We start from the raw sequence: 57,671 nt of genomic DNA on the forward strand, positions 1-57,671 counted from the left end.
AAGAATCGGAAAGAGGTGTGGTGAATCGGAAAGAGGTGTGGTGAATCGGAAAGAGGTGTGGTGAATCGGAAAGAGGTGTGGTGAATCGGAAAGAGGTGTGGTGAATCGGAAAGGAGGACCGTCAACGGGAGATGTGATTCAGTTCGGTTCCGGCGTGAGGACCTGATTTTCCAACGGTTCGCCCGTTTCGAGGCGTTCGAGGTTCCCTGCAACGATATCGGCGAGCCGGTCCCAGTGGAGCGGCGTGTGTCCGCCGGTGTGCGGCGTGATGAGGCAGTTCTCCAAGTCCCATAGCGGATGGTCGGCCGGGAGGGGTTCGGGGTCGGTCACGTCGAGCGCCGCCCCGCGAATCTTGTTCGACCGGAGCGCGGCGACCAGTGCGTCGGTATCGACGATTGGGCCGCGAGCGGTGTTGACGAGAACGGCGTCCGTCGGCATCGTCGCGAGCTCCGACTCCCCGATGAGGCCGCGCGTCGCCTCCGTGAGCGGACAGGCGACGACGACGTACCGACTGCGAGAGAGGGCGTCGTGGATGGCGTCCTCGTCGAAGCCGACCACTTCGTTTGTCGGGCCGCCTTTCTCCGGCGTGTACCGAACGCCGATGGTCTCTACCTCGAACCCCTGAAGACGTTGGGTGACCGCCTGTCCGATGGACCCGAGACCGATGACGGTGACGGTGCTCCCGGTGAGTTCCCCGGATTGGAAATGCCGCCACTCGGAGCGCCGCTTGCGTCGCCATCCCTCGTGCAGACGGCGGGAGAAGACGAGCATGTTGCCGACAGCCTGCTCGGCGATGCCGGGCGCGTGGATGCCCCCCGCGTTCGTCACCGCGACGCCGCGTTCCGCGAGTACGTCCATGGGAACGTGGTCGGTGCCCGCGAACGTACACGCGAACAGTTCGAGTCGGTCGGCGCGGGCGAGCAGCGCTTCGTCCACGGTGATGCCGGTGACGACTCGGGCATCCGCGACGAGTTCGCGCTCCATCTTCGGCGTCCGAGCGTGAACGACGGTTCGGTCGGGGAGACGTTCGCGCAACGCCTCTGCGTACGATTCCATCGAGAGTCCTTCGGTCCCCTCGCGGAGGACGACGATATCCGGGTTTTCACTCATGTGCACCACCGCGTCTGCTGACGCGAATCGACGGTCGAACGATTGTCAGGCCCCAACTTAGTCCTTTTGTGTAGTCGCTGTCAACGAATTGCGTTTACAATTAAGTGGTTGGGCGTGCCAGTACCACGCATGGCGGAACCAATACGCGACCGACTCGCCGACGTGCGGCGGGAGTTTCATCGGTACCCGGAACCGGCGTGGCGCGAGTTCTACACGACGCATCGACTCGTTGAGGAGATTCGGGAGGTCGGCGTCGACGAACTCGCCGTCGGCACGGAGGCGTACGACAGCGACGACAGGATGGCCGTCCCAGACGCCGAGGACATCGAGGAGTGGTCCGAGCGCGCCCGCGAACGCGGTGCCGACCCCGAACTTCTCGACAGCATGGAGGGTGGAAACACTGGGGTCGTTGCGGTCCTGAATCGAGGGTCAGGACCGACGGTCGGCCTACGGGTGGACATCGACGGCCTGTTCATCGAGGAATCGACGGACGACGACCACGTACCCGTCGCCGAGGAGTTCAGTTCCGAAGGGGACGGGACGATGCACGCCTGCGGTCACGACTCCCACATGACGTGGGGGTTGGCGACGCTCGAAGCCATCGCGGAGAGCGACTTCGAGGGGACGCTCGTCGTCTTCTTCCAACCCGCCGAGGAGGTGTCGGGTGGCGGCCACCCGATGGCGGAGAGTCGGTTCGCCGACGACCTCGATTACCTCTTTGCCGTCCACGTCGGATTGGACCATCCGACCGGCGAGGTCGTCGCCGGAATCGAGCGACCGCTCGCCATGTGCCACGTCGACGTGACGTTCGAGGGGACCTCCGCACACGCCGGAAAAGCGCCGCAGGACGGCGATAACGCGATGCAGGCGCTCGGAACCGCCATCCAGAACGCCTACGCGATTCCGCGGCACGAGGACGGGATGACCCGCGTCAACCTCGGATGGGCGGAAGCCGGGACGTCGAGCAACGTCATCGCCGATTTCGCACACATCGAAGCGGAGGCGCGCGGCGAGACGACCGAACTCATGGAGTACATGCAATCCCGCCTGAACCGGACGCTCGAAACCGCCGCCGAGATGCACGGCTGTGACGTTGACATTGACGTGCGGAGTAAATCCCCCCGCGCGGACAGCGACCCCGAACTCGCCGACGTCGTGGCGAACGTCGCCCGCGACGCCGATGGCGTCGAGTCGGTCCTCCCGGCCGCGGACTTCGGCGCGAGCGAGGACGCCACGTTCCTGATGCGACGGGTACAGGAGAACGGCGGTCTCGCCACGTATCTCATCGTCGGCACCGACCACCCGACGAGCCATCACACGCCGACGTTCGACGTCGACGAACGGAGCCTCGAAATCGGCGTGGACGTGTTGGTCGAATCCATCCGTTCCGTCCCGGGGACCGAAGCGTGAACTCCGAACGGACGAACGACCAGGACGTGTACCCGTCCGCCGACGATATCGTGGGCGTGAACGACGTGAACGCCGCTCGAACGCGTCTCGACGGCGTGATTCACCGGACGCCGCTCGACCGCTCGACGACGTTCGCGGAGCGAAGCGGGGCGGCCTCTGTGGGCCTCAAACTGGAGAACATGCAACGAACGGGGTCGTTCAAGAGTCGCGGCGCGTACAACACGATGGCGCAGTTGTCGTCGTCTGAGCGCGAGCGCGGCGTCGTCGCGTCGAGCGCGGGCAATCACGCGCAGGGCGTCGCCTTTGCCGGGGGATTGCTCGGCATCGACACGACCATCGTCGTCCCCGAGGTGACCCCCTCCGCGAAGATAGAAGCGACCAGAGGATACGGCGCGGAAGTCCTCGTCGAAGGCGATATCTACGAACGGTCCTACGAGCACGCCCTCGAACTCGCGGACGAGGAGGGGTTGCGATTCGTCCACCCGTTCAACGACGAGGAGATAATCGCGGGACAGGGAACCGTCGGCCTCGAACTGCTCGACCAGTATCCGGAACTGGATACCGTCCTCGTCTCCATCGGCGGCGGCGGCCTGATTTCGGGAATCGCAACCGTTCTCAAGGCGCACGACCCGGACATCCGTGTCGTCGGCGTGCAACCGGAGGGCGCGTTCCACGCCAAGCCGTCGCTCGAACGAGACGAAATCCACGAACTGTCGGGCGTGGACACCGTGGCCGAAGGCATCGCCGACACTCGACTGCTCGACAAGACCTTCGCCGTCATCCGCGAGCGAGTGGACGACGTGGTGAGCGTCAGCGACCGCGAGATGAGCGTCGCCGTCGCGCTCCTCGCCGAGCGGGCGAAAACGGTCGCGGAAACCGCTGGCGCAGCGCCGCTCGCGGCGCTGCTCTCCGGCGCGGTGGACGTCACGAACGAACACGTCGCGGTAATCGTCTCCGGGGGCAACGTGAACCTCTCCGACCACGCCGAGCGTACCCGCTCCGGTTTGATGCGACTCGGCCGGTACGCGGAGGCTCGCCTCTCGGTCGCGGACTGGCCGAGCGGACTCGACGCGCTCACTGAAACCCTCGAACGACACGGCGCGGAACTGGAGGAACTGGAGCGGGCGCGCCGAACCGACGCGGACGACCCGAATCGAACGCCGGTGACCATCGGCGTGGCGGGAGGCGGACGGGACCATCTTTCGACGGTGTTCGACGCGCTGGACGACCGGGACGGCATCGCGGTGGAGAACGGTCCGTTGGACGGGTGAAGTCGGTCGCAAATCGTCGTCGGGCGGCGATTCGACCGCCGGAATTCGGTTCGAACCTTTTAGGCCGGTTTCGCGGACGGCGTTCCCGCCGCCTCGATGGCTTCGTTCAGGATGCCGACGCCGAGTTCGATTTCGCGCTCTGTCGAGTCCAGCGGCGGGAGGAGCCGGATTGTCTTCGACCCACAGCCGAGGGTGAGGAGTCCGCGTTTCAGCGCTTCGCGGACGACATCATCGCGTCGGTCCGCGGTATCGAACTCCACGGCGAGCATCAGCCCTTTTCCGCGCACGTCATCGACGTGTGCCGGTGCGCCATCGCGGAGCAACTCCTTAGCTTGCCTGCCGCGTTCCGTCGCGTTGTCGAGCAGGTCGTACTCCTCGATGGCTTCGAGCGTGAACGCGCCCTGCATCGACGCGAGGAGGTCGCCGCCGCCGAACGTCGACCCCAGACGGTTCTTCTCGGACGGGAAGAGGTCCGACCGCGAGATTGTCGCGCCGGTTCGAAGCGCCTTCGCGCTGGCGATGACGTCGGGTTCGATGGGGTAGTGGTCGGACGCCCACATCTCGCCCGTGCGACCCACGCCGGACTGGATTTCGTCGACGACGAGCGGGATGTCGTACGTCTCGCACACGTCGTCGATTTCGGCCATGAATTCGGTGTTCGGGAACCGATAGCCCCCCACTCCCTGAATCGGTTCGATGGTGACGAACGCCACTTCGTCGGGGTTGACGTGGCCGCCTTCCGGTTGGAGCGCGTTCCGTAGCTGTGAGCCGTTCTCGGTGAAAAAGCCACAGTCACAAGCGTCGTCGGTGTCGCCGGACGCCTCGCAGAACGGGACCATCCGAACGCCGCCGATTTCCGGGTAGTGGCGCGTGTACACCTCGTTCGAACGAGTCAATGAGAGGGTCCCGAGCGTTCGTCCGTGAAAACTCCCGTCGAACGTGTAGGCGTACTTGGCGGCGGGCTTGTGGTCGTGGGTTATCTTCATCGCGTTCTCCATGGCCTCGGCCCCGGAGTTCGAGAGGAAGACGGTGTCCATGCCGTACTGACTGGAAACATCGACGAGTTTCTCGACAAGGTGGCTCGACGCGGGGAATTCCGCCGTTTCCGGGTCCGGTCCCGCGCCGAAGTACATGTCCTGTCCGGCGACCTTCATCGGTTCGACGAGCGAGAACTCGCGCAGTTTGTCCAGAATCTTCTCGTTGTTGTAGCCGAGCGGTGCCGCGCCGATGTGGCAGGTAAAATCGAGCAGGACGTTGCCGTCGACGTCGGTGACGAACGGGCCGTCCGCCTCGCCCGTCACGTCCCAGACGAACTCGTGTGAGAACTCGCTCGGCGCGGAGTGCTCGTGATGAAAGTCGATCCACTGCTGTGCGTTCGGACCGGGGAGCGTGGCCACCTCGGGATTCGCCGTGTCCCTATCCATACACAATGTTCGTATATTGCGTTATTAAAACTTGTTGTCGTTGCAGGATTGGACGATGGTTGTCGGTCGGGTGGCCGGTCAGTCGTCGTCTTGACCGGCCACATTCGCCCCGTCCGTCGATTCCTCCCGTACCGTCGGCGCGCCGATGAGTTTCGTGCGGTCCTGGAGGAGGATGCCACCGGATTCCTCCTGGAACGTTTTCACGAGTCCGAGCATGGCGAGCAGACAGACGACGGCGAAGGGTGCACCTGTGATGATGGACGCGGATTGGAGCGCATCGACACCACCGACCACCATGAGAATGGACGCGACTGTCCCCTGAAGCACCGCCCAGAAGATGCGGTTGATAGAGGAGGGGTGTTCCTTTCCGCCGGTCGTTATCATCGACACCGCCAGCGTCGAGGAGTCGGCGGAGGTGACGAAGAACGTCGTCACGAGGATGAGGAACGCGGCGAGGAGAAGCGGTCCGATGACCGGAACCGCGTTGAACAGGACGAATCCAGCGACCGACTCGTCGTACTGGCCGATGGGGCCGAGGATTTGTGCGACGCCCGTGTTCTGCATCGTGACGGCCGTCCCGCCGACGATGATGAACCACGGAACGGTGGCCATCGACGTTGCGCCGATTCCGGCGAACGCGACTTCGCGGACGCTCCGGCCGCGCGAGATGCGGGCGATAAACAACCCTGCGAACGGCGACCACGCGAGGGGCCACAACCAGTAGAAGACGGTCCACTTGTTCACCCACTTGTCATAGCTGTGAGGTTGGGCCGCTTCGGTAAAGAGGCTCATCCTGAAGAAATCGGTGACGAACCGACCGAACGCCTGTGACCCGAGTTCGAGGATGCGGAACGTCGGGCCGAAGATGAGCGTGGCGACCATCACGAGGAAGAACAAAACCATGTTGAAGTTCGACAGCCACCTGATGCCCTTGTTGACCCCGAGTACGAGCGAAGCAGTGAAGATGACCGTCATGCCGGTGATGACTAGAATGGTCCCCACGTCTCCGAGTTCGATACCCCACTGGAAATCGAGTCCTGTGATGAACTGGCTTCCGACGAACCCCAACGACGTGGCGACGCCGCCCAGCGTTGCGAAGACGGCGAGGATGTCGACGGCCTTCCCTATCGGTCCGTCGACGTTGTCGGCACCGAGTATCGGCGTCAACACCGCCGACACCCTGAGCGGGGCGTCGTAGTTGTAGACGAAGTAGCCGATGGCGAGTCCCATCACCGTGAAACACGACCACTGGGTGAGACTCCAGTGGAAAATGGCGTACTGCACCGCGATGGGCATTGCCGCTGCCGACTGGTCCGGAACGTTGTAAAGCGGCGGCACGCTCCCGTAATGAGTGAGCGCCTCGGCGGGTCCCCAGAAGACGATGCCCGCCGCGAGTCCGGCCGAATACATCATGGCGAAGTACGAGAGATAGCTGTACTCGGGTTCTTCGTCGCCCAACCGGAGTTTCCCCCACGGGCCGAAGATGAGGAACGCGAGGAAGAGGACGAAGGCCAACATCACGATGAGGAAGTACCAGTTGAAGTACTCCAGAATCCAGAACTGTATTCCCTCGACGAACTCGTACGAGTCGGCCGGGTTCAACACGAACGCGGCGACGAAGATGAGCGTGACCGCCGCACCGGCCCCGAAGATGGTCGGTTCGATTTCCTCGCGGAACTCGGCGATTGCACCCTGGTCGTCGGAGTTGCTCATTCGAACCCACCCCCCAGCCGTCGGGCCGACGGCTGTGTTTTCGACCCGGTATTCGTCGTCTTCGGTCGCCGAACGGTCATTCCCCCGTCCACGATGGTCAATCCGTCCTTCCCGTAACGGCCGTGTGATTTGTGTCTCATGGATGATAATTGATGGCAATAGCCATGGTGTATGGTGGCATACATAGCATGCATCGTGAATGACGGTGATAAATATTACGGATATTGATGCTAGCGCATACAGTATATGTTTATAAGATTGACGTGAGAACGTTATCTGTGTACGACTACAACAGTTATAAGATATGTGATGGTATAACATGCTTTATGGAAAATGGATGGTGGCCGTTCTCCCAGAAGGAATTCGACAACGGGGCCATTCCCGTTCGAAACTCGCGGTGGTGAAGAGCTAATCGGGGTTACTCCCGTACTTACCGAGGATAAAGCCGGTTTTCTCGCCGTTCCGAATCGGGGCCCGAAAACCGCACCTTCGTAACCCTTAATCGCTGTCGTACACAATTTCCGTTTATGAGTGATGAACCATCCGAGCGCGAGGCGAGATACGACCTCGCCTACTCCGCAGATCGGGACCGAGGCATCCTCACGCCGAGCGACAGGGAGTTCCTTATCGGGCGAAAGTCCGACTACACGGAGCACTCCAAAAAGCAGAAGCGAAATCGGATTCGCCGTCGCCTCCGGAACGCCATTCTCGACTTTACTCTTCTCTTCGAACACCTCGAAGACCGTGACCGGGAGACGGTCTTCAACCCCGACGACGACGCGAGGGACGCCTACACGCAGGGAATCACCGACATGCTCGCGTTCCTCCATCTCGGGACGATGGGCTACTACACCCCGTTCAAGGACATGCTCGCCCAAGGCGTCAACGAGGCCGAACAGGAACTGGCGGGGTCGGACTACCGCATGGTCACGGTGGATTTCAACGTCGAACCGGTCGGTCAAATAGACGTGGACGAGGTCATCGACAAACTCGAATTCGGCGACTTCGAGGAGATAACCGACGAGGAACTCCGCGCGTTCATCCGCCTCCTCACCGAATCCGACGAGTTCTCCGCCACGTCCATGCGCTCGGAGATGAAAGAACAGATGCACTCGTTCATCGAGAAGGTCAACGCCGCGGCGGAACAGCGCGACCAGCGCGTCGAAGAGTTGAACGACTGATGGTATCGAGTCAGCCGAGGTACGCGATAGCGTCCATTTCGACCCGCACGTCACCCGGAAGCCGTGCGACTTCGACGCAGACCCGCGCCGGTGGGGTGCCGGGAACCCGTGCGCCGTACGCGTCGTTGACCGCATCGTAGTCGTCGAGGTCGGTCAGATAGACGGTCGTTTTTACAACGTCGTCGAGACCGTCGCCGCCCGCCTCATCGACGACGGCGGCGATGTTATCCAACACGCGCTCGGTCTGCGTTCGGATGTCGCCCTCGATATCGTCACCGGTTTCGGGGTCAACGGGACCGTACCCGGAAACGTACAGCGTGTCACCCGCGTGAACGCCTTGTGAATACGGATTCTTGTTACGCGGTGCCTCGTCCGTGATGATTCGGTCGGTATCACTCATGATGGTTCGAAATCGTTCGAAGGTTCGAAGAGTCGGTCGAAGGTTCGTTCTACGCGGTCGCCTGCCGTTCCGCGGTCACTTCCCGGACGGCCTCGACGATGACGTCCATCGCGATTTCGGCCAGTTCCTCCGTGAGGACCAGCGGCGGGAGGAGGCGGAGGACGTTGCCGTGGCGTCCGGCCTTCCACACGAGAACGCCCTGTTCGTAGCAGTACTGTTGAATCGCGTCGACGGTTTCACCGTCCGGGTTTCCGTCCGCGTCCACGAACTCCGCGCCGACGAACAGCCCTTTTCCGCGAACCTCGCCGATGCTGCCGGTCTCGGTCGCGGCCTCGTTCAGTCGGCCGCGGACGTACTCGCCGAGGTCGCGGCCGTGCGCCAGCAGGTCGTGGTCTTGAATGTACTCGATGGCGCGCGTTCCGGCCCGCATCGCCACGACGTGCCCGCGGTAGGTGCCCGCGTGGTCGCCCGACCCCCACGTGTCGAGGTCCTCGTGGTACATCGTTCCCGAGAGCGGGAACCCGACGCCGCCGAGCGCCTTTGCCGTCGTCATCACGTCCGGCGTGACGTCGTACCACTCGCTGGCCCACCACTGCCCGGTGCGGCCGAGGCCGCTCTGAATCTCGTCGAACACGAGCACCACGTCGTTGTCGTCGGCGATTTCCCGAAGCCCGGTAAGGAACCCTTCCGGCGGCGTGATGATGCCGCCCTCGCCCTGAATCGGTTCGACGAAGATACCCGCCGGGTTCGCCAGCCCGCCGTAGGGGTCTTCGAGGATGGCTCGAACCTCTTCGAGCGCGTGGTCGACCGCTTCCTCCGGCGTCTTGTCCTGTCCGAACGGATGGGGATAGGGCGCGTGAACGACGTCCGAGAGGAGGGGCGTGTAATCGCCCTTGAAACCCTTGTTTCCGGTGAGGCTCATCGCGCCGCTGGTCGCGCCGTGGTACGCCCCCCGAAATGCGATGAGGCCGTCGCCGCCCGTGTTGTACTTGGCGAGCTTTATCGCGGCCTCGATGGCGTCGCTCCCGGTCGGGCCGCCGAAGACGAACTTGTTGTTGCCCTGAAGCGCCCCGGGCGCGATTTCGTCGAGCTTCTCGATGAGATCGAGGCGCGCCTCGCTCGGAAAGTCCACGGTGTGGACGAGTTTGTCCGCCTGTTCGTGCACCGCATCGAGAACGTACGGGTTGGCGTGTCCCACGTTCAGCACGCCGATGCCGGCGAACATGTCGATGTACGTGTTCCCGTCCGCGTCACGAACCGTCGCACCCTTGCCCGATTCGAAGGCTATCGGAATGTCCTCCGGGTACGAAACCGCGCTGCTGTCGATGTCGCGTTGTTTGTCCAGCAATTCCCGCGTGTTCGGTCCCGGAACGGTTCCGACGTCCGGTGCGTCCTCGAAATGGAGTTCGTCTATCGGTGGACTCGCCGTCATATGGGATACCATGTGAAAGAATTATAAATAAGTTGTCCACGATTTCTATATGCGGCATAAACGAAATCTGAATTCGAGGCCCGTACACGGTTTTCGTACTGAGAGGCAATAAAGACAGTCAATTGATATTTACTCGCAGGAATTATCCACTGTAGAAGATGCGCGGGCCGGAGAAACGGCTCCGTTCGTCCACCTACCTCGAGAGTAGAAACGACCGTTCGAGTGACGATTCGACGGGAAAGATGGGATTCGCTATTCGACCCAGATGGTCTTTCGGTTGACGAACTCCTGAATGCCGATTTCGGAGAGTTCGCGCCCGTAGCCGGATTCCTTGACGCCGCCGAACGGAACCCGCGGATCCGATTTCACGAGTTGGTTGACGTACACGCAGCCCGCGTCGATTTCGTGGGTGAGTCGTTCGCCGCGCTCCCGGTCTTCCGTCCAGATGCTCGCGCCGAGGCCGAACTCCGTGTCGTTCGCCTTCGTAATCGCGTCCTCCTCGTCGGCGACGCGGTAGACGGATGCCACGGGGCCGAACAGTTCCTCCGCGTCCGCGGGACAGCCCTCCGGGACGTCGGTGAGAATCGTCGGCGGATAGAACGCACCCTCGCGGTCGAGCGGTTCGCCGCCGAGTTCGACGGTCGCGCCCGCGTCCACGCTCTCGGTCACCTGCTCGTGGAGTTCCTCCATCAGGTCCGCGCGGGCCTGCGGGCCGACGTCGGTGTCTTCGTCCATCGGGTCGCCGACAGTCAGCGCGTCGAACTCGTCGATGAGTCGGTCGATGAACTCGTCGTATATCGCGTCGTGGACGATGAAGCGTTTCCCCGCGATACACGACTGGCCGCCGTTCTGATTGCGCGCCCACGCGCCGGTCTCCGCCGCCGCGTCCAAGTCCGCGTCGTCGAGCACGACGAACGGGTCGCTGCCGCCGAGTTCGAGAACGGTCTTTTTGAGGTGTTCCCCGGCCGTCGATGCGATGGCTCGACCCGCGGGGCCGCTCCCGGTGAGGGTCGCCGCCTTCACCCGGTCGTCGGCGAGCAGGTCCTCGACGGACGACGAGGGAAGGAGCAGGGACTGGAAGACGCCCTCGGGATACCCCGCGTCGCGGAATATCTCCTCGATGGCCAGCGCACACCCCGGCACGTTGGAGGCGTGCTTCAGAATCCCGACGTTCCCCGCGGTGAGGTACGGGGCCGCGAAGCGGAACACCTGCCAGAACGGGAAGTTCCACGGCATCACCGCTAGAACGGTTCCCAACGGCTCGTACGACGTTTTCACGGCGGAACCGGCCGGACTCGGGTGATACTCGTCGGCGAGGTACGCGTCCGCGTGTTCCGCGTAGTGGTTACAGAGCCACTCGCACTTCTCGACTTCCGCTTTCGCCTGCGAGATGGGTTTTCCCATCTCCCGCGTCATCAGCTCAGCGTACTTCTGTTTTCGCTCGCCGAGGATATCCGCAACGTCCGAGAGGAGCTCCTCGCGCTCCCGAAGCGGACGGGTTCGCCACGAATCGAACGCGTCCGTCGCGGTGTCGAGTGCCGCCTTGGCCTCGGTGATGTCCTCGTCTTCGTACGTTTCGATCTGGTTGCCGGTTGCGGGATTGATGACGTTCATAGTCCTTTTTCGTTGATGACGTCTACAAATGCTGTGTTCGTAACTGGCATAAAGCTACCGCCGGGGCGGGTCGGCGCTCGGTGCCGCCCGTCGGTGCCATAGCGGTCGATACGTGACGGACGAAGATAGTAAACCGTTACACCGACGGAATACGTTCGAGATATCCCGGATGAAAAAGCGCGGAATTCCGCGTTCGATTACCCGTCGTCGGGTCGCGGGGCGTTTTCGTACTTGACCATCTTCTCGGGTTTGTCGGTAATCGTCTCGTAGATGCGTTGGAGCGTCTCCTCGGCTTCGAGGAGGTTGTGGTCTTCGAGAAATGCGCGGCCCTCGTCGGTCAGACCGTAGAACTTCCAGGGATAGCCTTGGCGGCGCTGTGCGTCCGGCAGCGCGACCTCCGTTACGATTCCCGCGTCGATCAACTTTTGAACGTGCTTGTAGACGGTTGCCTCGCTGATGCTCGGGTTGAGCTGTTCGAGCTCGTACATCGACGGGAGTTGCCGTGGGTGCTGTAGGATATTCGTGACCAGTGTGAACCGGGTCCGTTGGGTCACGAAGTGGACCAACTCACGGGCCTCCGTGCTCTCACCCGTTCCCAAATCGGTACTCATACTGCAAGCTACGCACCGGCACGACAAGTAGTTTACCCTGGAGTAAATTACTCCAGAGTAAATTCGAATACCTTACTCGGTAAATCACTTCGTAAATATTATGCTGAACACGCGACGTGCGTGTACTATGTCCGATGAAGAGTCGCCGGTTCCGGAGGGTATTCTCACGAGCGCAACTGCTCGACTCGACCGGGACGAGATTTCGCTGGCCGACAACGAGGAAATCGTCCGGACGCTGGCCGAGCTCACACCCGTTTACGAAAACGACCGCTCGTACTTCGTCCTCGGAAACTACGACAGAGACCCGATTCGACGGTTGAACCTCGTGACCGACCGTCTGAATCGTCGGGAGGACGCCTACGCGTTCCGGATGGTCGATATTCGCGGCGAATGGGACAACAGCATCCAGAAATTCTGCCTCATCGCCGACCTCGTTACGTACCTCGTCGGTGTTGCAGAGAAGGACCCGAGCGATTTCCTCGTCGAACAGGGCCTGCTCGTCGGTACCACGGAGTTCTTCTCGAAGAGCCACGTTCTCAAACGGGAGTACGACGACGAAACGCATCCGTTCGGATGGATGCAAGATGGCGTCTTCGACCTCTTCGAAAAAGAGGGACGGTTGTATCGGTGGCGGACGGACGCGGAACTCCTCGAAGCGGCCGAGTCGCTTCCGTAAACTTCCCCGCGAAGACGGGAATCACTCGGCATTTGGATAGAGGTTTCGAAGAAAGTGGTCTCCAAATACGAGGACGAGCACCGCACCCACGAGATCGAACAGGAGGTCGAGGAGGATATCCGATCTGCCGTAGGAAACGAGAATGGGTTCGAGATCGAAGCGGTCGGCGACGGCGTGAATCGTATACTCCATGAGTTCCCACAAAGCCCCGAGACCGACGACGACTGCCAGAACGCGCGGACGGGGGTCGCGTCCGTTGTGGCGAGCGGTAACGAAGACGAGGCCGCCGAGGAGTGTCGCGGAATGCGTGTGAGTGAGATGGTCCCACCACCACACGTCGTCGTACGGGCCGAGCATTCCGACGGTGTGGGTCAGCATCGCGGCGTCCGAATAGACGCGTTGCCACGGTCCGAAGGTGATGTCGTACTCGCGTTCGATGGCATCGGGGAGATACGTCGCTGCGAACGCGACCAGCGCGTTGACGATTGCGCCGGGGTTCCGTCGGCGAAGGCCGACGACGAACGCGGCGAGAATCGCGTACCTGACTCCTCGTTCCGTCTCCCGCGCCGCCCGGTGGTGGTTGCTCTCGGCCACGGCTCTCAATCACGAGTGATGAAGGTTGCTTTGCACAAATACTATGTGCTCTGCCGTGTTTTCGCGTCACAGATGGTCGGCGTGGGAAATGCGACCCCACCGATTCCAAGCGCTGGCTGCTCGCAATCTTCGCCGTGGACGATATCGGTGCAATCTCGTCCACGGTCTCGTACGTCGCTTTCGAGACCGACGGAAGTGCCCCGCTCGGAGTATCTACTCCGTGCGATTCGCATCCGAAGTTTCGAGAACGAGTCGCCGACGGGTCCCGTTCGAGAGGCGACCCATCGAAACGGAAGGGACGTTCACGTGAGCTTCGCGCGCAGCGTCTCGAACTCCTCGTCGTCGATTTCGCCGCGGGCATATCGCTCACGGACTGTCTCCATCGCTGGGTCGGTCGATTCCTCGGGAACGCGACGAGTCATCAGGTAGTACACGAGCGCGAGCGGAACCGCGACGAGGAGTACCATCCAGAGGAGTCCCCAAAGGCCCATCGAACCGGCACCCGCCATCCAGCCATCGCCCCACATATGGCCACCGTCCCACATATGTGCACTGCCAATCGCGCCAGTGGCGCGAGCGGCAACGGTTCCGGTCGCGGTGGTGACGAGCGTCGTCGCGATGGCAGTCAGCCTCACGGTTCCAATTTCGATTCGACGTGTACGAGTCATGTGTAGCTCACCTTCACATCTATTCCTACGATGTCTATCGAATTATATTCGAAGCCAGATTACCATCGTTTGAGAACGAGAACGCGACACTGCTGTCAGATGTGACGAATCAGAAACGATGACCGGAACATCGATTATGCGTTTTCCCGTCGCTATCGCTCGATACAGCGTCGCCAGAGGTTACAGACAGTTCGCTCGCACCAAGCGGATAGCAACCCTCGCAGACCGATACCGGCAGTAGTGCCGCGCGGATGACCGAACCGACCGCCGCGACGACAACCGAAGTCGAGACGACGCCCGAACCGATGATCGATGCGTCTCACCGTTTGTGACCACGAGGGACGTATTGTGCGATAGAGACAGTGTGGAGAGTTATTTCGTCCGGCTTCACACTGTCTTCAGACGCATCACGGCGATTGACAAACGTTCTCGTCCCTTTCGGGACGGATTACCATGGGTTCGATATGGAACTAAACCTGCCGATTAAACAGACCGCCCTGTCTGTTTCCCCCTCTACCGGTACAACAGATAAGTCGATGCGGGTCGTCAATAACGGTGGAACCACTAGAGCACTGAATTCATCGCCGTGTGTTCTCTTGGGGGGACGAGGGATGAGTCAATCACTTCCGGAAGAATGGTTTATCAGAGATACGCGAGTGAACGCGACGATTGCGTGGGTTCTCGTGGTCGTCTTCGTTGCGATTGCCGTCGTGAGCTTCTTGAATATCCTGTTCGTCGAGGCGACGATGGCCGCGATTGCGGCGTTCGTCGCTATTTCACCCGCGGTCGTCTACCGGTCGTGGACCCGAACGGTTCCGTGGCCACTGCTCCTCGTCGCATCGCTTCCGCTCTTTGTTGCAACGGCTCGGCCGGTGTTCCTCGACGATATCGTGACCGGGATTAGCGTTGCGACCCTCGCGATGCTCGTCGTCGTCGCACTCGAACTGACGACGGCGGTCCGAATGACGCCGCAGTTCGCGGTCGTCTTCACCGTCATCGTGACGCTCGCGACTGCCGGGTTCTGGGCCGTCGGGTCGGCGGCCTCGGCGACGTATCTCGGGACGAGGTTCATCGAGACGAACACCGAACTCATGACCATATTCACCGCGACGTTCGTTGCGGGCATCGCCGCTGGTGTGCTCTTCTGGTTGTACTTCCGGCGTCGGCTCGCCGCGAACGTCGAACGACCACGGGAGCGTGGCGCATGAGTTTCCACACCCCCGTCAGCCTCTCGGCGCGCCGGGAGAGTCAGTTGGTTCGACTCCTCCAAGCGGCGATAATCGGCATCTTAGCGGTCGGCCTCTGGCAAGGGAACGCCGGTATCGCCGTGAATGCGAGCGTCGGACTCCTCGTCACGTTTCTCCCGGCGTTTTTCGACCGGAACTACAGTATCACGATGAACGGCGGCATCGTCCTCTGGATTACGCTCGCGATGTTCCTGCACGCGCTCGGGACCCTCTCGTTGCCCGCGCTGGGTTTCATCAGTCCCTACAAGTCGACGTGGTGGTGGGACCACATGACGCACGCGCTGTCGTCGTCGCTCGTCGCTGGCGTGGCATACGCGGTGACACGAGCGCTCGAAGAGCACACGGAGTACATCTCGATGCCACCGACGTTCATGTTCGTCTATCTGTTGCTGTTCGTGATGGCGTTCGGCGTCATCTGGGAACTCATCGAGTTCTACGTCGCCGTCGTCTCGAACCTCGTCGGCATCGGAAAGGTGCTCACCCAGTACGGGTTGGACGATACGATTCTCGACCTGTTCTACAATACCATCGGTGGACTCCTCGTCGCGGTCTTTGGCACCGCCCATTTGACGGACCTCTCCGACCAACTTCGAGCGAAATTCGAATCCCCGAATCGATAACGGGTGCCGCTCTCGTCCCGATTCGCATCGGTCGAAGTTCCACGACGATTCGGTGATACTCGATCGGATATCGTCCTTCCTACAAACCGAGGCGGATTACAGGGACGGACCACACAGTAGCGGATTGCGCGATTCTTCGCCGACCGGCATACGTTCGTTCGAACCTTCCGCACTGACATCCGGTGTCGGCACGTTCGCCTCGAAATCGCCGAGGATGGTCGTCACCATTCAGCGTAGGTGATATACTCGGCGCGTTCGTACTCGACGAGCCACGTTCCAAAGGTATCTGCCACGTCTATCCCCTCGTGCCCTCGGATGCGGTCGATCACCGACCGGAAGGCGTCGTCGTCTTCGAAGTACCCTCCGTCGGTCGCTTCCTCGACGACCGTACGTTCGGCGTCGGAGAGGTCCGTAAGTTCGAACGAGTACCGCTCCCGAATCCGGTCGGCGAACGTATCGACGTCAGGTGCGACCTCCGTCACCTCGTACCGGTACTCCGCTTCGGTTACCGTTCGAGTGTCGACTGCAACCCGATATCGATTCTCGCCGCGGATGATGATGTCGTACCGTTGCCTCGGAACGAACACCGATTCGTTTCCCACCTCCTCGGCGGTTCCGTAGTGGATACCGATATCGCGTCGCTCTCTGTCGGACGTGTTTTCCTCGGACGGGATGGAATCGAGGCGGTTGCGGTCCGCGGCTGGCAGGTCGTCGTATTCTATCGCACCGAGCTCCGGCGTCGAATCGTCCGGGTCGAAATCGATGCGGACATCGTAAACGGTCGCCTCGTCGCTTTCGAGCCGGGTCTCCGAAACCTCGTAGAAGGTGTCTCCAATCCGGACGGTGTTGGTGGAGCCGAACAGCTCGTACGGCCCGCTCCGCGTCGCCGATCCGTTCCCGCGAGCCGACGTGACGAGCGTATATTCTTCGGAATCGGGCTCGGGGGCCATCGAAACTTCGTCGGCGATATCGTTCGCCGTCGCGTCGTCCATATCCAGAACGACGGGTGGATGGCCACATCCGGCGACGAAGACGGAGAGAAGGGCGGCTCCGTTTGCGAGGAACTGGCGGCGTCTCATACATTATCTGATAAGTAGCGTCATGAATACTTTCTGATTCACATCACGATTCCCTCGAAACGCCGGGTCAGTTCGGTGGCCGAAACGGAATCTCGGATTTCCGCCGCTCAGCGGTCGCTTCGTGCGGGCCGCTGGAGGTGTTGCTCGACGCGTTCTACCTTTTCGTCTACATCGAGCGTCTCCTCTCGGAAGTGGTCTATCTTCAACGTCGTCAGCGTCCGTGACGCATCGACGGCCTCCGTCGCCGCCTGGGCCGCGGCGAACACCTCCGACAGTTCGTCGGCCTGAATCGTCGTTTCCATCGGGTGCGTCTCGTACCGAACGTCGAAGTCGTCCAGCGCGTCGATGGCCTTCGCGATTTCCGCGTCGAAATCCGCGGTCGCGTCGTCGAGCGGCGCGACGGTGAGCATTGCCGTGACGGTCATAGTTCGACGTTCGAATCCCCGGGTAATATAATCGAGTGATGGTCGAATCGGACTGGTCCACTGTGATACCCGATTCGCCGTCGATTTCACGGACCGAAACGCTCGAGTGAGAAGCGACAGGGATACACCGTCTGAACCACTGGTGTATGTAGAGATGCTTCGGGAGTTCCTTCGTGACCTCCGGCGCGGCACACTGCTCCCACAGTTACGACGCTTCGTAATCGTCGGAAGCGTCGCCGCGGGCGTGCAGATGGTCCTCCTCTGGATGTTCGTCGATAGAGCCGGTCTCAATTACCTGTTTGGCGCGTCGATAGCCATCGAGATCACGATTCTATTTCAGTATACGCTCAACAACGCGTGGACGTTCCACGCGTCCCGAAACTCCACGACCAGCGACTACCTCACTGGATTGTTCAAAACGAACGTCGTCCGTGGATCGGCCATCCCGATTCAACTCGGCATCCTCTACGTCCTCGTGAACACGGGGGATATTCTGTATCTCATCGCCAACGCCTTTGCCATCGCTATCAGCGGCGTCTATCGGTACGTTCTCGATGCCCGTTGGACGTGGGGGTGAACGCGGAGGAAACGAGCGCCGCATTCGACGATTCGAGACCGATTCAGACCGAGCGCGGACCGGTGTGACCCAACAGCCAGCTCGCGTCACGAGAGTGAGTGTGGACGAGGGTGCGAGTGAAACGGACGACGGGACCGGGGTCGAATCACTCTCTCACAAGACAGTTGACACGTGTTACCATCTTTCGCATGTGGGTTACTACAATTAGTTTTTGTGCTACCGTAACGAGTTTTAACCTCCCGTCTAATGATTCAGATGCACTCTCACAACCAGTCACAGTGTTTCCCCGAAGTCAGCTATGCGACGCTGCCGCGCTTGGCTGGTTGTGGGAGTTCCGCGGTTCGGACTTCTCCCCAGTAGCAGTCCCACGTTCTCATCCGGAGCCTTAGCTTCCGAAGAGCGGCCGCTTCTGCATGACGATCACGTTCGGGTCGGCTTCCTCGATCTCTCACTCACGAACTAATCGCGCTACCGTGACTTCGCCATCCGTCGATCGCTGCTCCCACCGCAAACTCCTCATCCGGCGGGGACGATACGATGGAGCCCGCCGTCGCCATCGGCCCCGCTGCCGAGGACGTACAGTTCCCCCGCGGCGTCACGGCCGAACGAGAATAGTTGCTCTATCTTCCGTCCGCCGTCCCCGGCCACCGTGACGACCCGCGTCGGCCACTGACCGCCCCCGTCGGGTCGCGTCGCGGCGAACAGTCGCCCGCCAGCCTGCAGATCGCCGAAGATGTACGCTCCTTCCATCGCCCGAAGCGCCGACCCGCGGTAGACGTAGCCGCCGATAACCGAGATTCCGCTGACGGAACCGCCCGAGTGGGGATATTCGATGATGGGCGAGACGAGCGGTTCGCCGCCTCGGACGCTGCCGGGCGTCCCGTCGGGGCAGTTATCCGCCTCGTAGCAGTGGGTTCCTTCCTTTACGTTCCACCCGTAGTTGCCTCCCCGTTGAACCAGATTCACTTCTTCGTAGCTGCTCTGTCCGACGTCGCTGACGAAGAACTCGCCGCGGTCGAAGGAAAACCGCCACGGGTTCCGGAATCCCCACGCGTAGTGTTCGTCGAGACCGTCGGTACCGACCAGCGGGTTATCGTCGGGGATACCGTAGCCCTTCCCGTTCGCCCGAGTATCGACGTCGATACGAAGGATGCTCCCGAGGAGGTTCTCTGTCACGTCCTGTCCGTTGCCGCCACCGACGGCGCCGTACCAGTCGGAGACGTGCCCCGTTCCTTGGTCGCCTCCACCACCGCCGTCGCCCACCGCCACGTAGAGGTACCCGTCCGCTCCGAACGTGATGTCCCCGGCGTTGTGGTTGCTCTGTGGCTCCGATATTTCCAAGACGACGCGTTCCGAGTCGCGCTTCGCCCGGCCGCCGTCTTCGGTCGCCACAAACTCCGAGAGGACAAACGTGTGGCTGAAGTTGGCTGGCGCTCCGGACCGTCGCGGAGCGCTGTATCGAACGAACAAGCGGCGGTTCTCGGCGAAGTTCGGGTGGAGCGCGATTCCCAGCAGTCCCTTCTCTCCCCCTGCTTCGACGGTATCCCGTAGGTCCAGGAACGGTTTCTCTCGGAGACCGTTCGCCCCGTGAAGATGGATGAGACCGGTCTGCTCGGCGACGTAGCGACGGTCGGCGTCGGGTGCGAAGGCGACGTCCAGCGGCGTTTGCATGCCGCTGGCCAGCGTCTGAAGACCGACCGCATTCGGAAGGGTTCCCCCCGTCGTCGCTGTCTCGGATGCGTCAGTTGTGTTCGATCGACCGTCGCGCCCGGGCGGTCGTCCACAGCCGGCCAGTCCGGTCGTCGAACCGGCGAGCACCGCTTTGAGAAACCGTCGCCGCTTCATGGTCACTGATTCGAGCTCCGATGCAAAAAGAAATCCGGGTAGTTCATCGCTTTCAGTTGTAGACAGGCCGTCTTCCTATCGGACCTGAATCGTTTCACTTCCTTCGGGAACATTGCTATCGCTCCAATCGCGGGTCCAATTGCGATTTCCTCGATGGGTACGATTCGCTGATTACGAACGGAGACTGTACCGGTATCGAAGAGTACTATCAGAATTCATAATATGCTCAGAATATAGATTAATTATTATAATTTGGGTAATATTAATTAATATTCATCCACATGGTGGACACGGATGCGAGAAACTAACAATAATAGTAGTGAATGTCACTCTCGTCGGACGTTTATGAAAGCGACCGGTGCTGCAACTGCCGCGACTACGGTCGGTCTGACCGCACAGGGCGTGGCGGCGGATGAACACACGGTCGGCGCGATGCTGAACGATATGTCCATCGCCGAGAAGGCCGGGCAGATGATCCAGCCCGTGGTCAACAGTCTCGACCCGGAGGCGGATTCGACCTTCCAGGACGTCTCGGAAATCGGAGACCTCATCTCGGAGGTCGCCGCCGGGTCGTTGCTCTCCGGCGGGTCGCTCCCGCCGACGACGGACCCACAGGAACTCGTCGAAAAGGTCAACGCGCTTCAGGAGTACATGATCGACAACTCCCCGCACGGGATTCCGTTCTTCTACGGCGTCGATGCCGTCCACGGCGCCTGTTACCTCGACGGTGCGACCGTGTTCCCGAACCGGCTCAACATGGGTGCGACTCGTGACCCCGAAACCATCGAACGGGCCGAGCGACACACGGCGGCGGTGCTCGAAGCCACCAGTTGTCACGAGACGTTCGCTCCGACTATCGAACTCCAACACGACCCGCGCTGGGGGCGGTTTTTCGAGGGAATCAGCGAAGACCCGAAGGTGCTTTCGGACATCTCGGCGGCCCGGACTCGGGCCCTCGAAAGCAACGACCGCGTGACGTCTACGGTCAAACACTTCGCGGGGTACGAAGTCCCCCACAACGGCAACGACCGGGCGGCAGCCAACGTCTCGATGCGCGACCTTCGGGAAACGCTGCTCCCGCCATTCGAGGTCGCCATCGCGGAAGGCCCCGGAATGGTCATGGTCAACAGCGGTTCCGTGAACGGCATCCCGGCGCACGCCTCGCGGTGGCTGTTGACCGACGTCCTCAGGGAGGAGTACGACTTCGATGGCGTCGTCATCTCCGACTGGAACGACCTCTTCCGCATGATCGACCGCCATCAGTACTTCCCGGACACCGAGGACGGCCGACGGAGTGCGGTCGAGGCCGCTATCGAGGCGGGGTTGGACATGGTAATGCTCGGCGGCGGCGGTCTCACCCCACCCGAGTTCATCGCTCACGTTCAGACCCTCGTCTCCAACGGCAACCTCTCCGAGAAGCGCATCGACCAGTCCGTCAGGCGAATTCTTCAGCTCAAGCGGAGTCTCGGGCTGTTCGAGAACCCGTACGCCGATTCGTCGAATCTCGCCTCCCTCGTCGGCAACGACGAGTCGATGGAGGTGGCGACCGACCTCGCCCGCGAGTCGATGGTTCTGCTGAAAAACGACCCGGTGACGGAGGGTGGTCCCTCGGCGCTGCCGCTTTCGGGCACCGAAAACGTCCTCGTCACGGGACCGGGAATCGACCCCGAGACGGGTATCGAGAACCGTATCCTGATGCAGTACGGCGGCTGGACCCTCGGTTGGCAGGGAATCGAAGGCGGCTCGCTCACGGACGGCGGCCCTCGTCCGACCGGTACGACGATGGTAGCGGAACTGGAGAACGCACTCGGCAGGGGCCAACTCACGCACGTCCCGACGAACTTCGACCGCTCGCAATGGTGGTCGATTCCCGAGGACTCGACCAACGAAAACGGTGAGTACGGCTTCACCGACGAGCAGCGCAGTGCCGTCGAAAGTGCCGCTCCTGACGCTGACGTCGCCGTCGTCGTCCTCGGCGAAGGTCCACACAACGAAGGATTCGGCGACCGTGACACACTTCGACTCCCGGAGACGCAGCGGGAAATTCTCCAGACCGTCGTCGAGAACACCAGCGACGACACGACCATCGTCGGCGTGGAGTACGCGGGCAGTCCGCGCGGCAACGACGAGACCTTCCAGCATCTCGACGCACTGCTGTTCGCCGGTGAACCCGGCAGTGGCGGCGGCAAAGCCGTCGTCGAGACGCTCCTCGGAGAAAACAACCCCTCCGGGAGGCTCGGGTTCACGTGGCCGAAGCAGGTCGGCCACGTTCCGAACTACCACAATGCGTGGCCGTCGAGTCGGCACGAACCGCTGTATCCCTACGGGCACGGGTTGAGCTATACGGACTTCGAGTACTCCGACCTCTCCGTTTCGCCGTCGAACGTCGGTAATCCCCGCGCGGGCCGAACAGTGACCGTTACCGTCGACGTTACGAACACGGGCGACGTGGCGGGTGATCACGTCGTGGAGGTGTTCAACACCGAATTCTACGGTTCGGTCATCACCCGCGACCGCCGAGTCGTCGGCTACGAGCGCGTTCACCTCGATTCCGGCGAGAGAAAAACCGTCGAGGTCGAAGTCGATATGGAAGCCTTGGAAGTCGTCCCGGGCGATGTCCCAGCATTGGGTCCGAAAGCCGTCGAGGCCGGGGAGTACGAGCTGACCGTCGGGACGAACAGCGATTTGACGAGCACGCTTACCGTTCGGACTACCTGCGGCGTGGGTCGCGTGCGTCACCTCCCCGGTCGATTCGACGCCGACGGTGACGGCGAAGTCACCGTCTCGGACGTTCTCGAAATCTACCGACTTTCGAAGGGGGAGTAACGCTCTTCGTTCTCACGGACGGCACCACAATCCGTTCGCTCGCGGGTGGTCGGCGACGAGCGAATGGCGATTTATCGCTATAATGAGGGACTCTCGTGGATGCGGCGCTCCAAAATCGGATCGGCGGTTCGGAATAGTGTCGCTGTGATGGGAGCGTCACACGCGAGACCTTCTGTACTGACGGAGAGAGCCGCCCTTCTACTCGCGAGAGGCCGCAGATGCTCCCTCTCCGGTTCCGGCAACCGGGTCGGTGATGTTCTCACGAAGATCGGCTTCGATCTCCTCAAGCGACCTTCCTTTCGTCTCCGGAACGAGTCTGTGGGCGAACACAAACGCCACGAGGCTACAAATACCGAACAGCCAGAACGTGGACGATTCCCCGATATTTGCCGTCAGCATCGGGAACGCCAGCGACACGAGTAAATTCGCACCCCAATTGGCGACGGTAACCGTCCCCATCGCACTCCCACGAACGGAGAGCGGATAGATTTCGGAGATGAGCAGCCAAAAGACCGGTCCGAGCCCGATGGCGAAGAACGCCACGAACAGCATCAAACTGCCGGTCGCGACCCACCCGAGAATCCCGCTGAAGCCGGGGACGTAGAAGACGACACCGAGAATACTAAGCGTGACAATCATCCCACCGGTTCCGACCAACAACAGCTTCCGCCGACCCACGCGGTCGATAAGCGCTATGGCGACAATCGTCATGACGACGTTGATGACGCCGATTCCGGTGGTCGCAAGAATCGACGTCGCGCTTCCGAATCCGGTCGATTCGAGAATCGTCGGCGCATAGTACATGACGGCGTTGATTCCGGTAATCTGCTGGAAGACGGCGAGTCCGAGTCCGACGATCAGTGCTGGGCGCAGCCAGGGTTCGAGCAGGTCGGTAAAACCACTGCCGGATTGCTTTTCGACCGTTTTCTCGATTTCGGCGAGTTCGGCATCGACGCCGGTTTTTCGAGTCCGTTTAAGAACCGTCCGGGCATCGTCCGTCCGACCGTTTTCGTAGAGCCAGCGGGGGCTTTCGGGCATTTTCACCATGCCGATAGCGAGGACGACGGCCGGAATCATTCCGGTACCGAGCATCATCCGCCAATCGCCGGTATCGGCGAAAGCGTAGTTAACGAAGTACGAGATGAGGATTCCGAGCGTCACCATGAGTTGATTCAGCGAGGTCAGTGCTCCTCGTATCTTTGGCGGTGCTATTTCGGAGATGTAGAGCGGCCCGACGATGGACGCGAATCCGATCCCGACACCATCGATGAGACGACCCGCGACCAACACGGGTACATTCGGCGCGATTGCCATCGTTAGCGACCCGATGAAGAACACGATGGCCCCGAGAAAGATGAGTCGACGACGACCTATCTTATCGGCCAGCTTTCCACCAGTAGCAGCACCGAGTGCGGCGCCAGCCATCGCCCCGGACATGACGATACCTTCGACGAGTGGAGACATGGCGAAGGTATCATTGATGTACAGGAACGCACCGGAAATTATCCCCGTGTCGAATCCGAACAACAATCCGTTGAGTGCGGCTAACGCAGCAGTGAGATAGATAAACCGATTGCTTCCATTCGGTTGTATCTCTTCTTTGTCAACTGTAGCCATGGGAGAGTGTCTACAGTATTGCCCTGCTTCCAGTTAGAAAAGTTTCGAAATTTCTCCATTAAAAGAACATTATAAACATATGGGGTTTTAATCATTATACTACCGTTCATATGTTTACTTCTCTCGCGGTGCCCGGAAGCACGGCCGGTGTCCTCCGCCGACCGTCTCGTGATTGTGAATACTCTGACGCAAAGTGGTGGGTATTCTAATCTTTTATCGAGGATATCGGAACCGAGCGCACGGATGTCAACCGACCGTGCGAACCCGCATCGTTTCCGGATTGATACGGGGACGGACGCAACTGGATCGGAATCTGCTTTCGAAGTTCGCTTTGAGGCGGTACTTCCCGCCGTTTACGGACGCTTTCTCAGTTCGGAATCGATGTACGATGATAGTGAGACACGGGTCACAGCGATCGCGGTCTCACGGTTCGTCGTCGCATGGCAATACCTTGTACCGGTAATGGTGGCGAGAATGTGCTCGGCGACACGCGTCGAATCGACATCACGGAACACGCCGTCGTCGATACCCTGCTGGATTATCTCGTGAATCGCGGTTACGATTTTCTCGTCGAGTCGGGTGAACTGTTCACGAAACGCTCCGTTGGTTACCGCTTGGGCGCGCAGTTCGACCAGCACTGTCTGAAGTTGCTGTTCCGTTTCGTCCGGTTGAAGGGGGAGGAGTTTCTCGATGACGCGATCGAGCGTTTCCTTCGGGTCGTCGCTCTCACGAGTATCGATGGTCTCCTCGAACTGATCGACGGAATAGTCGAGAAACGAGACTAAGAGTTCATCTTTCGAATCGTAATAGTAGTACGGTGCAGCTTTCGATTTGTCGAGTTCTTCGGCGATGCGGGACATCGAGAGGTTGGCGTAGCCGTGCGAAAGCAACGCTCGATACGTTGCCCGCATGATCTCCTCTTCGGCGGAGGTCCATTTTTCGCCGGATGAATCAGAAGACGTCATTGTATTGTGTCGATGGTATTAAATCCAGAGCGTTGAGGGCGTCTACACCTCGGAACCAAGTTACGTATGGAGTAAGGTGACACTCGGTCGTTCTCTCCGAGGCACCGGTTCTGTCACATCGGTTACTATCCGTTCAGTAAGTATAATTCCTTTGTCCGACCCCGATGGAACTCCACTGGTCGGCCCCGTCTACGGCTGGAACGGCGCTCTCTCCTGTTAACGTTCGTTAGAACAGGCTGACTTTGCTGATATTGGGCGTATGTGGCTATCATATTACAACATTCGAAAATGATTAGACTCAATTATATCTATTTGATATGGATATTTGTGTGAAATTCACGTGATTAAAGGTCGCTAACGAGCGGTGTGCGACTCGAACGGACTATTGTGTGGGTTATTAGACGCTACTTTCCGGGTATTCGCTTACGACAGGTAGACAAAAGACCTATGATTTACTAAACGGTCGTTCAATTATGGCCTCATCGAACCAAGGTGTCGCCTTTCGTACGCCCCCAGAAGCACTGGCCAGCGAACAAGCACAACTCAACCCGTTCGACTGGTATGCCGAGATGCGGCGGGAACACCCCGTGAGATACGACGACCAGCGTGGACGATGGGACGTGTTCAAATATGAGGACGTCAAGCAGATCGTGAGCGACCATGAAACGTACGCCTCCGATGTCGCTAGTACGGACATTCGTCTGGTCGATCGAGACTTCGATACGGATAGAGCGCCATCCATGATTCGAGCCGACCCGCCAGCCCATGGGCGTCTCCGGAATTTCGTTAACAGTCGATTTCAACCCGGGTCGATAGCGGAACACCGAGCGCGATTCGAGCAAATCGCCGATGACTTGTTGGACGATATCGACTCGGGGGCGAACGTCGACATCATCGACAAATTCTCACACCCGTATCCCGTGACGATTATTGCGGACCTGCTCGGTCTCCCGCGCGACGATTACGATCAGTTCCTCACGTGGTCGAAAGCGGCTACCGAGCTATCTTTGACGGGCGACGAGAAAGCCATCGAATCCAACAAGCGACGCCGTGCACGCGTGCAACGTGAAATGAGGGAGTACTTCTCGAATCTGATCTCCGAACGTGCTACTGGAAGCGGTGACGATCTGATCACGCTCGCCGCGATGAACGATGAACTGACCCACGAGGAGAAGATCAGCTTTTGCCTGACACTGCTCATCGCTGGCAACGTTACGACGGTCAATCTCATTACGAACGCCCTCTGGTGCTTCGAAGAGAACGACTTGTTTGACGCGGTTCGGACGGGAGCAGTCAGTCGGACGAAAGTGATAGAAGAGGTCCTTCGGTACCGGTCACCGGCCCAGACCGTCCGACGCGTGACGACGAAACCGGTCGAACTGGGCGGGCGACGAATCGATGCGGGTGAGTTGGTTTTAGCGAGGATCGGATCGGCGAACCGGGACCCCGCTCGGTTCGATTCGCCGGAGGAATTCCGACCCGAACGGTCTCCGAATCCACACATCGCGTTCGGCGGTGGCATTCACTTCTGTTTGGGTGCGCAACTAGCTCGATTGGAAGCGGACATCGCTCTCGAGAAACTTTTGGATCGGTTTGAAGTGATCAACCCCGACCTCTCCGATTTGTCCCCCCAGACGTTCCTTTACGGCGTCAAATCCTTCCCTTGCCGTCTTGAAACGGGGAACTGACCGCCCCGATTCGTCGGGGTAACCGGGATTTGCCAGTCCGTCTCCCCGTTTCGAAACTCCAAACCGACACACATCGCTTATCCCGCCGGTGGTTCGGCGCACGGTGAGATAACGGCCGTCAACTATCCGCAGACGGCAGTTCCACGCGTCATCAGTTATCGAGTCGCTCGTCCCGGTCACTCCCGTTCCGTGACTTGTCCACCGCATTCGGGGCAAATTCCTGCGGCGGTGTCGAAGGGTTCACCACACATCTGGCATTCGAACCGTGCATCACTCCTCGTGGTGACGAGCCGTTTGAGCTTGCTCACGAGTCCCATGGTGGTAGTAGACACACTCCGTGCTGTCGGAAAAGCCTGCGGGACCGTTCGATGCCCACCCCGAAAGCGTTCTACCCGACACGATGTTCCGCTTGACGCGGCGGGAACGGCCGGTCTATTCCGGTATTGGCAATCGTCCAGTCGAGGATAGAGTGAAGATACCGGCTTCGACGTTAGATAACGAACGGGGCTGTACCGAGACACCACAGGATAAGTCCCACCAAGTAGAACGTCAGCGCTGTCCGCCCGCTGCCCGGGAGGGAATACGACGTGCCGACTATCGATTGAGAGGCGTCTAATTCGGTGTAGTCGCTTTCTCCACCGCCTCCCTCCATCGTCATCGTCGGCCCGGTTCCGGTGCGAGCGTGGAGGAGCGACACGACGAACAGAGACGCGATCAGGAGAAGAACGATGGCACGACCATAGAGGTAGGCGAGTGGGATAACAGTCACTCCACCAGCGATGACGGAGTACGTAACGAAAACCGGCGCTAGCGTCGTTCGATCCATGTCTGAAGCGGATTTCCCTGCTCAGTGGCACACCATGGCACGCGTGCGAGCAGGGAGGAGGGTGTGGCGGGGCAGGGGGGAGGGTCGGGAGTGATGGCGCCAGACCCGTGTGGGAACCCATTCAGGGTGTCAGAGGCAACCGCGCCACACTTCGTCCTTCGTGCCCTTCGGTAAATGCTTTGTGCAACTGTTCGAAAATAAGACAGTCAGATGGGCGACCATTGTTGGAACTCCAAACGAATCGGTGACGAAGTGCACTAGTACGTACTGCTCTCCGAGTCCGACGAATAACCGATAGTGAAGCGAACACGAGAACAGCCACCTGAGGTACCTATTGCACCTATCTCTGCGAAGGCTCCCGAATCACAAACCGGTGTTCAATACGACCAGCGACCGCCGAGTTTGAGTTCCTGCTCGTAACCGGGGTCGATCAGGTCGCGTGTGTCTTCGCGGGAGCGACTCGGCACGTCGCGGTCGGTCTCGGTGAGTGCGCAGACGGCGTTCGTGATGGTAACGGCGTGCTCGCGGAGGTCCCGGATATCTATTTTATCGAGCGTATCGGCGTGCGTGTGACCCCACCCGCGACCGCTCTTGTCGGGGTTCGTCGAGGAGACCATCGCGCCCGGGACGCCCTCCTGTACGAACGCCCACTGGTCTCCGTGCGGAGAGACGGTGTTACTGGAGACGAGCGGAATCGAGCGTTCGTCCGTCACGTCTTCGAAGGCGTCGAGAATCTCGTCGAACTCGTTCGCGTTTATCGAGAGGGTTCGGTCTCGGCCAGCACCGTCGATGTTGACGATGCATTTCACGTCGTCGAGGTCGTACGTCTCCATGGCGTGGTACGCTCCTTTGAGGCCGATCTCTTCCGAACCGAACACGAGCACGCGAACGCGCGTTTCGAGTTCGTCCTCCATTTGCGCGAGCAGACGACCGACTTCGGTTGCCAGCACGCTTCCTGCACCGTTGTCGTTCGCGCCCTCGGCGATGTCGTGCGTGTCCACGTGTGCCGTCAACAGAACCATTTCGTCCGTGTCGGGTCCGATATCGCCGACGACGTTGACGGACGTCGAAGGCTCGTTCCGACAGTCGACATCGACCGTCACCGAGAGGTCGTCGTCCTCGGCGTGACGGACGAGACGCTCGCCGAGTTCCTTCGAGACGCCCACCGCCGGAATCGGACCGGGGCGGTTATCGTAGCCGACCTCACCCGTCGGGGGGAGACAGCCAGCGATGTGATTCCGGAAGATGAAGCCGACCGCACCGGCGTTCGCGGCGCTGACGTACTTCTCCATCCGGTGAATCCAGCGGCCGTAATCGTCCGGCGTATCGCTGGAGGCGATCAGAATTTTGCCCTCGCAGTCGACCGCCTCGAAGTCCTCGGGACGACCGTACCCCACGTCGACCAATTCGCCCTCGACGGTTCCGGCGGGCGTCCCCGGGAGCGCGATGACCTGATAATCCTTCACGTATTGCTGGTCGTGGCCGCCTGCGGTCTCGATAGAAGAGGACCCTCGCCACCAGCCGTCGATGTCGAATTCGTCGAGGTGGACGTCCCGCAATCCTATTGCTTCGAAATAGCCTTCGAGTATTTTCGCTCCCGCTTTCTCCTCTTTCTGTCCGGCCATCCGCGTTTCGAGGTCGACGAGATCTTCGAGAACCTGCCACGAGAAATCGCTCCGGTAGGCGTCTCCGACGATGGCGTCTGTGAGGCGAGTCATGACTCCAGTCGTGTGGCGATAGTCTAAAAACGTATGTATCTCGGAAAATAGCGTTGTGGCCGAATCGACCCCTGCTGTACGCGACCGCACGCTGACCGACGACGGACTCCCGATTAGGCGGGAACGGTAGGGGGAGTAGACGGGGGAGGACGAGGGAGGTCGGAAGGAGAACGGGACGATAGAACGGTGAGTTCAGTTGACTTCGACGCGGTGCCACTGACCCGCCTCCTGACTCGTTTCGGCGGCCTTCGCGGCCTCACGAACGCGGCGCACGCGCTCGTCGGTCGGCGGGTGACTTGCGAACGCTCGTTCCAGCGGCGTTTGTTCCGTGCGACGGTCACGAATCGGGAAGAACCAGGAGAGCAGTCCCCCTCCCGGTTCGTTCGCGCGCTGAATCTTTTCGAGCGCACGAGCGAACGACAGTGGCTCGTCGAGGACCGACACGGCTCGCCGGTCCGCTGCGTATTCGCGGCGGCGAGAGTAGGCTTGGAGTACGACCGTCGGAGCGACGAGCAAACCCATCACTAACCCCGTTAGTCCACGTCGTACGCCACTCCCAACGCTGTCGGGGCCTCGCATCGGTCGACCCATGATTAGCGAAAGTCCCCAGCAAGCCAATGAGGTAACCATCACGAGCGGGAGCACTACCACGAGAGCGAGGCTCGCTACCATTCGCAGGAGACTCATGGCCAGCGTCTGCAGGAGACTATCGTAGCCTTCGAGATGGGCGAGCTCGTGAGCGAGGACCCCTTCGAGTTCCGCGGGCGTCAGCAACCGGACGAGCGAGTAATCGATCACGAGCGTCCGACTCCCCAGCGCGAACGCGTTGGGTTGGCCGAGCCGCGCGATGTAGACCTCCGGTCGGTCGATACTCATCCTGCGAGTCAGCCGCTCGATGCTCGCGTGGATGCTCGGAGCCCGGACGTCCGAAAGCGGAGTCGTATTGAGACCCAAGAGGAGACGCTTGGTGCTCATCCGATAGCTCACGTACCCGAAAACGAGCGCACTCCCTCCTGCAAAGAGCAGCACTGACGGGAGAGACGTACTGGAGAGGAGCACACCGACCATCCGAGAGCCCAAGAGGACGGTGACGCCAGCAAGAACGAGCAGCCACGCTCCAACCAGAACCGCGAGTCCCCGCGGCCGACGAGATGGGACTGACATAGCTTCTATAGGGGTTGCACACTCAAAACGGTTGTCGGAAAACACGCACGTGTACCGTCCTGGACGGGCGACCAGCGGTGGCTTTAGTGGGTATCGAACGCTTCCGGAGTGATGGTCAACACCACTCCAGTATTGTGAAAATAATACAATATTATTGTCGGTGAGGTTCTCCCGATAGAGAACTGTTTGTGCTAGGCTAGTCCGATAGATGCCATACACTATCCGGAAATCTTTGAAATCCGTTCTCAAAACATCGATCCATCTGTGTAAAATTGGGGAATGATGTGTTCTAGAACTTATTCTCACAGATAATCAGTATTTGACTGGAAAAGTAGCGATAATATCGCATCTATCTCCCAAGATGGTTGTTATATCTAAAATATAGGTGGTCGTTGTTGGCTCACCCTTATGGATGAAAATTGTGAATATTGTGCAATATTACTGGTCCGTTGACGACATGCGCAATTTTTGAATCGACCTTATTGGACGTCGAATCGGGAAGTCGCCACGGGGACGTCCGGTAAAACGGACGACCCGCGGAGTCACCTCACGAAGCGGCATGGTATTACAAATATAGTGTTGTAATGTCGGTTTCGTGAGGACTCGCGTCCGACGACTGGACGGATTCGAGGAGGCGATTCGGTGGCCGTAGATAACAGTAGATAGTTCGTCGACATCGAAATGGAAACAGAACCGGACGCCGAGCGAGTCCCGGTGCCGACTCGTCCGACGCGCTAACGGGAACTATCCCAAATTCGGTGTGTCCGAGCTCCTATCCGCCATGTTGATGTTCACTTCGATGACATTGGCGGTGCTCGTGACCATCTCCGGAATCGTCTCCTGGAACTGCGTTCCTTTCATCCGACTCGTCGGCGCGGAGACGCTCAACGCTCCGAGGACGCTTCCGTCGCGGTCCTTTATCGGCGCACCGACCGCCCGCAGTCCCTCGACTTCCTCCTCGTCGTTGTAGGAGTAGCCCCGCTCGCGCGTCTCGGCGAGTTCCTCACGGAGTTCGTCCCGGTCGGTGATGGTGTTCCCCGTCTTGCCCGGGAGACCGTGAAAGTCGATTATCTCCGCGGTTCTCTCCGGCGGGAGTTGCGACAGTATCGCCTTTCCCGTCGCCGAGGAGTGCAGATAGTCTGGCTTCTGTAACTTCGACGTCTGATACTTGTCTCCGACTGCCTTCTCGCCCCGTACTTTGAACAAGCTGATTCGGAGACCGTGTTGTTCGGTCGAGAGATGTGCGTACTCGTTGGTCTGTTTGGCCAACTTCTCGATTTCTTTCTTCCCCGCTTCGTAGAGAATGTGCTGGTTGCGGACGAATTCTCCGAGGAGCAGGAACTGGAGACTGAGTTCGTACGCGTTGCCGTTCTTGACGACGAGCCCCGTTTGTCGAAGTGTTGCAAGATGGTTGTACATCGTGGTTTTGGAGACGTCGAGGTGGTCAACGAGGTCATCGACGGTCGCGCTGCCTAACTCCTCTAGCGCCCGTATCACGCTCACCGCCGTCACGACGGTACTCAACGTCCGCGACGGCGACCCCTGATTCGGTAGCTTGCTCATACTCCTCCTGTGCAAACGACCGTTATAATTGTTTGTATATGTTGCAATTTGTCGACAGGGGCCATACGTGACGTGTTCACGAACATTATGCCATTTGTTATCTCATCGTCGAACGGGGCTACCGACTCTGGAGACGCCCCGTCGTAAAGTGGTGGTACCGCCCAACGCGGCCACGGAACCGGCCGTCGTACCGGATTCGAACGCGAACGATTGAATTAGATATTTACCGGGCGAAACGAGTCGATGCGTCCCGTCTCAATACTGATTGCAACTATTTACAAACACACGATGTGGCACCCACCGTCTGATACGACGTCCGTTCGCGCTAGTATTAGCTAGCCAAGCGTGCTAGCGTCGTCGCAAGCACATCGGTCGCTGCGGCGCAATCGTCCCAGTCGGTCCATTCGAGCGGGTTGTGCGACAGGCCGTTCCGAGAGGGGGCGAACAGGAGCACGGTGTCGGTCACGGACGAGACGTTTGCAGTATCGTGCATTGCAGCGGAGTGCATCTTCTGCGGGATGATATCGCACGCCTCGGCTGCGCCTACCGCCGCTTCGACACATCGGTCGGCCATCCGACTGGGTTGCTGGTCGCGGTACCGGTCGAATTCGGTTCGAACCGGCGCATCGCGTTCGAGGCGCGAGAGCGACTGACGGGCGCGGTCCGCGAGCACGTTCATCGACTCGTACTCGACGTCGCGGATGTCCATGTGGAGTTCGACGTGTCCGGGTACGATGTTTCGAGCGTTCGGCGTGACGTCGCACCGTCCCACCGTTCCGACGGCCGTCGGACTGATCGAGGTAACCACGTCTTCCGCGGCGCGACGGAAGTCGACCACGAACTCGCTCGCGGTCGTGAACGCGTCGGACCGTTCGTACATCGGCGTCGCACCCGCGTGGTCCGCCTCACCATCGACTTCGACCCTGCAGTTCGTGATGCCGGTGATGGCGTCCACGACGCCGACCTGCGTCCCCGCCGATTCTAACGTCGTCCCCTGTTCTACGTGCAGTTCCGCCCACGCTGACCAGTCGCCCGCGCGGATTTCGTCGTCGCCCGCGAAGCCGACGTTCTGCAGATGCTTCTCAAGAGTGCGCCCCTCGTCGTCAGTGAGCGACAGCGCCTCCTCGGCCGTTCGAACACCGGTTGCGACGGACGACCCGAGCAACCCGAACGAGAACCGCGCACCCTCTTCCTCGGTGAACGAGACGACCTCGACCGGCCGCCGGAGGTCCGCGTCCGAAGCCTGCAGCGTCCTGACGGCTTCGAGCGCCGCGTAGACGCCGAGCGGCCCGTCGAAGATGCCGCCCTCGGGAACGGAATCGAGGTGGCTCCCGGCCGCGACGGGTGCGGCGTCGGGGTTTGCCCCCTCCGGCGTCCACCGGCCGACGATGTTTCCAACCGCGTCGACGGACACCGAGAGTCCGGCGTCCGTGAGCCGCGAAACGAAGTATTCCCGCGCGCGTCGGTCCGCGTCGCTTCCCGTGAGTACTGTCCTGCCGTGTCCTTCGTCGACGTCGATGGCGCCGAACTGGCCGTTACGTTCGATGTCGCGACGAAGGCGTTCCTGGTCAACCTGCATACCTCCGCTCAATCGAAATGGGGGGTAATAAACGCAGTGCATCGGTGGAAAAACAGCGCGAGCGGTCGGTTTCCATCGTGACCCGATGACCCGCTCGCTAACGGTACAGCCGCTCTGAACCCGCAATCGACGGCGAACCGTGTATCCAAGTGCGGCGACTAGAGCGTGCGAACGGTTCGAGCGACGACATCGACCCCGATATTGAGGGAGTCCTCGTCGATGTCGAACCGCGCCGTGTGGTGGCCGTACGGGTTGCTCGCGCCGATACCGATGTAGGTCGCTTCACCGCCGTTCTCCTGCACGCGGCGGATGAGGTACGACGCATCCTCGCTCCCGCCCATGTCGGCGCGGTTGACGACGGTGGAGACGGCATCGAGGTCGGACGCAGCGTCGGCAACGGCGTCGATCATCGCATCGTCGGCCGTGAACGTCGTCGTCTTCCCGTAGAGACCGGTTTGCAGTTCCACGTCGTGCATTCCGGCCGCGTGCTCGACGACGCGGCGGGCTTTTTCGAGCATGTAGTCGTTCAGCTCCGCCGACCCGCCACGAACCTCAACGCGCATCCGGACCTCCTCGGCGACGATGTTCTGCGGATTCGGCGAGTGAACCTTCCCGACGTTGATGCGGGTCGTGCCATCGGCGTGGCGCGGGATGGCGTAGAGGTTCTGAATCGCGGTCGTCGCGGCCTGCAACGCGTTCCGTCCCTCGTTCGGCGCGTTCCCCGCGTGACTCGGGGCTCCCTCGAACGTCACGTCGAGTTTCGCGTTCGACAGCGGGTGTTCGTACGCCGCGACGACCATCCCCGTCTCGTTACCGAGTCCGAGGTGAAGCGCGAGGAAATACTCGACGTCGGCGAGGTGGTCCGTCTCGCTCATCGGTTTCCCGCCCCGGCCTCCTTCCTCCGCGGGTTGGAAGAACAGCTTCAACGTCCCGTCGAAACCGCCGTTCTCGTCGAATTCACGCGCGATACCGAGGCCGATGGCAGTGTGGCCGTCGTGGCCGCACGCGTGCATCTCGTTCGGGTGCGTGCTCCCGAATCCGTCCCGTGCGGGGCGGTGGTCGTCGTCGGTGGCCTCGCTGCGTTCGAGCGCGTCCATATCGACCCGGACGCCGACGGTCGGGCCCGTCCCGTCTCCGTACGTCTTTTCGGCGACGAGTCCGGTGATGTCGTCCATCCGTTCGAGGTACGACTCCGGCGCGCCCTTCTCGCGGGCACGAGCGACCGCGTTTGCGATGTCGGCTTCGTCCGGGACGCCGAGGCGAGCGTCCTCGTCAACGGCGTCCGCGCCGAGGTGAAGGGTGTAGTCGCGCTCGTCGAGTTCGTGTGCGATGAGCGCTGTCGTGCGAAACTCCTTCCAACCCGATTCGGGATTCGCGTGTAAGTCTCTGCGTAGCTCTCGTAGGGTGAGCGGTCTGGCGTCTGCCATGGCCCTACAACAAAGGTGGACTATTAAACTACTATGGGAACAGGTAATCGTAACAGAAAGTACCGGAACACGAGTGTCGCCGTCAACAAAACAGTTATATAATATATCTCCATGTGCTAAGGTAGACCACACCAAAAGGTGTGTTTCGAAGCAGGTAAGAGTAGATATGGAAGAAGACGACATAATCGAATACAATCTGAACAGACGGCAGTTCGTCGGCGTCGCTGGCGTACTGGCTGGAACGGCGCTAGCGGGATGTTCCGGAAAGACCGACGACGACGGCGGTGACGGCGACGGTGGCGGCGGTGGCGGTGGCGGCAACGGCAAGAAGACCCGGTTGAACGTCGCCATCTCCGCGGAAGTGTGGAACTTCGACCCCGCGCTCTGGACGGACACCGCCACGAGCACCGTCGGTGGCCTCATCTTCGACGAGGTCATCGAACTGACCCCCGACGAGGAACTGAAGCCCGGTCTCGTGACGGAAGTCCCGGAACCGAAGAACGGCGGGAAAGCGTTCGAGTACACGCTCCGCGACGGTATCACGTTCCACAACGGCGACGACGTGACCATCGAGGACTTCAAGTACTCCGTCGATTGGATTCTGAACCCCGATAACAACTCTCCGGTCAAGAGCCGGATGCCGTTCGTGGAGAGCAGCGAAATCGTCGGCGACCGGACGCTCAGGCTGAACACGTCGAAATCGTTCGGCACGCTCAACTGGTGGCTCACCCGGAGTCTCGAAGGAATCGTCCCGAAGGGGTCGCGCGGCGAGACGAAAGACGGGAAGGGTCCGAGCGGTCTCTCGACGAATCTCACGAACGACCCGGGCGGTGCGGGCACCGGCCCATACGAGTTCGTCGAGTGGAAGAGCGGGAGTCACGTCCTGTTGAAGAAGAACGAGAACTACTGGAAGGACGGCATCCCGTCTGTCGATGAGGTCAAGTTCAACTTCATCGGGGAGAACTCCACGCGCCTCGCCAACCTCCGCTCCGGCACGATAGACCTCACGGACAAGGTTCCGCCGAAGGACTTCTCGGGGCTGAAAGGCCAGCCCGACATCACGGCGGAGTCGGTTCCCGGCAACCTCACGCAGGTGCTCTACGTGAACCTCATGGAAGCGGAGGGCAACCCGATGAGCAACGTCCACAACCGGCGCGCGGTGCTGTACGGCATCGACGGCGACGAGATTCTGGACGAAATTTTCCACGGACAGGGCGTCGTCCAGAAGGGGCCGTGGTACCCCGACAGCGAGTGGACGTCGCCGAAGCTCAAGAAGATGGAGCTCTACGACCCGAAGAAGGCCCGTTCGGAGCTTGAGCAAGCAGGCAACCCCGACGGCTTCGAGTTGGACATCATCGCCACCAAGGGTTCGTGGTTCAAGGACGAAGCGATCGTCATCCAGGAGCAGTTGTCCAACATCGGCATCGACGTGAGCGTCACCGCCGTGGACAAGTCGACCCTGTTCGATCAGGTCTACGGCACGAACAAGTGGCACGCCGCCATGGAAGACTGGGGCCAGTCGATTCCGGTCGTGACGTCCTGGCTGGAGTCCGGCTACGCGGACAACAACCACAACCACAACAACTGGCACCACCAGTCGGACGATTTGATGGACATCTACGCTCCGAGCGGACCCGAACCGCCAGCGGACGCCAAAGGCGACTACTCGAACGGACACGAGTGGTACGTCGCACAGCTGCGCGAGGCGCAGGCCGCGACGGACAAAGAAACGCAGAAAGAGATCGTCTACCGGCTCCAGGAGTACCTCGTCGAGCACGCGATTCAGATCGACATCGCGTACGTGAACAAGCTCGAAGCGTGGCGCAACTCGGTCAGCAACTACGACATCGGCACGTTCGTCGACGAGTACCGGAACGTCGAGGTCGGCGAGTAAACGCACACCAACCATGTTATCCGATTCAGAGGAAGTGACTGAATGAATCCACATAGAACTGCTGCGGAGGTGATCGGGCGATGAGCATGGGACGCTACGTCGCAAAACGCCTGCTGCTGACGATACCAGTCCTGCTCGGCGTCAGCGTCGTGGTGTTCGCGCTGGTTCACCTCGCGCCGGGCGGCCCCGTTCGCGTGATGCTCGGGCCGCTCCAAAACGAAAAGCTCGTCAACCAGATTCGACACGATATGGGGCTGGATAAACCGGTGTACGTCCAGTACGGGCTGTGGATGGTCGATGCCATACAGGGTGACTTCGGAACGTCCTGGACCGTCCAACAGGGAGCGCCGGTGACGGACCTCATCGTGGAGCGACTGCCGCTGACGGTCGAACTGTCGATACTCAGTATGATAATGGCGATACTCATCGCCATTCCGACCGGCATCATCAGCGCCGTTCGCCAGGACCGAATCGAGGACCACGCGGCGCGCATCGCCGCGCTGACCGGCATCTCCATCCCCGATTTCTGGTTGGGGATCATCCTCATCATGGTGTTCGCGGTCCAGTTCTCCTTCCCGTGGGCGACGGGCGGGTGGACGCCGCCGTGGGTCGACCCGGTAGCGAACCTTCAGCAGTTGGTACTGCCCGTGATCACGCTCGGGACGGCCTACTCCGCGCTCATCGCGCGGATGATGCGCTCCGAGATGCTCGATACGCTCAACCAAGACTACATCAAAACCGCGAAGGCGATGGGAATCAGCGGCCGCGAAGTGATACTGAAAGACGCCTCCAAGAACGCACTCATCCCGGTCGTCACCGTCATCGGCGTCGGTCTCGGCCAACTGATGAACGGGGCGATTCTGACGGAGACCGTGTTCAATCTGCCGGGCGTCGGAAAGCTCCTGATACTCGCCATCGACCGGCGGGATTACCGCGTTATCCAGGCACTCATCCTGTTCATCTCGATGGTGTTCGTCTTCGCGAACCTCGCGGTCGACGTACTGTACGCCTACCTCGACCCCCGAATCCGATACGACGGGAGGAACTGATATGGCAACGAAAGACCACGCAGAGACGGACACGTTCGACGCTGGGTCGGCCCCCGGAACGCACCACTCGCAGTTCCAGATGTTCTGGAAGGAGTTCCGGCGCAACAAGCTGTCGATGATCGGCGGTGCGATAATCGGCACGATGGTCCTCCTCGCGTTGTTCGCTCCCTACGTCGCCCCGCACGACCCGACCGTACAGTTCGAGGCACCCGAGGGCGAGCACAACCCGATGCCGATGGGTACCAAGATGATCGTCGAAAACGAGAACGGCGACGCGGTCGGAACGATGACCGCGTACCTCGGGACGGACCATCACGGCCGCGACATCCTCTCGCGCATCCTCTACGGTTTGCGTACCCTGATGACGGTGTCGCTCGGCGTCGTCTTCTTCGCCATGCTCATCGGCGTGAGCGCGGGTGCGATAGCCGGGTACTACCGGAACTCGTGGATCGACGAGATAATCATGCGGTTCATGGACATCCTCTTCTCGTTCCCGAGCCTCATCCTCGCCATCGCGGTGCTGGGCGTCTTGGGCGTCGGGGAGACGGAGTACGGGTCGTTCGTGCTTCCGAACCTGCTGAAGATAATCATCGTCATCGGCGTCGTCTACATTCCGAGTTTCGCCCGCGTCATGCGCGGCTCCGTGCTCAAGGAGATGGAAGAGGATTACATCGACGCCGCCAAGGCGCTCGGGGCGAGCGACCGACACATTCTCGTGAAGGACATCGCCGTGAACACGCTGCCCACCGTCGTCGTTCAGGGCACGCTGTACATGGGAACGGCCGTGCTGGCGAGCGCCGCGCTGTCGTTCCTCGGCCTCGGTATCCAACCCCCGAAGGCGAGTCTCGGGTTGATGCTGTCGAACGCCCGCGGCTACCTCTACAGCGGCGAGTGGTGGTACTCGGTGTTCCCGGGCGCGGTCATCGTGCTCACCATCCTCGGGTTCAACCTGCTCGGTGACGGGCTCCGCGACGCACTCGACCCGCGATACACGGAGGAGACGAGAGAATGAGCGACCCGATACTGTCGGTTCGCAACCTCGTCACCCGGTTCTACACGGACGAGGGAACGGTGAAAGCCGTCGACGGCTCCTCGTTCGACCTCCACGAGGGCGAAACCCTCGGCATCGTCGGCGAGAGCGGGTCCGGAAAGAGCGTCACTGCGCTCTCCGTGATGCGACTCATCGACGACCCCGGACGCATCGAGAGCGGAAGCGTCCGCTACAACGGCGACGACCTGTTGGAGAAGAGCGAAGCGGAGATGCGCGCGATACGCGGCAACGAGATATCGATGATGTTCCAGGACCCGATGACGAGTTTGAACCCGGTGTTCACCATCGGCGAACAGATCCGCCGCGTCATCCTGCGGCATCAGGACGTCTCGAAGCAAGAAGCACACGAGCGGACCATCTCGCTCATGACGGACGTGGGCATCCCGGAACCGGAGGCTCGCGTCGACAGCTACCCGCACCAGTTCTCGGGCGGCATGCGCCAGCGCGCGCTGCTCGCGATGGCCATCTCCTGCGAACCGGACATACTCATCGCGGACGAACCGACGACGGCGCTCGACGTGACCATCGAGGCACAGATATTCGAGGTGCTCGACGACCTCCAGGAGAAGTACGGGATGAGCATCATCCTCATCACGCACGACCTCGGCGTCGTCGCCGGGACGTGCGACCGCGTTGCGGTCGCGTACGGCGGTCGAATCGTCGAACGCGCGGACGTGGACGACCTCTTCGAGAACCCGCGCCACCCCTACACGCGCGGGCTGATGCGTTCGCTACCGACGCTGCGGGGACAGATGGACCGACTGGTCCCCGTCAAAGGCGACGTGCCGAACCTCGCCGCCCTGCCGTCCGGGTGTTCGTTCCATCCGCGATGTCCGCACGCGACGGACGCGTGTCGTGAGTACGACCCGGAACTGCGGTCGGTCGAACCGAACCGCGAGGCCGCCTGCATCCACGCCCGCGGATACGGCCCGATATCGAAGGAGACGGGAACCGCTCCACGTACCGAGGCCGCCACCGACGGAGGGGTGGTCGATGACTGACGCCCCGCTGGTGGAAGTGCGCGGCCTGCGCAAGCACTTCGTCCAGAACGACGGACTTATCGACCGCCTGATGGGCGCAGAGGAGCGCATCAAGGCCGTCGATGGCGTCGATTTCGAAATCGAACGCGGCGAGACGCTCGGTCTCGTCGGCGAGTCCGGAAGCGGAAAGTCCACGACGGCGCGGTCGCTCCTGCGCCTCGACGAGCCGACGGCGGGGACGGTTCGCTACGACGGAACCGACCTCACCGAGCTGTCCGCGGGCGAAATGAAGGCGATGCGAAAGCGAATCCAGATGGTGTTTCAGGACCCCGCGTCGAGCCTCAATCGTCGAAAGACCATCTCGCAGCTCCTCAAGCAGCCGATGGAGATCCACGGACTGTACGAGGGCGAGCGCGACGAGCGCGTAGACGAACTGATGGAAACGGTCGGCCTCCCGCCACAGTTATCCAATCGGTATCCGCACGAGTTCTCGGGCGGTCAGCGCCAGCGCGTCGGTATCGCCCGCGCGCTCGCGGTCGACCCGGAGTTCATCGTCGCCGACGAACCCGTTTCGGCGCTCGACGTCTCCATCCAAGCCCAGATACTCAACTTGCTGATGGACCTGCAGGACGAGTTGGACTTGACCATCCTGTTCATCGCCCACGACCTCAGCGTCATCCGCCACTTCTGTGACCGCGTGGCGGTCATGTACCTCGGCGAAATCGTGGAGGTTGCGGACGGATCGGACCTCTTCGAGAGTCCGCAACACCCGTACACGAAATCGCTCCTCCGCGCGATTCCGGAACCGGACCCGGCCCTCGCCCGCACGCGAACCGCGCTGGAGGGAGAGGTACCCTCGCCGCTCGACCCCCCGAGTGGCTGTTCGTTCCACTCTCGCTGTCCGAACGCTACCGAGGAGTGCATGGCGACTGACCCGCCGCTGGAGGCGATTTCCGGGGCGAACGACGGCCACGAAGCGGCCTGCATCCACGTCGATGAGTTCGAGTACGGAACGGGATTCGTCGCCGAGGAGGCGGTCGTGGACGACCGATTCAGCATCGAAGGGTTCGACCACGCCGACGAACCGGTCGCGGACGGCGGCCGGTCGGATAACGAATGAACGTCGCGCTGAAGCCGCTGATTCGGCTCGCCATCACGTTCGCCATCGTGTGGTTCTACAGCGCCTTGCTTACCCCCCTCGATGCCGGGCTTCGCTTCATCGCCATCGTCGTGCTCGCCATCCCGACGTGGCTCGTCGTGAGTCGGGCGCTATTCGCGGACGACGACTGGTCACCGTTTCGGTTCCGCCGCGACGCGAAGTGACCGGAAACAGACCCGAACCGCCGTTCGGGTCGGAGGAAATCGCCGCGCTCCTGCTCACACGATGAAAACCTCGTCCGAGTGTAGTATCTGCTATGGTAGCACCATAAACATCCTCGATCATATGACTTCCGTAAGGTTGGATCGAGCCTCATCAATCGCATCTACTCGGCCAAGGAGCGTTACCACATCACCACGCTCGAGGGTGGTATCCGGCATTGGAACGAGCCGCTCTCCGTTTTTCTTGATCAGTCCGACGATACATCCCTCGGGGAGGTCGAGCTCTGCGATGGTAGTTCCAATCGCCGCTTGATTGCTCACAGTCACATCGGAGACGTCCCTGTCGTCGGCAAACTCGGACAGCCACGGGAACATTCCGGGTCGTATCATCATGTTGTCCATCGTGTACGCCGTCGCTAGAATCGGTGAAACCGTCCGAACTCCGAGATCCTCGAAGGCTTCACGGTTTTCGGGATCGTTCACCTGAGCAACGAGATCGTCGACCCCAAACCGGGTTCGGGCGGTTTGGCACGTCAAGATGTTCTGGTCGTCGCTACCTGTTGTCGCAGCGACTTTCGTTGCGTTCCCGATGCCCGCCTCCTTGAGAATGGCAGCTTTCGTTCCGTTGCCGTGGACTACCGAGTAGCCGTTTCGACGAAGTTCCGCAACCGTCGCATCGTCGCGTTCGACAATGACGGGGTTTTCTCCGCGCTGTTCGAGTCTGTCTGCTAGTGTGCGGCCGGTACGGCCACCACCGATGATGAGTATTTTCATTGGAATGATGTCGAGACGTTCGGCAAGAAATCGAGCACTCCCCGCTTGGACGACGACAGTCACGAGGATGACGAGGAACACAACACTGACGACACTGTTCGCGTTTGGAACGCCCTCAGCTGCCAGCTCGAGCGAGAATAGCGTTGCTACGGATGCTGGGACGATCCCGCGCGGTCCGACGAAAGAGATGAACAACCGTTCGTTGGGGGTGAACGATGCCCGTCGCGTGGCGAGCCAGACCCCAAGCGGGCGCACGACGTACGCTGTGACGAGGATCACGGCTAATCCTCCGATGCCAAGCGCGAACAGATCTTCAATCGTGAGCAGCGCGGCGAGCAACACGTAGACCACGCCCAGTACTACGACTGTGATGTCGTCTTTAAACTCGGAAACTGCCTCGTGGTACGGGATGTTTGCGTTTCCAAGGAGGATTCCAGCGACGGCAACCGACACGATGCCTGCTTCCGAGGCGAGGCTGTCAGCAATGGCGAATGATAGCAGAGCCGTCGCCAATGCCGTAATGCGAGAGTGTTGTGGGGATTCACTCAAATAGCGCAGCACATACGCTGATAACGCTGCTATGGCAGTGCCGACGATGACACCGAGTCCGATTCGCGAGAGGAACTCGGTGAGGACGGACCGCTGAACCGATCCACCAACGAGCGGGAAACCATGTCCTAGCGCCAAAACCTCAAATAGTACGGCTGCGAGAACGGCCGCGACGACATCGTTGACGATACCTTCGATTTCGAGAATTGCGCGAACGTTCTCTCGCACGTCCACCTGGTCGAGAATCGGTGTAATTACCGTCGGACCAGTTGCTACAAGGAGGGCCGAAATAACGAGCGAAAGACTCCATTGCAGGCCGAGGAAGGTGTGTATCGCAACGCCGAGCCCCATGAGCGTGATCGCGGAGCCGATAGTCACGAGTCTGAGCGTCGATGCGGGGGCTTGCCGTAACGTATCGACGTCGAGGTTGAACGCTCCTTCGAAGACGATTATCGCTACCGAGAGGGAAACGAGTGTCGAGAGCGACCCGCCGAACAGCCGGGGGTCTATCAGCCCGAACCCTTCAGGGCCAAAGAGAATACCGGCACCGAGTAGAAATACCACGCTGGGGATGCTGTATCGGTCACCGATTAGCTTCGAGGCGACACCGAGGCCGATCACGAGCGCCGCTACCAGCAATAGTTCCGAGGCCACGGTCAGTACCTCCCTCTAGGTGATGCTCGGATAGACAATGCGAAACGCGAACCGGTAATGGTATTTCCAGTCAAGAAGAGGACATCGTTGCTGTTCGTGAGTGCCGTCTTGAAGACAGGGGGTGTCTCGGATAAGAGCATCGTGGTAATCTGTTTCTAGTTGAACATGGTACTGAATGGACGTTCGTTAAGCATGGGCGATTTTAGAATGTAGATATTGATAGCGGCTTCGATAAGGCGTACAGTCGCAATGGGGAAGTTATAGTTACTATCGTCATCCACAATGATTTATGGGATTGGTGGTTAGTCGGCTGCTTGGCCCCATCGGCAGGGAGGGTGTATCCTGTGATGTATGAAGCATCGGACGAGTAGAGGAATGCCACTACGCTAGCCATCTCCTCTGGCTCCGCAACGCGTCCCATCGGAACGTCGGTCATCGCCGATGTATCGAACGGAATCGATGTCCTCGCCCCGAAAGAGGTCCCAACGCTGTCGCTTTTCATTGAAATGGACGGGAGATTTGTGTCGCATTTCAACGTACCGTTCGGACGGCCCCAGTTGCCTGCCTTGGCTCCGAATTGCTTTCGGGAGTCTGCCATTTCCCACGGCCGAATCTGATAGCGACATAGTTGAATGAACGTTCGGTAAGTCATAGGCTTTTTGGTGATACATCCTGGTAATGACAATGGTAATGAATGTCAACGGGAGAATCGCGTCTCTATCGGTGGAAAAAGGCGAGTGTTTCAGGGCGCGACCTCTCAACGCAGTTCACCATCATCGCTTCATCAGATCCTTATTGAGGTATGAAGATAATGCAACGCGAACTGCTGCGGGTGCGTTCTCTCGATTGGTTGTTGCCCGATTATACATTACGCCGCTAAAAGTAGCAAATATGTGTTCCGCAACACGCGTAGAATCGACGTTCCGAAACTCTCCTTCGTCAATCCCCCGATCGATGATCCTTTCGAGGTGGTCTACAATTCGGTCATCGATTTCGGTAAACTGCTTACGGAACTTCTCGTCCATCACTGCTTGTGAACGAAGCTCGACCATTGCAGCTCGTAACTGACTCTCGGTATCATCAAGTTGTAACGGTAGAAGCATCTCTATGAATTGTTCGAGCTCTTGGCTCGGGGATTCATCATTACTCGTATAGATGTTCGATTCTAATCGATCGGTTACGTACTCCAGAAACGATAGCAAGAGATCCTCTTTCGAGTCGTAATGATAATACAGAGAGGCTTTCGACTGGTCCAATTCGGAGGCTATCCGCGAAATAGAGAGCTGTGCGTATCCGTCTCGGAGTAGTGCACGGTGCGTTGCTTCCATAATTCGCTCTTCGGACGTACTCCACTCACTGTCAGATGAATCCGCTGTCATCATTTCGCCCATACTTTCATCGGTATCACTTTTTCTTCTATCTACTGAGTGGGCATTTGGTGGCAAAAATACTTCGCTGAAAGGGCTCGAGGGAGATTATTTATCGACGATCTCCAACTGCTGTTCATGAATTCGAGAAGAAATCCGTACCGTTCCATTCAACGTTCGCTGTACCTGCGTTCGTCAGCACGGTGAAAGCGTATTTCGGATAGCGCTTTTGCTGAACGATCGGTAAATTATCTCTGAAAAATCGGAATGCCAAACCCAACAGGCGAATTCCAAGCTGCCGTGAATCAGTTGGACGACAGTGTATCACGTGAATACTGGTGAAATAGGTCTACAGACGCACTGCTAAGTTCTATTTCTCGATATGGCAGGGGAGTGATTTGAGACCGAACGGAGTCGCTTGAGGAGACAGATCCGAGAGATCCGGTTCGATGACTTCGAATCGATCAAGAAGCCTCTCAAGTGCGATATCCGCTTCTAGCCGAGCGAGGGGTGCCCCTAAGCAGATATGGATTCCCCCTCCGAATGCGATATGGCGGTTCGGTTTTCGCTCGGGGCGGAACTCCTCGGGCGCATCGAACGTCGCCGGGTCGTGGTTTGCGGATCCGTTCCACGCGACGATTAGCTCTCCTTCCTCGATCTCCTTGCCGCCGATTTCCACGGGCCGCGTCGTTCTTCGTAGTAGTGACTGCGCGGGGGACCGGTAGCGAAGGACTTCTTCGATCGCTTGTTTTCGATCGATTGCTCCCGAACGGATATCATCGAATAGATCGAACTCTTGAAAACACCAGAGAGCGTTCGTGATGAGGTTGATCGTCGTCACGTTCCCCGCGACGAGAATTCCATGGCAAAATGTAACTTTCTCTTTGTGGCTCAGGTTGTCATTTGTCGCCGCAATCGTAATCAAGTCGTTGCCATCTCCGTCGGTGCGTTCCTTAATTAGTTCCGAGAAATATTGGTTCATCTCCCGAATCGCCGTCTCCTGCTCTTCGACAGTTATCTCGTCCTCCTCATCGGTTCGGGGAGGTACACGCAAGGACGCATCGGACCATTCGATGAACTGTTCGTAGTCTTCGATAGGGAGGCCAAGCGACTCTGCGATAACAGTGACTGGATACGGGTGCGCGAACTCCGAGATGATATCGACATTCCCCGGCTCGATATCGTCGATTAGCTCGTCAGCGATCTCTTCGAAACGTGTCCGCTTTTCTCTCAACGTACGAGGAGAGAACCAACTACTCGCGAAATTGCGGAGTCGACCGTGTTCGGGCGGGTCCTCTGTAAACATCGACTTCCCTTCGCTGCTACTGCCAAAAGTAGTCGTGTATGTTTCGTGGTCACGAAGGATGGAATTGACATCTTCGTAGCGGAACACGTCCCATCGCTCACGCTCTTCATCGTATCGGACGGGTTGCTCTCGGCGCATCTCGGCGTACCAACTAGGTCGATGAAGCTGTGCCTCATCAGTGGACAATTCTTCAGGGAGCGGCTGGTGCAATGGATCCTGAATCACAACGTCTTGGTCAGCGGATGCCATATTATTTACTGAACGTTCGTTAGAATATTAATCTGTTGGCCGATTAGACAGACAGCTAACTAATCGAATGACGATTTGCCAGATATGTAGATCAGAATACTCGTTTATAACGGATTCGACTCTCCGGTGGCGGGTTTCTCGTGGCGTTACACGAGCATTCCCTTCGGAAATGGCGTCGTCGCAGTCCTCCCTCAGTGAAACAGTTCTACTGTCACGGTGTCGTAGCCACACTGAACGACCAATGTAGCGCACGGTTGCGGTTCTTCTCTCCTCTTTTTGTATTTGTTTTAGAACTCGGGCTCACATCCACTTGGGAGGTGACCTGTTGGCCCCTCACTCGTTGCAAGATTCGCCGTCCGACCACCTGTCCTCGGCCTTGACCGGAGCAATAGCACGGGCCAGTTGCTCATCAGTATAGTCGTGGTCCTCCAACTTCATACTCCGAAGACGCCATCGGCGACTGAGTTCCGGTTCCACTTCAGGGCCGACCCGGGCCCCGTGCGTTCTGAAGAAGGCACCGCCGCGGCCACGCTTCTTTCCTTCGTACGTATGCTGGTCGAACGCGACGTCGTACTTTCCATCTATTTCGAGATCGTCCGCTGGATGATCAAAGCGGGGTTTGCGTCCCTCTTCATCCGCGGTGGCTCGTTCGGCCGATAGCTCACTAAAGTAATCGTCCGCATGTGCGGACTCGCGCGAAGAGGTCGCCCTGGCCGCCGCTAGCGCAGCGTGCACCGCACACAGTCGCCCCCGCCAAGAGTCTTCCGTCCAGCGCTCACGCGCCAATTCCTCGTACCGGTCTATCGTGAGTGCCACTTCGTGACCGGCCCGTAGGTCCTCGACTACGTACAAGTTAATACGATCCCAAAAATTCCATGCGTAGCCGGACCGCACAAGCTCCCAGGCAGCCCACGCTGCGGTCTCCTCGTCAGACCGTCTGACCGCCTTTTGAAGCAAGCTGGAAACGGTATATCGGTTCACCCCGGATTTGGTCTCGTTCTCGCCGCACTCATCGCCGAAATCGTTCGTCGTCGCTCCCTCCCCGTCGCCAGTCTCGTTCGTCGCTTCGTCGTCGGTTCGCAACTCCCCATCTGATCCGAACGTGGCCTGTTTCTTCTCGTCCATACGGAGGTCTCAAGTCTATCGGATAAAATAGGTGGGCAAATCAAGCGCCGACGACCGGATGAGATTCACTGAATGATACAGAACATCGCGTGAAGTCTTGGTCTTACCTATCGCGTCCCGAATTTGATAGTACGAATGGGTCCAAACGAGACGTCGCCACTCACCCAACTTGTGCAAGAAGCGCTTGAGGCACTCGAGAGCGCGATCCCACCCGGTGATGAACCCACCTCCGAGCGAGCGTATGCCGTTCTAGGCGAGAAAGAAGACCCGAGCGGCCTGCCGCCGAAGATATCATCGAACGGCTGTACAGTAAGGGCCATCTCTACGAAGGTAAGGGCCATCTCTACGAAGGTAAGGGCCATCTCTACGAAGTCGAGGGAATACTCCGACTCACCGATTACGGGGAAGAGTGAACACGATATAGCCTTCGCTCTAGTTGCGGATGGGGTTTCGACTACTGCTGCGGTGTGGTCCGAGTGGTTCGTAAATGAGGACGGTATCGTTGCTGCGAACGGTAACGAGATAGTTTTCGATGGTGAATCGGACCTCGACACCGCTTTCTTTTGTTGTACTTGCCTCGATAATCTCTTCGAGCGCATCCGGGTTCACGTGCTGGTACAGACTGAGTGAAGTCTGGCCGTCGGGTGGCTTCAGCGTATCAACAATCGTTTCGATCAAACTCACTGTCAACGATTGATCTGGATCGACCGACCGAGTCGCGATCAACACGTATTGTGGCGGATTAGTTGGGTCCGCGGATGTACTCTCGTTTTCGAACCAGTGTGTCGTTTCGACGGAGGCCGGGTTGCTCGACATACTTTCTGTACGTGCTCGATCTATTTGAGTAACACCTGCTTACCTCCAAAACCGCTTGAGACCGGTTCATCGCCCAAAATTGGATACCCAGGAGAGCATCGATCGAATACTAAAATCAATTTTTGTGCTTCCGGTACTCGTTTTATCCTTCCGCCCATTGGTCTATATGCGTTCGCACGGCCTCCCACAGAAACACACTGTCTAGCGCCATCACGCAGACAACCTTCCATACCGACTGCCTGTGAACGCACACCCCGCACTCCGACCGATTTTTCTTCACATCGCCCGTCTCCTAGCTACTTCGGTCAGTGGTTTCGATAGTGTCTCGGGAGATTCTCATGGATCTGTTCAGTGACGTTCCGATTCAATTCCGTGATCTCGGCCATGTTCGTTATGCGAACGATTATCTTCGTTCCCTCTTATCGCTGGAATCATCCATCTCTTAGCCGCATTTGGAATACTCTAATCTTCGAGAGGATTTCGGACAATTTTTGCGTACTACGATCGCGTACCCGCTTCCATGGAGGTATCTGTTGCACACCGTTGAGAGGACGTCGTACTGGCCATCGACATTGACCGTATTCTCACTTGCCGTCTCGACTTGGTATCTCTCCAGCAGGCACGATTTCGCATTCTGGGAGGTCGGCCAAGACATCTTCCGGACCGGGTGGTGAGTACACTGCTAGTAATTGGAGCGGTTGCCAGCCGGTGTTTATCGTTCCGTGCTCGGTTCCAGCAGGGACGAATATCATTTCGCCCGGTCCGACCTCGCGCGTTTCGTCCTCGATAGTCTGTTCTCCTTCCCCGCTGATGACGTACAGTATCTCATCGCTATCTGGATGTGTATGTAACTCGTGACCTTTTCCGGGCGCGAGTTGGACGGCACCGGCGCTGAATCGCTCGGAGCCGTTGACGTCGGGTGTGGCCATCCATTTGAGGGTTCCCCAATCGAACAACTGAGTCGGTACGTCTTCGCTGCTAACGAAGTTCTCGTCTGTCATTGTCACACAAAAACCTCGGCGTACACGACCATAATTGTACCGTGCGTACCGGTCGGAAAGCGGGTCGACGGGCCTACCGACTCGTCGGGTCGGGAAGAACTGCGACTGTGAGTAACTCGTACCGAACCAGTACCACTCCGTTGTGAATATTGATTAGCCTTCTCGCTGTAGATGCGCGCGGCATATGAAATTCACACGTGAGGAGTCGCTCGCGCGGCTCGAAAAAACGATAGCCAACGGCGAACCTATCATCGGAGCCGGTGCGGGAACCGGTATTTCGGCGAAGTTCGCCGAGCGAGGCGGCGTCGATATGCTCATCATCTACAACTCGGGACGGTACCGGATGAACGGCCGAGGCTCCCTCGCTGGACTGCTTCCGTACGGCGACGCCAATAAAATCGTCGTGGAGATGGGCCACGAGGTCCTGCCGGTCGTCGAGGACACGCCGGTCCTTGCGGGTGTCAACGGAACCGACCCGTTCCGTCAAATGGACGTCTTTATCGAAGATCTGAAACGCCGTGGGTTCTCGGGCGTCCAAAACTTCCCGACGGTTGGGCTTATCGACGAGGGAAGTCAATTCCGGCAGAACATAGAGGAAACGGGGATGGGCTACGACAAGGAGGTAGACATGATCCAGGAGGCGGCCGAACAGGACATGCTGACCTGTCCGTACGTGTTCACCGAAGAGCAAGCTCGCGAGATGACCAAGGTGGGTGCCGACGTCATCGTTTCGCACATGGGACTCACCACCTCCGGCGATATCGGTGCGGAGACGGCGCTGGATCTGGACGATGCCGCGGAACGTGTTCAAGCCCATCACGATGCTGCAAAAGCGGTCAACGACGATGTCATGGTCATCTGTCACGGCGGTCCGATAGCGTGGCCGGACGACGCCGAGTACGTGCTCAACAATACGGAAGGCGTCGTCGGCTTCTTCGGTGCATCGAGTCTCGAGCGCTTGCCGACAGAAGAAGCGATTCAGAACCAAGCCCGAGACTTCAAAGAGATCGAGTTCTAGCATGGCAGTCGTACTCATCGGGACGCTGGACACGAAAGGGGAGGAACTGGAGTTCGCCCGAGAAATCATCGAAGCACACGATATCGACGTCCACCTGATCGACGTTGGGGTGATGGACGACCCCGACATCGAACCGGAGACGTCGGCACACGATGTTGCCGAGGCGGGTGGTACCAGCCTCGAACGACTTCGGGAGGGGGCCGACCGTGGGGACGCCATCGAGACGATGGGCGACGGCGCTGCTGCCATCGCATCTCGGCTTCACGACGAGGGCGTTCTCGAAGGTATCGTGGGACTCGGCGGGTCAGGCAACACCTCTATCGCAACCACAGCGATGCGCGCACTGCCCGTCGGGGTTCCGAAACTGATGGTCTCGACGATGGCCTCCGGCGACACGGAACCGTACGTCGGCGCGAAAGACGTGATGATGCTGTACTCGGTCGCCGACATCGAAGGGCTCAATCAGCTCTCCCGCCGCGTCATCTCCAACGCGACGCTCGCGATGGTTGGTATGGTCGCCAACGAACCGGACATCACGGTCAGTGAAAAACCGACAGTCGCCATCACGATGTTCGGGGTGACGACTCCTTGCGTGCATGCGGCACGCGAGTATCTGGAATCGAAGGGGTACGAGACGATAGTCTTCCACGCGACCGGAACCGGTGGCCGAGCGATGGAGCAGCTCGTCAGACAGGGCGTCGTCGACGGCGTGCTCGACGTTACGACAACCGAATGGGCCGACGAACTCGTCGGCGGTGTTCTGAGTGCTGGGGAAACACGGCTCGATGCGGCCGCGGAGATGGGAATTCCACAAGTCGTCTCGCCGGGTGCGCTCGATATGGTCAACTTCGGTCCGCGGGATTCCGTGCCGGAGACGTTCGAGGGGCGGACGTTCCACATTCACAATCCACAGGTGACGTTGATGCGAACGACACCCGAGGAGAACGCCGAGCTCGGCGAAATCATCGCGAAGAAACTGAACGCGTCCACGGGGCCGACTGCGCTGATTCTCCCGCTCGGTGGCGTCTCGCTCATCGATGTCGAGGGAGAAGATTTCCACGACCCGGAGGCGGATTCGAAGTTGTTCGACGCCCTGCGGGAACACCTCGACGAGAACGTGGAGTTGGTCGAAGTCGATGCCGCGATCAACGACGAGGAGTTCGCGACGGCAATCGCCGAAAAACTCGACGAGTATCTGCGCGCGACCGATGGTGGTCGATAACGGTCATCGGTCGGCGACAGAGTTTCTCTCTCTTTAATCGTTTGTTCGTCAACGCCTGTGGGGACCGCGCTCCCTCCTGACACCGCGGTTGTGTCCGCACAGCGTGTCGTGGAAACAGGAGGTCACTGCTTCAAGAAGCCGCCGACGGCGGCGAGTATGAAGCGGTAATTCACCACGCTCCATGACACGATCTCGGCGTCGGCACGACTCCGATTGGAACGTGTCCAGCATCCACGAGACGTGAAACTAACTCCCGACCGATTCCACCGTTCGCACCGATAACTGCGACCTGCATCGTGAGCCGTATTAACACAGGCTGCATCAATAGTTGCTGGGGCCACTGAACGCCGTGCTATCCGGACGACTGCTCGGTGAGCTCCCGTGAGGAAAGAGAGATAGAAATCTGGATTATTTCGACGAGTCCGTTTCGCCTTCAGTTCTGATGATGTCATCTTCGGAGATATCGTCGTTCGGATCGAAGTAGACGGTAAATACTCGAGCAGTTCTTTCGCGACAAAGCCCGTGGACACATTCAACTTGGTTCGAGGGAACCGATTCAGCGAGACCAACGAGCGGAAGCGAGGGTGAACGGATAACGAATTCCGTGATGATAGTCATGAGAAAGACGTAGACTCCCACAGCGGTTAATCCTCTGGGTTTTTTTGGTCGACAATGACCGACGACCTGAAAGTAGACGATTTTGCGGCACAACCCATTTTGTGGTTGAAAGTAAGCTACGCACCAATTACATCCTCCGAGGTTGTGCAAGAATCTTCGATGAGAGACGAGCACTTTGCAGAACTCCGACTACTACCTGGGACGCTTCGGACTTTCTCCTTGGAGGGTGGTGAATGGCGAACCTACGGAGTGCGACTCTGTGGGTTTCAGCGGCATCTCATAACCGGTGAGCCGACTTCGGTGACAATATTCTATACAGTAATAGTGGTGATTATTATGGTAGTTTGGTGATAAAACCTATGTATGTAGAGCAAGTGTCTATGCATTGCTATGGAAATACTACATCGGTTACGCGGTGTCTTTAGTTCAGAAACGCCCTCTCGGCATACGGAACAGCAGGTACGGGCGACTGGTGATATTTTTGAATGCGAAGAATGCGGTACCACCTTTATTTCGAAACCATCCCGCTGTTCAAAGTGTGACCAGAGCGACTTCCGGAATCTCGGCAGTTGCTAATCCGATATCTCTCGCCGTCCTCTCTCTACTGATACCGTTTCTAACTGTTGGTGTCGTATACGAGCCGTGACTTTCCCTTTTTGCACGTGCTGGCGGTTCACTGCGCCGAAGTGGTGACTTATGTGGGGACTGTGGCGGTCGGATTCCGCGCTATCGACAGTCGAAGACAGTGCGCAACCCGGAGCAGTACTGCTGTGGTGAGTGCGGAGGATCGTTTCACGTTAAAAGGCAACCGGCGATAACTGACAGACGAAGAGTAACGGACGGTGGTTCTCTATACCCTCTCGAAATTCATGTCCTCACCACGAAGCGCGGTTGCAGGCAGGACAGAGCCTCGGTGACGGTGGTAATGAATCGGATGTGAACAACTCCAACTCGTAGCACTCTACGAATCCACGTCAGCAACGGAAACCGTGCGATCAGAATCAATCGTAACGTGAAACCCGATATACTCGAAGCTCACCGTCGGTGAACCATGCTGATAGAGATCCTCGAGTGCATCGGGGTCAATCACCTCATAGAGGGGCGTCGCAGGCTCCGTCCCATTCGCTTCAGTCACCGCCGTCACCACGGCGGTGGTGATCGACTCGGTGTCTGGACGTGTCGTTCGTATCGATGGCCCTGGCCGCGACGATGACGTGTTCTCCATACGCTCTGGTCAAGCAAGGTGTGCTAATAGGTTTTAGGGGGTGCTCGGTAGCATATCACACGATTTCTGAACAATCTCACCGAGTCGAGCGTCTCACAGCCTTGCAGTATCGTACGTTTTGTCGAGGCCGATTTTGATCACGAGGTCCCACTTTCCCACACAGTCACCATCGCTCTCCCAATCGCTGGTTGTACGAGTAGCGATTGGCCTAACAAGAATTACGAGACGGGTGGGAACGAAAAGCAACTCCGTCAAGCAGCGACGAAATCTACTCTCTACAAAGCGCCCAACTGCGCGTGTCGTGAAGGGCACAAAAAGTACCCGGAGTCAACGACAGGCGTGGAAATAACGGTTACCAACGTGGACGACATTTTCAGGGGGCTATTCCCTGACGTATTTAATAATACGGGCCATCCCGGATTCTAAGTGATAGAGGTTGTGACAGTGGAACAACCAGTTTCCGGGATTGTCTGCGAGGAAGTCGAACGTCACCGACCCCATGTGACCCGGCACGATAACCGTGTCCTTCATTGCGTCTCCGACCCGGAAGAAATGCCCGTGGAGGTGCATCGGATGAAGCACCGGACTCCGATTCGTCATCCTCACGCGGACGTGTTCGCCTTCCCGGATGTGTAGCGGATCAGCGTCGGGATATGCTTGTCCATCGATGAGCCAGCCATACGAACCACCCATCTCAGGCGACAGCGTCAAGTCAAACGTCCGGTCGGGGCTTCCACGGAGTTGCTTCGGGAGCTGCATTGCTCGCAGATCGCTATATTGGAGCGTCCGCCCCCACGAGCTGAGACCGGCTGGAGACTCTGACGAATTTTCATACCGGAGGACCGCACGAGCTGGCTGTTCGTCGCCATCGACTGCCTCTCCTCGTATTTCCCATGCACCGGGATTCGTCGCTTCGATGATGGCATCGTAGCGTTCGCCGGCACCGAAAACGAACGAATCGACCGGAACGGTGTCAACGGGTTGCCCGTCGGCGTGCGATATCTGTAGTTTATGCCCGGCAATTCCGACACGGAATGCAGTCGCACTGCTGGAATTAATAAAGCGTAGGCGGACCCGTTCTCCCTCCTTGACGTCGAATGTGGTGGGATCTGCTGGTAGACGACCGTTTACGAGCAAGCCGGCGTACGGTGGGCGTCGGTCATCCATCATACCACCCATTCCACTGCCACCCATACCGCCCATCCCGCCACCACCGCTACCGCTCGACGATCCTCCGAGCGGTTCGGGTGCGTGGGTCAGATAGTCGTCGAACACGACGGTGTAGTCTCGGTCGTACTCGACATGTGGCGATTTCTCTTCGATTACGAGTGGTGCAGATAGCCCGCGGTCGAGTTGGAGTTCGACGTGGCTGTGGAAGAAGTACGTTCCCGCCGGTTTCGCCCGGAATTTGTACGTAAACGTCTCGTCCGGCTGGATCGGCCGTTGGGTCACGTTCGGCACGCCGTCCATTTGGTTAGGGACGGGGAGGCCGTGCCAGTGCACCGTTGTTTCCGTGGGGAGACGGTTCTGCAACTCGACGCGAATGATTTCGTCTTCGGTGACTCGGAGTTCGTTACCAGGGAACGATTCGTTGTACAGCCAGTTCGATGCCGAAGAAGAGGAAGGAGACACGGTAGCAGGGGAAGCTGTCAGTGTGGCCTGCACGTCCGAATCGCCCGACACTGTGGTCCGTGCGGAGACCGTCTTTTCGTCGTCGAACGACGGGATAGAACTGGTAGTACAACCAGTGAGGGCCCCGATTCCCGCGACACCAAATCCACGGAGGAGTGCGCGTCGAGAGAGACGTGAGTCGTCCGTCATCGGTCGGCATACGAACCGGAACATAATAAGGTGCAATATTGGGATTTTTATGAAAGATACTGATCGGGCACGCAACCACGAACGAGACGATGTCGAAATTGTCGGACTACAGCACTGACTGAACCCACAGAAATTGAGGGTGATTAGAGTTCGGACACACATCAAGTCACGGGACCCGGGTGTAGTCCACTTCCGCTTACGAAGGCGGAAGTGGTACACCACTTAGAAACTCATTTACGCCAATTTCAAAAGAATAGATCGAGCGAAAAGAACTAGACAGCGAAAATCCATACTGCTTTATCCAAGCCACAACCATCCCCTATCCGTGTGTGAGGACAGTGCCTCTCGTAAACTCCTATCCCTCCTAGGAGACGAACACGTCCAAGCCATACTATCTGTTACGAGTGAGCAACCCATGTCCGCGAACGAACTGAGTGATGCCTGTGGTATTTCACTACCAACTGTGTATAGACGGCTCGAGGAACTGGTCGAACACGACTTGCTTTCCGAACAGAACAAGATAGCATCCGACGGAAATCACTATAAGACGTACGAAGCGGCAGTAGAGCGGATCGGCGTTCGACTCCATCAGGGTCAGTTTGACGTCGACATCGGAGAACAGCCACCTACCGATGCCCCAGAGCGATTCAATCGGTTGTGGGATGACATCCGAGGGGATGATTCCTAATGCACGCTGGACTCATCGTGGCGAAAATCATCGTAATAATACTTGGAGTTCTCATTGCACTCCAAAGCTATCGTGCGTACAGGCGATACGACAATCAACCGATGCTCTTCCTCGCAATCGGGTTTGTGATGATCAGCATCGGTGCCGTAATCGAAGGGATACTGTTCGACATCGCCAACGTGTCGATTTTCTATTCTGGAATGATTCAGTCGATAATCGTCATCGTTGGAATGGGTTTCGTCCTCTATTCTCTCTACTATCAACCAACGTAGGGACCTAGGAGAACGGAATGGAATCTATGTATGCGAGAGGCGCAGCAGAGTTTGGCTGTTCTCGACGCGTTCGGCACACGTACCGATTATTGATGTCACGTTGTAGGCGACCACGACGAGTCTCGAACTCTTCTTCAGAAAGTTCCCACGTCCATACGCTAATCGGAGTTCTTCGAGTGCCGGGTCGGTTCCTACGCCAGCTCGCGCAAGGGCACGATGGATAAGGTAGCCACTGCCATCAGGATAATCAGTGGGATGAGCATCATGACCCATCCCCAGCTCGGAGTGACGTAACCGCTAACCCGGACCCATCCTCCACCCACCCAGTAGCGGGAATGCGAACAGCATCACCACCACTGGGATGAGAAGGAGGACTGCAAGAACGATGTTGCGATGTCGCCGACCACTACAGTAAGAATCGACCAAGGTACGCAACTCGTGCTGGAACGTCTGGGAAACAACTTACCGTTAGTACGTCAAAAAGAGAGATATGGGAAACGAATGTACGTACTGTGGTAGCAATATCGAGCGGCACGACCCTGTATTCGTTAATGTGGGCGCGAACACCAGTACGAACCAAGCGGGACAGTTCTGCAATTATGCCTGCCTCGCAACACACATCGAAGAAGAGGGGTTGACTGATGGTGCCGCTTGTGAGTGGCCTTGCTAAGTTCAGACCCACTCCCCATCTGAAGATCAGTTAGAGGACAGATATGTGTATAATCTGGCTGACTGTGATCGAATGAGATGTACTCGATAATTAGCGAACGAGTCGAGTCTTAACTGTCCCCAGCAGTCCAGTCCGTTTGGTCGACTCGTCTTTTGAACTGTTTGAATCCGCCTGTTCTCCTGCAGTCTCGCCCAGTCTCGCTTCTTCATACTCTGCAATCATGTGCGCCACGTGACGATTGCACATATCCCTGGATACGCGTCCGACCTACATAACTGTTTGATCGATGGTGGGGGATATCACATGGGCGACAAGAGTCTGTCGAATAAAACGAAACGAGGGACGGATTCCAGAACCATCCAAAGGAGACCACCACGAATTGCTTGCGAATGCAAACCAACAGTATCCGAATCACAGTCTTGCCGAGATTCCCACATTTGCTCAGTGCCGAGCGCGTTGTCGGTGACGCAAAAGTAGGAAACCAAGAGCGATGATGAGAAGTACCTGTACCACTTTATCGATCAGACCGAAACTTCCGACGTGGGGCATTCCATCAGTGATCCACAGGAGGATTTGAACAGCCGTATAGAGAATCCCCACACCATAGAGATACAGTCGGTTGACATCGATAAAGAACAGACCAATGCCACCGAGAAATCCGAGTCCGGCAAGGGCCATTATCTGTTCGCCATGTTCGAAATAGAGATAAAAGTGCACGGCAGCAGTAAAGAG

Annotated in this window: 49 protein-coding genes and 3 pseudogenes (1 of these 52 running past the window's edge); 21 read left to right on the forward strand and 31 right to left on the reverse strand. The window is 59.0% G+C overall.

Annotation, left to right across the window (positions count from 1 at the left end; genetic code table 11):
- Positions 1-138 precede the first annotated feature (138 nt).
- Entirely contained in the window at positions 139-1,110 is a 972-nt protein-coding gene (locus tag B208_RS0120390; protein ID WP_018129104.1) for a D-2-hydroxyacid dehydrogenase, read from the reverse strand.
- A 129-nt stretch (positions 1,111-1,239) separates the two neighbouring features.
- Between B208_RS0120390 and B208_RS0120395 the strand changes: the two genes are divergently transcribed.
- Positions 1,240-2,520, forward strand: a complete 1,281-nt coding sequence (locus tag B208_RS0120395) for an amidohydrolase (protein WP_007980833.1) — start codon at positions 1,240-1,242, stop codon at positions 2,518-2,520.
- Positions 2,517-3,791, forward strand: coding sequence for a threonine ammonia-lyase (ilvA, locus tag B208_RS0120400; protein WP_007980832.1), 1,275 nt, complete (start codon positions 2,517-2,519; stop codon positions 3,789-3,791). The genes B208_RS0120395 and ilvA overlap by 4 nt, the downstream gene beginning before the upstream one ends.
- 59 nt (positions 3,792-3,850) lie before the next feature.
- On the opposite strand, the gene B208_RS0120405 is transcribed toward ilvA, so the two are convergent.
- Positions 3,851-5,215, reverse strand: a complete 1,365-nt coding sequence (locus B208_RS0120405) for an aminotransferase class III-fold pyridoxal phosphate-dependent enzyme (RefSeq protein ID WP_007980829.1) — start codon at positions 5,213-5,215, stop codon at positions 3,851-3,853.
- 78 nt (positions 5,216-5,293) lie between these two features.
- Complete coding sequence (locus B208_RS0120410) at positions 5,294-6,928, reverse strand: BCCT family transporter (RefSeq protein ID WP_007980827.1); 1,635 nt, start codon at positions 6,926-6,928, stop codon at positions 5,294-5,296.
- Between the two features lie 527 nt (positions 6,929-7,455).
- Between B208_RS0120410 and B208_RS0120420 the strand changes: the two genes are divergently transcribed.
- A complete protein-coding gene (locus B208_RS0120420; RefSeq protein WP_007980825.1) occupies positions 7,456-8,109 on the forward strand; it encodes a hypothetical protein in 654 nt (217 codons plus the stop codon).
- 10 nt (positions 8,110-8,119) lie between these two features.
- Here B208_RS0120420 and B208_RS0120425 read toward each other — a convergent pair whose 3' ends face one another.
- From B208_RS0120425 to B208_RS0120440, 4 genes are all read right to left on the reverse strand, one after another.
- Positions 8,120-8,509 (reverse strand): Rid family detoxifying hydrolase, encoded by a 390-nt coding sequence (locus B208_RS0120425; protein ID WP_007980823.1) that lies wholly within the window; start codon positions 8,507-8,509, stop codon positions 8,120-8,122.
- Positions 8,510-8,558: 49 nt separating this feature from the next.
- Complete coding sequence (locus B208_RS0120430; protein WP_007980821.1) at positions 8,559-9,941, reverse strand: aspartate aminotransferase family protein; 1,383 nt, start codon at positions 9,939-9,941, stop codon at positions 8,559-8,561.
- A 252-nt stretch (positions 9,942-10,193) separates the two neighbouring features.
- Positions 10,194-11,555: an NAD-dependent succinate-semialdehyde dehydrogenase gene (locus B208_RS0120435; protein ID WP_007980819.1), complete on the reverse strand. Its 1,362-nt coding sequence runs from the start codon at positions 11,553-11,555 to the stop codon at positions 10,194-10,196.
- Positions 11,556-11,752: 197 nt separating this feature from the next.
- On the reverse strand, positions 11,753-12,166 hold the full coding sequence (locus B208_RS0120440; protein ID WP_007980817.1) for a winged helix-turn-helix domain-containing protein: 414 nt from the start codon (positions 12,164-12,166) through the stop codon (positions 11,753-11,755).
- A gap of 127 nt (positions 12,167-12,293) precedes the next feature.
- Here B208_RS0120440 and B208_RS0120445 point away from each other — a divergent pair, with 127 nt between their 5' ends.
- Positions 12,294-12,842, forward strand: coding sequence for a hypothetical protein (locus B208_RS0120445; RefSeq protein ID WP_018129105.1), 549 nt, complete (start codon positions 12,294-12,296; stop codon positions 12,840-12,842).
- Positions 12,843-12,863: 21 nt separating this feature from the next.
- Here B208_RS0120445 and B208_RS0120450 read toward each other — a convergent pair whose 3' ends face one another.
- On the reverse strand, positions 12,864-13,436 hold the full coding sequence (locus tag B208_RS0120450) for a hypothetical protein (RefSeq protein WP_007980813.1): 573 nt from the start codon (positions 13,434-13,436) through the stop codon (positions 12,864-12,866).
- A 302-nt stretch (positions 13,437-13,738) separates the two neighbouring features.
- Positions 13,739-14,104, reverse strand: coding sequence for an SHOCT domain-containing protein (locus B208_RS0120455; protein WP_232423893.1), 366 nt, complete (start codon positions 14,102-14,104; stop codon positions 13,739-13,741).
- Between the two features lie 611 nt (positions 14,105-14,715).
- Here B208_RS0120455 and B208_RS0120465 point away from each other — a divergent pair.
- Together B208_RS0120465 and B208_RS0120470 are read left to right on the forward strand one after the other, a co-directional pair.
- Positions 14,716-15,312: a hypothetical protein gene (locus B208_RS0120465; RefSeq protein WP_026177983.1), complete on the forward strand. Its 597-nt coding sequence runs from the start codon at positions 14,716-14,718 to the stop codon at positions 15,310-15,312.
- Positions 15,309-15,971, forward strand: coding sequence for a hypothetical protein (locus B208_RS0120470; protein ID WP_007980805.1), 663 nt, complete (start codon positions 15,309-15,311; stop codon positions 15,969-15,971). The genes B208_RS0120465 and B208_RS0120470 overlap by 4 nt, the downstream gene beginning before the upstream one ends.
- Positions 15,972-16,192: 221 nt before the next feature.
- On the opposite strand, the gene B208_RS0120480 is transcribed toward B208_RS0120470, so the two are convergent.
- Positions 16,193-17,050, reverse strand: coding sequence for a hypothetical protein (locus B208_RS0120480; protein ID WP_007980801.1), 858 nt, complete (start codon positions 17,048-17,050; stop codon positions 16,193-16,195).
- A 107-nt stretch (positions 17,051-17,157) separates the two neighbouring features.
- Positions 17,158-17,475 carry a thiamine-binding protein gene (locus B208_RS0120485; RefSeq protein WP_007980799.1) on the reverse strand — a complete coding sequence of 106 codons (318 nt, stop codon included), beginning with the start codon at positions 17,473-17,475 and terminating at the stop codon, positions 17,158-17,160.
- 154 nt (positions 17,476-17,629) lie between these two features.
- On the opposite strand from B208_RS0120485, the gene B208_RS0120490 reads away from it, so the two are divergent.
- Complete coding sequence (locus B208_RS0120490; RefSeq protein ID WP_007980797.1) at positions 17,630-18,052, forward strand: GtrA family protein; 423 nt, start codon at positions 17,630-17,632, stop codon at positions 18,050-18,052.
- Between the two features lie 516 nt (positions 18,053-18,568).
- On the opposite strand, the gene B208_RS0120500 is transcribed toward B208_RS0120490, so the two are convergent.
- Positions 18,569-19,897 (reverse strand): PQQ-dependent sugar dehydrogenase, encoded by a 1,329-nt coding sequence (locus B208_RS0120500; protein ID WP_007980795.1) that lies wholly within the window; start codon positions 19,895-19,897, stop codon positions 18,569-18,571.
- A 294-nt stretch (positions 19,898-20,191) separates the two neighbouring features.
- Here B208_RS0120500 and B208_RS0120505 point away from each other — a divergent pair, with 294 nt between their 5' ends.
- A complete protein-coding gene (locus B208_RS0120505; protein WP_268741688.1) occupies positions 20,192-22,723 on the forward strand; it encodes a glycoside hydrolase family 3 protein in 2,532 nt (843 codons plus the stop codon).
- 198 nt (positions 22,724-22,921) lie between these two features.
- On the opposite strand, the gene B208_RS0120510 is transcribed toward B208_RS0120505, so the two are convergent.
- Both B208_RS0120510 and B208_RS0120515 read right to left on the reverse strand, forming a co-directional pair.
- Positions 22,922-24,340 (reverse strand): sugar porter family MFS transporter, encoded by a 1,419-nt coding sequence (locus B208_RS0120510; RefSeq protein WP_049805667.1) that lies wholly within the window; start codon positions 24,338-24,340, stop codon positions 22,922-22,924.
- A gap of 353 nt (positions 24,341-24,693) precedes the next feature.
- Complete coding sequence (locus B208_RS0120515) at positions 24,694-25,305, reverse strand: TetR/AcrR family transcriptional regulator (protein ID WP_007980792.1); 612 nt, start codon at positions 25,303-25,305, stop codon at positions 24,694-24,696.
- Between the two features lie 473 nt (positions 25,306-25,778).
- On the opposite strand from B208_RS0120515, the gene B208_RS0120520 reads away from it, so the two are divergent.
- Positions 25,779-26,993 (forward strand): cytochrome P450, encoded by a 1,215-nt coding sequence (locus tag B208_RS0120520; protein ID WP_018129107.1) that lies wholly within the window; start codon positions 25,779-25,781, stop codon positions 26,991-26,993.
- A 490-nt stretch (positions 26,994-27,483) separates the two neighbouring features.
- Here the strand turns inward: B208_RS0120520 and B208_RS0120525 are convergent, their stop codons facing one another.
- The 6 genes from B208_RS0120525 to B208_RS0120550 all read right to left on the reverse strand — a co-directional run bounded on the left by B208_RS0120525 (position 27,484) and on the right by B208_RS0120550 (position 35,270).
- The gene (locus B208_RS0120525; protein WP_007980790.1) at positions 27,484-27,819 is read right to left on the reverse strand and encodes a hypothetical protein; all 336 of its coding nucleotides are present in this window, start codon (positions 27,817-27,819) and stop codon (positions 27,484-27,486) included.
- A gap of 377 nt (positions 27,820-28,196) precedes the next feature.
- Complete coding sequence (locus B208_RS0120530; protein WP_007980789.1) at positions 28,197-29,537, reverse strand: M28 family peptidase; 1,341 nt, start codon at positions 29,535-29,537, stop codon at positions 28,197-28,199.
- Positions 29,538-29,729: 192 nt separating this feature from the next.
- On the reverse strand, positions 29,730-30,701 hold the full coding sequence (locus tag B208_RS0120535) for a M48 family metallopeptidase (protein ID WP_073096698.1): 972 nt from the start codon (positions 30,699-30,701) through the stop codon (positions 29,730-29,732).
- Between the two features lie 744 nt (positions 30,702-31,445).
- Positions 31,446-32,264, reverse strand: coding sequence for an IclR family transcriptional regulator (locus B208_RS0120540; protein ID WP_007980787.1), 819 nt, complete (start codon positions 32,262-32,264; stop codon positions 31,446-31,448).
- A gap of 331 nt (positions 32,265-32,595) precedes the next feature.
- Positions 32,596-33,843, reverse strand: a complete 1,248-nt coding sequence (locus B208_RS0120545) for a M20 family metallo-hydrolase (RefSeq protein ID WP_007980785.1) — start codon at positions 33,841-33,843, stop codon at positions 32,596-32,598.
- 158 nt (positions 33,844-34,001) lie between these two features.
- Positions 34,002-35,270 carry an amidohydrolase gene (locus B208_RS0120550; protein WP_007980783.1) on the reverse strand — a complete coding sequence of 423 codons (1,269 nt, stop codon included), beginning with the start codon at positions 35,268-35,270 and terminating at the stop codon, positions 34,002-34,004.
- A 166-nt stretch (positions 35,271-35,436) separates the two neighbouring features.
- Between B208_RS0120550 and B208_RS0120555 the strand changes: the two genes are divergently transcribed.
- The 6 genes from B208_RS0120555 to B208_RS0120580 all read left to right on the forward strand — a co-directional run bounded on the left by B208_RS0120555 (position 35,437) and on the right by B208_RS0120580 (position 41,567).
- Positions 35,437-37,164 carry an ABC transporter substrate-binding protein gene (locus B208_RS0120555; RefSeq protein WP_007980781.1) on the forward strand — a complete coding sequence of 576 codons (1,728 nt, stop codon included), beginning with the start codon at positions 35,437-35,439 and terminating at the stop codon, positions 37,162-37,164.
- An 86-nt stretch (positions 37,165-37,250) separates the two neighbouring features.
- A complete protein-coding gene (locus B208_RS0120560; protein ID WP_026177984.1) occupies positions 37,251-38,213 on the forward strand; it encodes an ABC transporter permease in 963 nt (320 codons plus the stop codon).
- Between the two features lies 1 nt (position 38,214).
- Positions 38,215-39,225 (forward strand): ABC transporter permease, encoded by a 1,011-nt coding sequence (locus tag B208_RS0120565; RefSeq protein ID WP_007980778.1) that lies wholly within the window; start codon positions 38,215-38,217, stop codon positions 39,223-39,225.
- The gene (locus B208_RS0120570; protein ID WP_007980777.1) at positions 39,222-40,265 is read left to right on the forward strand and encodes an ABC transporter ATP-binding protein; all 1,044 of its coding nucleotides are present in this window, start codon (positions 39,222-39,224) and stop codon (positions 40,263-40,265) included. Before B208_RS0120565 ends, B208_RS0120570 begins: the two co-directional genes overlap by 4 nt.
- Complete coding sequence (locus B208_RS0120575) at positions 40,258-41,364, forward strand: ABC transporter ATP-binding protein (protein ID WP_007980776.1); 1,107 nt, start codon at positions 40,258-40,260, stop codon at positions 41,362-41,364. The genes B208_RS0120570 and B208_RS0120575 overlap by 8 nt, the downstream gene beginning before the upstream one ends.
- Positions 41,361-41,567 carry a hypothetical protein gene (locus B208_RS0120580; RefSeq protein WP_007980775.1) on the forward strand — a complete coding sequence of 69 codons (207 nt, stop codon included), beginning with the start codon at positions 41,361-41,363 and terminating at the stop codon, positions 41,565-41,567. The genes B208_RS0120575 and B208_RS0120580 overlap by 4 nt, the downstream gene beginning before the upstream one ends.
- A gap of 117 nt (positions 41,568-41,684) precedes the next feature.
- Here B208_RS0120580 and B208_RS0120585 read toward each other — a convergent pair whose 3' ends face one another.
- From B208_RS0120585 to B208_RS0120600, 5 genes and pseudogenes are all read right to left on the reverse strand, one after another.
- The gene (locus B208_RS0120585) at positions 41,685-43,541 is read right to left on the reverse strand and encodes a cation:proton antiporter domain-containing protein (protein WP_007980774.1); all 1,857 of its coding nucleotides are present in this window, start codon (positions 43,539-43,541) and stop codon (positions 41,685-41,687) included.
- Between the two features lie 313 nt (positions 43,542-43,854).
- Positions 43,855-44,001, reverse strand: a pseudogene (locus B208_RS25075) (SDR family oxidoreductase); the annotation flags it as partial.
- 313 nt (positions 44,002-44,314) lie between these two features.
- Positions 44,315-44,920 carry a TetR/AcrR family transcriptional regulator gene (locus B208_RS0120590; protein WP_026177985.1) on the reverse strand — a complete coding sequence of 202 codons (606 nt, stop codon included), beginning with the start codon at positions 44,918-44,920 and terminating at the stop codon, positions 44,315-44,317.
- A gap of 358 nt (positions 44,921-45,278) precedes the next feature.
- Entirely contained in the window at positions 45,279-46,463 is a 1,185-nt protein-coding gene (locus tag B208_RS0120595; RefSeq protein WP_007980772.1) for a cytochrome P450, read from the reverse strand.
- A 333-nt stretch (positions 46,464-46,796) separates the two neighbouring features.
- Positions 46,797-47,588 (reverse strand): hypothetical protein, encoded by a 792-nt coding sequence (locus tag B208_RS0120600; protein ID WP_007980771.1) that lies wholly within the window; start codon positions 47,586-47,588, stop codon positions 46,797-46,799.
- A 171-nt stretch (positions 47,589-47,759) separates the two neighbouring features.
- Between B208_RS0120600 and B208_RS24815 the strand changes: the two genes are divergently transcribed.
- Positions 47,760-48,218, forward strand: a complete 459-nt coding sequence (locus tag B208_RS24815) for a hypothetical protein (RefSeq protein WP_232423895.1) — start codon at positions 47,760-47,762, stop codon at positions 48,216-48,218.
- On the opposite strand, the pseudogene B208_RS24570 reads toward B208_RS24815, so the two are convergent.
- Both B208_RS24570 and B208_RS0120610 read right to left on the reverse strand, forming a co-directional pair.
- A pseudogene (locus B208_RS24570) lies at positions 48,132-48,404 on the reverse strand (HalOD1 output domain-containing protein); the annotation flags it as partial. The gene B208_RS24815 and the pseudogene B208_RS24570 overlap by 87 nt on opposite strands.
- 584 nt (positions 48,405-48,988) lie before the next feature.
- Complete coding sequence (locus tag B208_RS0120610) at positions 48,989-49,405, reverse strand: cupin domain-containing protein (RefSeq protein WP_007980767.1); 417 nt, start codon at positions 49,403-49,405, stop codon at positions 48,989-48,991.
- A gap of 184 nt (positions 49,406-49,589) precedes the next feature.
- Here B208_RS0120610 and B208_RS0120615 point away from each other — a divergent pair, with 184 nt between their 5' ends.
- The gene (locus B208_RS0120615) at positions 49,590-50,423 is read left to right on the forward strand and encodes a phosphoenolpyruvate hydrolase family protein (RefSeq protein ID WP_007980765.1); all 834 of its coding nucleotides are present in this window, start codon (positions 49,590-49,592) and stop codon (positions 50,421-50,423) included.
- Position 50,424: 1 nt separating this feature from the next.
- Positions 50,425-51,645, forward strand: a complete 1,221-nt coding sequence (locus B208_RS0120620) for a Tm-1-like ATP-binding domain-containing protein (protein WP_007980763.1) — start codon at positions 50,425-50,427, stop codon at positions 51,643-51,645.
- Between the two features lie 202 nt (positions 51,646-51,847).
- Here B208_RS0120620 and B208_RS25080 read toward each other — a convergent pair.
- A pseudogene (locus tag B208_RS25080) lies at positions 51,848-51,940 on the reverse strand (SDR family oxidoreductase); the annotation flags it as partial.
- 377 nt (positions 51,941-52,317) lie between these two features.
- Between B208_RS25080 and B208_RS24005 the strand changes: the two are divergent.
- Positions 52,318-52,614 carry a hypothetical protein gene (locus B208_RS24005; protein ID WP_139025519.1) on the forward strand — a complete coding sequence of 99 codons (297 nt, stop codon included), beginning with the start codon at positions 52,318-52,320 and terminating at the stop codon, positions 52,612-52,614.
- A 610-nt stretch (positions 52,615-53,224) separates the two neighbouring features.
- Here B208_RS24005 and B208_RS0120630 read toward each other — a convergent pair.
- Positions 53,225-53,488, reverse strand: a complete 264-nt coding sequence (locus tag B208_RS0120630; RefSeq protein WP_232423896.1) for a HalOD1 output domain-containing protein — start codon at positions 53,486-53,488, stop codon at positions 53,225-53,227.
- A 381-nt stretch (positions 53,489-53,869) separates the two neighbouring features.
- Positions 53,870-55,309 carry a multicopper oxidase family protein gene (locus B208_RS0120635; protein WP_007980757.1) on the reverse strand — a complete coding sequence of 480 codons (1,440 nt, stop codon included), beginning with the start codon at positions 55,307-55,309 and terminating at the stop codon, positions 53,870-53,872.
- A 325-nt stretch (positions 55,310-55,634) separates the two neighbouring features.
- On the opposite strand from B208_RS0120635, the gene B208_RS25085 reads away from it, so the two are divergent.
- Together B208_RS25085 and B208_RS0120645 are read left to right on the forward strand one after the other, a co-directional pair.
- A complete protein-coding gene (locus tag B208_RS25085) occupies positions 55,635-55,997 on the forward strand; it encodes an ArsR/SmtB family transcription factor (RefSeq protein ID WP_026177986.1) in 363 nt (120 codons plus the stop codon).
- Complete coding sequence (locus tag B208_RS0120645; RefSeq protein ID WP_007980753.1) at positions 55,997-56,269, forward strand: DUF7521 family protein; 273 nt, start codon at positions 55,997-55,999, stop codon at positions 56,267-56,269. Before B208_RS25085 ends, B208_RS0120645 begins: the two co-directional genes overlap by 1 nt.
- A gap of 1,111 nt (positions 56,270-57,380) precedes the next feature.
- Here the strand turns inward: B208_RS0120645 and B208_RS24575 are convergent.
- Positions 57,381-57,671, reverse strand: the final stretch of a protein-coding gene (locus B208_RS24575) for a hypothetical protein (RefSeq protein ID WP_171970539.1). 414 nt of this gene lie beyond the right edge of the window; the window shows 291 of its 705 coding nt (coding positions 415-705); the start codon falls outside the window, past its right edge — the gene reads right to left on this strand; it ends in the stop codon at positions 57,381-57,383.

This window comes from Haladaptatus paucihalophilus DX253 (assembly GCF_000376445.1).
GTDB classification, from domain to species: Archaea; Halobacteriota; Halobacteria; order Halobacteriales; family Haladaptataceae; genus Haladaptatus; species Haladaptatus paucihalophilus.

Bases quoted from the DNA above. Each gene is read 5' to 3' on its own strand.
- B208_RS0120390 (WP_018129104.1), bottom strand. From the start codon at position 1,110: ATGAGTGAAAACCCGGATATCGTCGTCCTCCGCGAGGGGACCGAAGGA.
- B208_RS0120395 (WP_007980833.1), top strand. From the start codon at position 1,240: ATGGCGGAACCAATACGCGACCGACTCGCCGACGTGCGGCGGGAGTTT.
- B208_RS0120405 (WP_007980829.1), bottom strand. From the start codon at position 5,215: ATGGATAGGGACACGGCGAATCCCGAGGTGGCCACGCTCCCCGGTCCG.
- B208_RS0120410 (WP_007980827.1), bottom strand. From the start codon at position 6,928: ATGAGCAACTCCGACGACCAGGGTGCAATCGCCGAGTTCCGCGAGGAA.
- B208_RS0120420 (WP_007980825.1), top strand. From the start codon at position 7,456: ATGAGTGATGAACCATCCGAGCGCGAGGCGAGATACGACCTCGCCTAC.
- B208_RS0120425 (WP_007980823.1), bottom strand. From the start codon at position 8,509: ATGAGTGATACCGACCGAATCATCACGGACGAGGCACCGCGTAACAAG.
- B208_RS0120430 (WP_007980821.1), bottom strand. From the start codon at position 9,941: ATGACGGCGAGTCCACCGATAGACGAACTCCATTTCGAGGACGCACCG.
- B208_RS0120435 (WP_007980819.1), bottom strand. From the start codon at position 11,555: ATGAACGTCATCAATCCCGCAACCGGCAACCAGATCGAAACGTACGAA.
- B208_RS0120440 (WP_007980817.1), bottom strand. From the start codon at position 12,166: ATGAGTACCGATTTGGGAACGGGTGAGAGCACGGAGGCCCGTGAGTTG.
- B208_RS0120445 (WP_018129105.1), top strand. From the start codon at position 12,294: ATGTCCGATGAAGAGTCGCCGGTTCCGGAGGGTATTCTCACGAGCGCA.
- B208_RS0120455 (WP_232423893.1), bottom strand. From the start codon at position 14,104: ATGACTCGTACACGTCGAATCGAAATTGGAACCGTGAGGCTGACTGCC.
- B208_RS0120465 (WP_026177983.1), top strand. From the start codon at position 14,716: ATGAGTCAATCACTTCCGGAAGAATGGTTTATCAGAGATACGCGAGTG.
- B208_RS0120470 (WP_007980805.1), top strand. From the start codon at position 15,309: ATGAGTTTCCACACCCCCGTCAGCCTCTCGGCGCGCCGGGAGAGTCAG.
- B208_RS0120480 (WP_007980801.1), bottom strand. From the start codon at position 17,050: ATGAGACGCCGCCAGTTCCTCGCAAACGGAGCCGCCCTTCTCTCCGTC.
- B208_RS0120485 (WP_007980799.1), bottom strand. From the start codon at position 17,475: ATGACCGTCACGGCAATGCTCACCGTCGCGCCGCTCGACGACGCGACC.
- B208_RS0120490 (WP_007980797.1), top strand. From the start codon at position 17,630: ATGCTTCGGGAGTTCCTTCGTGACCTCCGGCGCGGCACACTGCTCCCA.
- B208_RS0120500 (WP_007980795.1), bottom strand. From the start codon at position 19,897: ATGAAGCGGCGACGGTTTCTCAAAGCGGTGCTCGCCGGTTCGACGACC.
- B208_RS0120505 (WP_268741688.1), top strand. From the start codon at position 20,192: ATGCGAGAAACTAACAATAATAGTAGTGAATGTCACTCTCGTCGGACG.
- B208_RS0120510 (WP_049805667.1), bottom strand. From the start codon at position 24,340: ATGGCTACAGTTGACAAAGAAGAGATACAACCGAATGGAAGCAATCGG.
- B208_RS0120515 (WP_007980792.1), bottom strand. From the start codon at position 25,305: ATGACGTCTTCTGATTCATCCGGCGAAAAATGGACCTCCGCCGAAGAG.
- B208_RS0120520 (WP_018129107.1), top strand. From the start codon at position 25,779: ATGGCCTCATCGAACCAAGGTGTCGCCTTTCGTACGCCCCCAGAAGCA.
- B208_RS0120525 (WP_007980790.1), bottom strand. From the start codon at position 27,819: ATGGATCGAACGACGCTAGCGCCGGTTTTCGTTACGTACTCCGTCATC.
- B208_RS0120530 (WP_007980789.1), bottom strand. From the start codon at position 29,537: ATGACTCGCCTCACAGACGCCATCGTCGGAGACGCCTACCGGAGCGAT.
- B208_RS0120535 (WP_073096698.1), bottom strand. From the start codon at position 30,701: ATGTCAGTCCCATCTCGTCGGCCGCGGGGACTCGCGGTTCTGGTTGGA.
- B208_RS0120540 (WP_007980787.1), bottom strand. From the start codon at position 32,264: ATGAGCAAGCTACCGAATCAGGGGTCGCCGTCGCGGACGTTGAGTACC.
- B208_RS0120545 (WP_007980785.1), bottom strand. From the start codon at position 33,843: ATGCAGGTTGACCAGGAACGCCTTCGTCGCGACATCGAACGTAACGGC.
- B208_RS0120550 (WP_007980783.1), bottom strand. From the start codon at position 35,270: ATGGCAGACGCCAGACCGCTCACCCTACGAGAGCTACGCAGAGACTTA.
- B208_RS0120555 (WP_007980781.1), top strand. From the start codon at position 35,437: ATGGAAGAAGACGACATAATCGAATACAATCTGAACAGACGGCAGTTC.
- B208_RS0120560 (WP_026177984.1), top strand. From the start codon at position 37,251: ATGGGACGCTACGTCGCAAAACGCCTGCTGCTGACGATACCAGTCCTG.
- B208_RS0120565 (WP_007980778.1), top strand. From the start codon at position 38,215: ATGGCAACGAAAGACCACGCAGAGACGGACACGTTCGACGCTGGGTCG.
- B208_RS0120570 (WP_007980777.1), top strand. From the start codon at position 39,222: ATGAGCGACCCGATACTGTCGGTTCGCAACCTCGTCACCCGGTTCTAC.
- B208_RS0120575 (WP_007980776.1), top strand. From the start codon at position 40,258: ATGACTGACGCCCCGCTGGTGGAAGTGCGCGGCCTGCGCAAGCACTTC.
- B208_RS0120580 (WP_007980775.1), top strand. From the start codon at position 41,361: ATGAACGTCGCGCTGAAGCCGCTGATTCGGCTCGCCATCACGTTCGCC.
- B208_RS0120590 (WP_026177985.1), bottom strand. From the start codon at position 44,920: ATGACAGCGGATTCATCTGACAGTGAGTGGAGTACGTCCGAAGAGCGA.
- B208_RS0120595 (WP_007980772.1), bottom strand. From the start codon at position 46,463: ATGGCATCCGCTGACCAAGACGTTGTGATTCAGGATCCATTGCACCAG.
- B208_RS0120600 (WP_007980771.1), bottom strand. From the start codon at position 47,588: ATGGACGAGAAGAAACAGGCCACGTTCGGATCAGATGGGGAGTTGCGA.
- B208_RS0120610 (WP_007980767.1), bottom strand. From the start codon at position 49,405: ATGACAGACGAGAACTTCGTTAGCAGCGAAGACGTACCGACTCAGTTG.
- B208_RS0120615 (WP_007980765.1), top strand. From the start codon at position 49,590: ATGAAATTCACACGTGAGGAGTCGCTCGCGCGGCTCGAAAAAACGATA.
- B208_RS0120620 (WP_007980763.1), top strand. From the start codon at position 50,425: ATGGCAGTCGTACTCATCGGGACGCTGGACACGAAAGGGGAGGAACTG.
- B208_RS24005 (WP_139025519.1), top strand. From the start codon at position 52,318: ATGACCGACGACCTGAAAGTAGACGATTTTGCGGCACAACCCATTTTG.
- B208_RS0120630 (WP_232423896.1), bottom strand. From the start codon at position 53,488: ATGGAGAACACGTCATCGTCGCGGCCAGGGCCATCGATACGAACGACA.
- B208_RS0120635 (WP_007980757.1), bottom strand. From the start codon at position 55,309: ATGACGGACGACTCACGTCTCTCTCGACGCGCACTCCTCCGTGGATTT.
- B208_RS0120645 (WP_007980753.1), top strand. From the start codon at position 55,997: ATGCACGCTGGACTCATCGTGGCGAAAATCATCGTAATAATACTTGGA.